Annotated in this window: 50 protein-coding genes and 1 tRNA gene (1 of these 51 running past the window's edge); 24 read left to right on the top strand and 27 right to left on the bottom strand. The window is 40.9% G+C overall.

Annotated features, from left to right (window positions below; genetic code table 11):
- The 3 genes in view from BM375_RS13775 to BM375_RS13765 are tightly spaced (at most 2 nt apart) and all read left to right on the top strand, a layout consistent with a single transcriptional unit that may run on beyond the window.
- On the top strand, nt 1-397 hold the final stretch of the coding sequence (locus tag BM375_RS13775; RefSeq protein WP_093366897.1) for a cryptochrome/photolyase family protein. 908 nt of this gene lie to the left of the window's left edge; 397 of the gene's 1,305 nt are visible here — the last part of the coding sequence; its start codon lies off the left edge, out of view; its stop codon occupies nt 395-397.
- A 2-nt stretch (nt 398-399) separates the two neighbouring features.
- Nucleotides 400-918: an isopentenyl-diphosphate Delta-isomerase gene (idi, locus tag BM375_RS13770; protein WP_093366895.1), complete on the top strand. Its 519-nt coding sequence runs from the start codon at nt 400-402 to the stop codon at nt 916-918.
- Nucleotides 915-1,823, top strand: coding sequence for a TIGR01777 family oxidoreductase (locus tag BM375_RS13765; protein ID WP_093366894.1), 909 nt, complete (start codon nt 915-917; stop codon nt 1,821-1,823). Before idi ends, BM375_RS13765 begins: the two co-directional genes overlap by 4 nt.
- A 46-nt stretch (nt 1,824-1,869) precedes the next feature.
- On the opposite strand, the gene BM375_RS17695 is transcribed toward BM375_RS13765, so the two are convergent.
- The 5 genes from BM375_RS17695 to BM375_RS13750 form a co-directional block, all read right to left on the bottom strand.
- On the bottom strand, nt 1,870-2,079 hold the full coding sequence (locus BM375_RS17695; protein WP_449618945.1) for a hypothetical protein: 210 nt from the start codon (nt 2,077-2,079) through the stop codon (nt 1,870-1,872).
- The gene (locus tag BM375_RS17690; RefSeq protein WP_449618944.1) at nt 2,076-2,597 is read right to left on the bottom strand and encodes a hypothetical protein; all 522 of its coding nucleotides are present in this window, start codon (nt 2,595-2,597) and stop codon (nt 2,076-2,078) included. Before BM375_RS17690 ends, BM375_RS17695 begins: the two co-directional genes overlap by 4 nt.
- Nucleotides 2,598-2,642: 45 nt before the next feature.
- Nucleotides 2,643-3,134 carry a relaxase/mobilization nuclease domain-containing protein gene (locus BM375_RS17685; RefSeq protein ID WP_449618943.1) on the bottom strand — a complete coding sequence of 164 codons (492 nt, stop codon included), beginning with the start codon at nt 3,132-3,134 and terminating at the stop codon, nt 2,643-2,645.
- Between the two features lie 346 nt (nt 3,135-3,480).
- A tRNA-Asn gene (locus BM375_RS13755) sits at nt 3,481-3,554 on the bottom strand.
- 224 nt (nt 3,555-3,778) lie between these two features.
- Nucleotides 3,779-4,240, bottom strand: coding sequence for an Lrp/AsnC family transcriptional regulator (locus BM375_RS13750; protein WP_093366892.1), 462 nt, complete (start codon nt 4,238-4,240; stop codon nt 3,779-3,781).
- 230 nt (nt 4,241-4,470) lie between these two features.
- On the opposite strand from BM375_RS13750, the gene eat reads away from it, so the two are divergent.
- Genes eat through BM375_RS13725 form a run of 5 tightly spaced genes read left to right on the top strand, consistent with a single transcriptional unit; the run spans nt 4,471 to nt 10,434 of the window.
- A complete protein-coding gene (gene eat / locus BM375_RS13745; protein WP_093366891.1) occupies nt 4,471-5,796 on the top strand; it encodes an ethanolamine permease in 1,326 nt (441 codons plus the stop codon).
- On the top strand, nt 5,793-7,154 hold the full coding sequence (locus tag BM375_RS13740; protein WP_244525909.1) for a glutamine synthetase family protein: 1,362 nt from the start codon (nt 5,793-5,795) through the stop codon (nt 7,152-7,154). The genes eat and BM375_RS13740 overlap by 4 nt, the downstream gene beginning before the upstream one ends.
- Nucleotides 7,155-7,167: 13 nt before the next feature.
- The gene (locus BM375_RS13735; RefSeq protein WP_093366889.1) at nt 7,168-8,316 is read left to right on the top strand and encodes an iron-containing alcohol dehydrogenase; all 1,149 of its coding nucleotides are present in this window, start codon (nt 7,168-7,170) and stop codon (nt 8,314-8,316) included.
- A 5-nt stretch (nt 8,317-8,321) separates the two neighbouring features.
- The gene (locus BM375_RS13730) at nt 8,322-9,059 is read left to right on the top strand and encodes a gamma-glutamyl-gamma-aminobutyrate hydrolase family protein (protein ID WP_093366888.1); all 738 of its coding nucleotides are present in this window, start codon (nt 8,322-8,324) and stop codon (nt 9,057-9,059) included.
- Nucleotides 9,049-10,434 carry an aldehyde dehydrogenase family protein gene (locus BM375_RS13725; RefSeq protein WP_093366886.1) on the top strand — a complete coding sequence of 462 codons (1,386 nt, stop codon included), beginning with the start codon at nt 9,049-9,051 and terminating at the stop codon, nt 10,432-10,434. Before BM375_RS13730 ends, BM375_RS13725 begins: the two co-directional genes overlap by 11 nt.
- A 93-nt stretch (nt 10,435-10,527) precedes the next feature.
- Here BM375_RS13725 and mgtE read toward each other — a convergent pair whose 3' ends face one another.
- Nucleotides 10,528-11,907 carry a magnesium transporter gene (gene mgtE, locus BM375_RS13720; RefSeq protein WP_093366885.1) on the bottom strand — a complete coding sequence of 460 codons (1,380 nt, stop codon included), beginning with the start codon at nt 11,905-11,907 and terminating at the stop codon, nt 10,528-10,530.
- 617 nt (nt 11,908-12,524) lie between these two features.
- Between mgtE and BM375_RS13715 the strand changes: the two genes are divergently transcribed.
- Nucleotides 12,525-15,338, top strand: a complete 2,814-nt coding sequence (locus BM375_RS13715) for a hypothetical protein (RefSeq protein WP_244525908.1) — start codon at nt 12,525-12,527, stop codon at nt 15,336-15,338.
- A 104-nt stretch (nt 15,339-15,442) separates the two neighbouring features.
- On the opposite strand, the gene BM375_RS13710 is transcribed toward BM375_RS13715, so the two are convergent.
- From BM375_RS13710 to BM375_RS13700, 3 genes are all read right to left on the bottom strand, one after another.
- The gene (locus BM375_RS13710) at nt 15,443-16,633 is read right to left on the bottom strand and encodes a phosphoglycerate kinase (RefSeq protein WP_093366883.1); all 1,191 of its coding nucleotides are present in this window, start codon (nt 16,631-16,633) and stop codon (nt 15,443-15,445) included.
- 90 nt (nt 16,634-16,723) lie between these two features.
- The gene (gene sppA, locus BM375_RS13705) at nt 16,724-18,487 is read right to left on the bottom strand and encodes a signal peptide peptidase SppA (protein ID WP_093366882.1); all 1,764 of its coding nucleotides are present in this window, start codon (nt 18,485-18,487) and stop codon (nt 16,724-16,726) included.
- 200 nt (nt 18,488-18,687) lie between these two features.
- The gene (locus BM375_RS13700; RefSeq protein ID WP_093366880.1) at nt 18,688-18,924 is read right to left on the bottom strand and encodes a hypothetical protein; all 237 of its coding nucleotides are present in this window, start codon (nt 18,922-18,924) and stop codon (nt 18,688-18,690) included.
- Nucleotides 18,925-19,218: 294 nt separating this feature from the next.
- On the opposite strand from BM375_RS13700, the gene folK reads away from it, so the two are divergent.
- Nucleotides 19,219-19,716 (top strand): 2-amino-4-hydroxy-6-hydroxymethyldihydropteridine diphosphokinase, encoded by a 498-nt coding sequence (folK, locus tag BM375_RS13695; protein ID WP_093366879.1) that lies wholly within the window; start codon nt 19,219-19,221, stop codon nt 19,714-19,716.
- Complete coding sequence (locus BM375_RS13690) at nt 19,709-20,062, top strand: Hpt domain-containing protein (protein ID WP_170852673.1); 354 nt, start codon at nt 19,709-19,711, stop codon at nt 20,060-20,062. The genes folK and BM375_RS13690 overlap by 8 nt, the downstream gene beginning before the upstream one ends.
- Here the strand turns inward: BM375_RS13690 and pssA are convergent.
- Nucleotides 20,052-20,738 carry a CDP-diacylglycerol--serine O-phosphatidyltransferase gene (pssA, locus tag BM375_RS13685; protein ID WP_093366876.1) on the bottom strand — a complete coding sequence of 229 codons (687 nt, stop codon included), beginning with the start codon at nt 20,736-20,738 and terminating at the stop codon, nt 20,052-20,054. The two genes, BM375_RS13690 and pssA, sit on opposite strands and share 11 nt — an antisense overlap.
- A gap of 219 nt (nt 20,739-20,957) precedes the next feature.
- On the bottom strand, nt 20,958-22,406 hold the full coding sequence (gene rho / locus BM375_RS13680) for a transcription termination factor Rho (RefSeq protein WP_093366875.1): 1,449 nt from the start codon (nt 22,404-22,406) through the stop codon (nt 20,958-20,960).
- A gap of 346 nt (nt 22,407-22,752) precedes the next feature.
- Between rho and BM375_RS13675 the strand changes: the two genes are divergently transcribed.
- A complete protein-coding gene (locus tag BM375_RS13675) occupies nt 22,753-24,477 on the top strand; it encodes an MFS transporter (RefSeq protein ID WP_093366873.1) in 1,725 nt (574 codons plus the stop codon).
- A 248-nt stretch (nt 24,478-24,725) separates the two neighbouring features.
- Nucleotides 24,726-25,586, top strand: a complete 861-nt coding sequence (locus BM375_RS13670) for an N-acetylglucosamine kinase (RefSeq protein WP_093366872.1) — start codon at nt 24,726-24,728, stop codon at nt 25,584-25,586.
- Nucleotides 25,587-25,621: 35 nt separating this feature from the next.
- Here the strand turns inward: BM375_RS13670 and BM375_RS13665 are convergent, their stop codons facing one another.
- Both BM375_RS13665 and BM375_RS13660 read right to left on the bottom strand, forming a co-directional pair.
- On the bottom strand, nt 25,622-26,317 hold the full coding sequence (locus BM375_RS13665; protein WP_093366870.1) for a metal-dependent hydrolase: 696 nt from the start codon (nt 26,315-26,317) through the stop codon (nt 25,622-25,624).
- 9 nt (nt 26,318-26,326) lie between these two features.
- Complete coding sequence (locus BM375_RS13660; protein WP_093366869.1) at nt 26,327-26,641, bottom strand: YbaB/EbfC family nucleoid-associated protein; 315 nt, start codon at nt 26,639-26,641, stop codon at nt 26,327-26,329.
- 130 nt (nt 26,642-26,771) lie between these two features.
- Between BM375_RS13660 and BM375_RS13655 the strand changes: the two genes are divergently transcribed.
- A complete protein-coding gene (locus tag BM375_RS13655; protein WP_093366867.1) occupies nt 26,772-27,266 on the top strand; it encodes a hypothetical protein in 495 nt (164 codons plus the stop codon).
- Between the two features lie 37 nt (nt 27,267-27,303).
- Here BM375_RS13655 and BM375_RS13650 read toward each other — a convergent pair whose 3' ends face one another.
- Entirely contained in the window at nt 27,304-28,299 is a 996-nt protein-coding gene (locus BM375_RS13650; RefSeq protein WP_093366866.1) for a hypothetical protein, read from the bottom strand.
- 200 nt (nt 28,300-28,499) lie between these two features.
- On the opposite strand from BM375_RS13650, the gene BM375_RS13645 reads away from it, so the two are divergent.
- Nucleotides 28,500-29,072 carry a thymidine kinase gene (locus BM375_RS13645; RefSeq protein WP_093366865.1) on the top strand — a complete coding sequence of 191 codons (573 nt, stop codon included), beginning with the start codon at nt 28,500-28,502 and terminating at the stop codon, nt 29,070-29,072.
- Nucleotides 29,073-29,131: 59 nt separating this feature from the next.
- On the opposite strand, the gene BM375_RS13640 is transcribed toward BM375_RS13645, so the two are convergent.
- Both BM375_RS13640 and BM375_RS13635 read right to left on the bottom strand, forming a co-directional pair.
- Nucleotides 29,132-29,647: a glutathione peroxidase gene (locus BM375_RS13640; protein ID WP_093366863.1), complete on the bottom strand. Its 516-nt coding sequence runs from the start codon at nt 29,645-29,647 to the stop codon at nt 29,132-29,134.
- 18 nt (nt 29,648-29,665) lie between these two features.
- On the bottom strand, nt 29,666-30,523 hold the full coding sequence (locus tag BM375_RS13635) for an N-acetylglucosamine kinase (RefSeq protein WP_093366861.1): 858 nt from the start codon (nt 30,521-30,523) through the stop codon (nt 29,666-29,668).
- A gap of 131 nt (nt 30,524-30,654) precedes the next feature.
- On the opposite strand from BM375_RS13635, the gene BM375_RS13630 reads away from it, so the two are divergent.
- Nucleotides 30,655-32,391, top strand: coding sequence for a M61 family metallopeptidase (locus tag BM375_RS13630; RefSeq protein WP_093366989.1), 1,737 nt, complete (start codon nt 30,655-30,657; stop codon nt 32,389-32,391).
- A gap of 37 nt (nt 32,392-32,428) precedes the next feature.
- Here the strand turns inward: BM375_RS13630 and BM375_RS13625 are convergent, their stop codons facing one another.
- Nucleotides 32,429-32,968: a hypothetical protein gene (locus BM375_RS13625; RefSeq protein WP_093366860.1), complete on the bottom strand. Its 540-nt coding sequence runs from the start codon at nt 32,966-32,968 to the stop codon at nt 32,429-32,431.
- 212 nt (nt 32,969-33,180) lie between these two features.
- On the opposite strand from BM375_RS13625, the gene BM375_RS13620 reads away from it, so the two are divergent.
- The 3 genes from BM375_RS13620 to BM375_RS13610 are packed head-to-tail and all read left to right on the top strand — an operon-like array spanning nt 33,181 to nt 36,723.
- Nucleotides 33,181-34,938 carry an AMP-dependent synthetase/ligase gene (locus tag BM375_RS13620; RefSeq protein WP_093366858.1) on the top strand — a complete coding sequence of 586 codons (1,758 nt, stop codon included), beginning with the start codon at nt 33,181-33,183 and terminating at the stop codon, nt 34,936-34,938.
- A gap of 3 nt (nt 34,939-34,941) precedes the next feature.
- Complete coding sequence (locus BM375_RS13615) at nt 34,942-35,886, top strand: YihY/virulence factor BrkB family protein (protein ID WP_093366857.1); 945 nt, start codon at nt 34,942-34,944, stop codon at nt 35,884-35,886.
- The gene (locus BM375_RS13610; protein WP_212611684.1) at nt 35,887-36,723 is read left to right on the top strand and encodes a DMT family transporter; all 837 of its coding nucleotides are present in this window, start codon (nt 35,887-35,889) and stop codon (nt 36,721-36,723) included. It begins immediately after the preceding gene.
- A gap of 457 nt (nt 36,724-37,180) precedes the next feature.
- Here BM375_RS13610 and BM375_RS13605 read toward each other — a convergent pair whose 3' ends face one another.
- On the bottom strand, nt 37,181-39,901 hold the full coding sequence (locus BM375_RS13605; protein ID WP_139227597.1) for a carboxypeptidase-like regulatory domain-containing protein: 2,721 nt from the start codon (nt 39,899-39,901) through the stop codon (nt 37,181-37,183).
- A 142-nt stretch (nt 39,902-40,043) separates the two neighbouring features.
- The gene (gene cls / locus BM375_RS13600) at nt 40,044-41,519 is read right to left on the bottom strand and encodes a cardiolipin synthase (RefSeq protein ID WP_093366854.1); all 1,476 of its coding nucleotides are present in this window, start codon (nt 41,517-41,519) and stop codon (nt 40,044-40,046) included.
- A gap of 257 nt (nt 41,520-41,776) precedes the next feature.
- Here cls and BM375_RS13595 point away from each other — a divergent pair, with 257 nt between their 5' ends.
- The 3 genes from BM375_RS13595 to BM375_RS13585 all read left to right on the top strand — a co-directional run bounded on the left by BM375_RS13595 (nt 41,777) and on the right by BM375_RS13585 (nt 47,625).
- On the top strand, nt 41,777-42,940 hold the full coding sequence (locus BM375_RS13595) for an efflux RND transporter periplasmic adaptor subunit (protein ID WP_093366852.1): 1,164 nt from the start codon (nt 41,777-41,779) through the stop codon (nt 42,938-42,940).
- 71 nt (nt 42,941-43,011) lie between these two features.
- Entirely contained in the window at nt 43,012-46,167 is a 3,156-nt protein-coding gene (locus BM375_RS13590; RefSeq protein ID WP_093366850.1) for an efflux RND transporter permease subunit, read from the top strand.
- Nucleotides 46,168-46,170: 3 nt separating this feature from the next.
- The gene (locus BM375_RS13585) at nt 46,171-47,625 is read left to right on the top strand and encodes an efflux transporter outer membrane subunit (RefSeq protein WP_093366849.1); all 1,455 of its coding nucleotides are present in this window, start codon (nt 46,171-46,173) and stop codon (nt 47,623-47,625) included.
- Between the two features lie 116 nt (nt 47,626-47,741).
- On the opposite strand, the gene BM375_RS13580 is transcribed toward BM375_RS13585, so the two are convergent.
- From BM375_RS13580 to BM375_RS13550, 7 genes are all read right to left on the bottom strand, one after another.
- A complete protein-coding gene (locus tag BM375_RS13580; RefSeq protein ID WP_093366847.1) occupies nt 47,742-48,434 on the bottom strand; it encodes a sulfite exporter TauE/SafE family protein in 693 nt (230 codons plus the stop codon).
- Nucleotides 48,435-48,437: 3 nt separating this feature from the next.
- Complete coding sequence (locus BM375_RS13575; protein WP_093366846.1) at nt 48,438-48,860, bottom strand: FixH family protein; 423 nt, start codon at nt 48,858-48,860, stop codon at nt 48,438-48,440.
- Nucleotides 48,861-48,867: 7 nt separating this feature from the next.
- Complete coding sequence (gene ccoG, locus BM375_RS13570) at nt 48,868-50,259, bottom strand: cytochrome c oxidase accessory protein CcoG (RefSeq protein WP_093366844.1); 1,392 nt, start codon at nt 50,257-50,259, stop codon at nt 48,868-48,870.
- A gap of 13 nt (nt 50,260-50,272) precedes the next feature.
- Complete coding sequence (locus tag BM375_RS13565) at nt 50,273-51,172, bottom strand: cbb3-type cytochrome c oxidase N-terminal domain-containing protein (protein WP_093366842.1); 900 nt, start codon at nt 51,170-51,172, stop codon at nt 50,273-50,275.
- Nucleotides 51,173-51,183: 11 nt separating this feature from the next.
- Nucleotides 51,184-51,369, bottom strand: a complete 186-nt coding sequence (locus BM375_RS13560) for a hypothetical protein (RefSeq protein ID WP_093366841.1) — start codon at nt 51,367-51,369, stop codon at nt 51,184-51,186.
- Between the two features lie 15 nt (nt 51,370-51,384).
- Complete coding sequence (ccoN, locus tag BM375_RS13555) at nt 51,385-53,502, bottom strand: cytochrome-c oxidase, cbb3-type subunit I (protein ID WP_093366839.1); 2,118 nt, start codon at nt 53,500-53,502, stop codon at nt 51,385-51,387.
- Nucleotides 53,503-53,690: 188 nt separating this feature from the next.
- Complete coding sequence (locus tag BM375_RS13550; protein ID WP_244525907.1) at nt 53,691-54,467, bottom strand: lytic transglycosylase domain-containing protein; 777 nt, start codon at nt 54,465-54,467, stop codon at nt 53,691-53,693.
- Nucleotides 54,468-54,779: 312 nt separating this feature from the next.
- Here BM375_RS13550 and BM375_RS13545 point away from each other — a divergent pair, with 312 nt between their 5' ends.
- Nucleotides 54,780-55,931, top strand: a complete 1,152-nt coding sequence (locus BM375_RS13545; RefSeq protein WP_093366836.1) for a pseudouridine synthase — start codon at nt 54,780-54,782, stop codon at nt 55,929-55,931.
- 84 nt (nt 55,932-56,015) lie between these two features.
- Complete coding sequence (locus tag BM375_RS13540; protein ID WP_093366835.1) at nt 56,016-56,480, top strand: pyrophosphohydrolase domain-containing protein; 465 nt, start codon at nt 56,016-56,018, stop codon at nt 56,478-56,480.
- A gap of 30 nt (nt 56,481-56,510) precedes the next feature.
- Here BM375_RS13540 and BM375_RS13535 read toward each other — a convergent pair whose 3' ends face one another.
- Nucleotides 56,511-57,458: a tRNA modification radical SAM protein MnmL/YtqA gene (locus tag BM375_RS13535; RefSeq protein WP_093366833.1), complete on the bottom strand. Its 948-nt coding sequence runs from the start codon at nt 57,456-57,458 to the stop codon at nt 56,511-56,513.
- Between the last annotated feature and the right edge of the window lie 213 nt (nt 57,459-57,671).

Here is a 57,671-nt window from a genome sequence, read left to right as displayed (position 1 = left end):
CTATCCGATTGTAGATGCCGGAATGCGACAACTCAACGAAACGGGTTATATGCACAATCGGGTGCGGATGATTGTTGCGAGTTTTTTGTGTAAGCATTTGTTGATTGATTGGCGTTGGGGCGAAGCGTATTTTGCCCAAAAACTCAACGATTACGATTTGTCTGCCAACAACGGCAACTGGCAATGGGCGGCAGGTTCGGGTTGTGATGCCGCACCGTACTTCAGGGTTTTTAATCCAACCACACAAACTGAAAAATTCGATAAAGATTTGGTCTATATCAAAAAGTGGCTTCCTGAATTTGGAACAGAAAACTATCCCCAACCTATTGTAGAACACAGTGCCGCACGAGAAAGAGCTTTGAAAGTGTATGCCGGTGCGGTTAAAGAAAATACGTAAATATGGAAAGAAACAAAGTAGTACTTGTAGATAGAGAAGACAATGCCATCGGAGAGATGGAGAAGCTGTTGGCTCATCAGCAAGGCGAGCTGCACAGGGCATTTTCGGTGTTTATTTTTAATGCTAAAGGCGAATTGCTGTTACAGCAACGGGCGAAACATAAATATCATGGTGGTGGTTTGTGGACCAATACCTGTTGTTCACATCCGCAATGGGGTGAAGATGTAGGTTCAAGTGCTTTAGAACGATTAAACTATGAAATGGGGTTGAAATCCAATTTAGAGCTGGTGTATTCGTTTATCTACTACACTACTGTCGAAAATAACCTAACCGAACACGAGTTAGACCATGTTTTTGTTGGTTATTCTGACCAGAATCCGTTGCCCAACGACGATGAAGTGCAGGATTATAAGTGGATGAATCCTACTGAAATATTATCAGATATAAATGAGAATCCCTCACTTTATACAGTATGGTTTAAACAGGCTCTCCCGGAATTGCTTTCAAAAATAGAACGATGAAAAAAATACTGATTGCTGGAGGGACAGGTTTTGTGGGGAAGGCATTGATAAAACATCTCGTAAACTGTGGTTATATAGTTCATGTTTTAACCCGAGGAAACAATATTTCGGAGACTGAAAATATACATTATTTTCGATGGAACATAGAGAAGGCTGTTATTGATGGCAAGGCGTTTGACGGTGTTACAATAATCATCAATCTGACAGGGGTTAACATCGGTGAAAAGCGATGGACAAAAAAAAGGAAAGTTAAAATCATCGAAAGCCGCATAAAGGCAATCGACCTACTGTACCAGTATGTCAATAGACTAAATATTGGTTTAGACACTTTCATTTCTTCATCTGCTGTGGGGTACTATGGAGCAGTTACTTCCACTAAAATATTCACAGAAATTTCTGATAGCGGCGACGACTTTTTAGCTTCTGTTTGTGAGCAATGGGAAAAAGCTGCACTACAATTTGAAAATAGTGATATTGCCACCACTATTTTAAGGAAAGGTGTCGTGTTGGGAAAAGAGGGTGGTATGTACCAAAAATTAGCTCCGTTGGCTAAATGGGGTATTAATATTGCTTTGGGAAACGGAAGGCAATTTTTACCATGGATAGATATACGTGACTTGGTTCGTTTGTACGAATTTATTTTACAAACCGATGAAATAAGAGGTGTCTTCAATGTGGTTTCTTCCGAGCATATCACGATGAATGATTTTTCTAAAATTTTACTTCAATCCTTCAGGAAGACAAGTATTTTACCTAATGCACCGGCATTCTTGATACAACTATTGCTCGGCGAAATGTCTGTAATGTTGTTGGAGGGTTCAAAAGTGAGTAATGAAAAGCTAAAAAAAGCAGGCTTTCAGTTTGAATACAACACCATTGAAAAATCATTATTCGGTTTAAAGTAAGTGCGGTTTACGGAATTAGCATTATTTGAAATAAACATTTACGTATTCACAATTTCCTGTCTTTCTTCTTTTTCTTCTTCATTCGATTGGCGAGCTGTTCTTCCTCGTAGTCCTCGCCCTGTGCTTGGGGCAACAGGCTGAACAACCCCAAATCAGAACTGTGCGAACGCTCCTGTGTGATGAACTCAAAAAGGTCTTTTGTCGGTTGGTTGTCTATCGGGTCCGTATTGGAAACAGGGCTGTCCTGAGCTTTCAATTCGGGTTTGTTTCCGTTGTTCCACCAATCGTTAAACAGATTTGCAGACAAGTTTCTGTCCAACTGCGAGCCATTCCAAACAGTACGGCTACCATTGTCAATAAACGTAATGCCGTAAATCCGTCCGCTGTTGTTCCTGCGGACAACCGTCTGAATATTCTGTTCGGCAAGTTGCTTTTTAAATTCCTTTCGCTGTCTGTGGTATGAATGGCAAGCTCCACCGCATTTTTGAGGACAGACCTCGCAGGGTTGGTTTTCATTTTCTCTTTCGACTGTCCAAAGTGCCGTTGTAATCCGTTTACTCCTGCGTGCTTGCCAAACAAAGACGCTTTAAACGGATTGCTTACTTTTTCTCCCTTATCGTTCAAAGCGAAATATACCAATCCGTGTATCGGCTCTCCGTTGCGTTCGCCTTTTATTTCCTCTGCCGTAATATTCAAAAACGAAAGCAAAGCGTTGTATGTTCCAATGCTTGTGTATTGGTAATACTTCGGCAGATGCCGAACTACCGAAGCCATTTGACTTTTAATATCGCCTTTCTGCTGTTCTACCTTTTTGAAAATCTAATCGGTTTGTTTCTGTTCCTGCTCGGTAGCTTTGTGCAGGTTGTATTTGGTTTCCAAATCCCGACAGACAGCCATTGAGCGTGGGTGGTCGTAATCATCGGGAATTTTCTTGCCATCAATGCCCACGCAGGTCGAAACAATGTGTATATGTGTGCGGTCAATGTCCGTATGTTTGAATACGATATACGGCTGATTGCCGTAACCCATACGCTCCATATACTCCTGTGCCATTTCGGTAAACTGTTCATCGCTTACCTCGTCTTTTGGATCGGGGTTCAATGAAATGTGCCGTACCGTCTTTTCCGTTTTGATATTGGCAGACAGATACGGCTCAAAACATTTATTAAAATACGCAACGGAATACCTGCCGTCCACCGTGTCGGGTATCTTGTTGAGCAACAGAACCGCTCCGTTTTCCTTTTCCACTTTCTGCTGATTGTACAAAATCGCTCCGTACATATTGCTTCCCTTTCCGATTTTTGCAATCATTTTTCTTGCTCTTTATTCAGATATTTCTTTTCAAACTCCTGTGTCAAACGAATGATTTCCTTTGTTTCTTTTACCCTTGTGATAGACACAGATTTTCACATTGTAAGTGCCATCAGCTTTCTTGTGATGTTCATAAATTTTTGCGCTTACGGTTGCCATAATTTTTTCCTTAAGCACGCCGGAATTTCTGTTACATATTTGTAACAAAACGACGTGAAGTTCAACAAAAAACTATGTAAATCACACCGAACCGGAGAATCCGATCGGCCAAGCGAAGATGTCTCTAATCCTCGTTTAAAAAGCAAAAAAGCTGTTTTTCTTATCGAAAAACAGCTTTTTTTGTTTGCTCCTGAAGCTGGGCTCGAACCAGCGACCCTCTGATTAACAGTCAGATGCTCTAACCAACTGAGCTATTCAGGAATTTACACTTTAAATGCAGATTGAACCCGCTTTTCTAAAGTGACACAAAAATATAACATTATCTTAAAAGCGTCAAGCACTAGGACGAAAAATCATACAACATAATACCAAAGCACTCATACACAATGAAAAAAAATCACGTCTCCATCGATAGCAATTATCTTATTGGCATCTTCTCCCCTAATATCATTACACAGAAGCAATCTTGTTGTCCCCTTCATTTGTCACCCCAGTGGCAGGCTCGTCGTATTAACAACCTCTTTCATCACAAAATAGCTCTCCATATGTCGGATACTTTTGATGGAGGCCAATTTATTAAAATTGAATTCATGATAGTGGTCTATATCACGTGCATAGACTTTCAAATGGAAATCAAAAGCTCCTGTCACATGAAAACATTCTACAACTTCGGGAATCTTTTTGATTTCATCCATAAAAGACTGCGCTGCTTCTCCTGAATGCTTTTCTATTTTGACAGAAACCAAGACCATAAGGTTCAGATCCAGCATTTTCCTATCAAGCAGGTACACCTTCTTTTTAAGAAAAGCCATTGATGTCAGTTTCTTTATCCGTTCATACAACGGGGTCAACGAAAGGTTTACCTTTGCCGATATTTCTTTGTTACTGACCTGTGCATCTCTCTGCAAGAGGTCCAATATTTTTAAGTCTTTACTATCCAGTTTCATTTTCCAGCAATTTTAGCCTACAAAAAAAGAAATCAAAGCTTCCTTATGGATTGAAAATACTAAAAATACATAAAAAACAAACTTTATTTACCAAACTTTAAAATTAACAAGATGAAATATGCTGATTTATAAAAATTAACGGTAATTTCACTTAACCATTTTAATGAATTGCCTTTATGAAAGGTATTTAACCAAATACCCTACTTATAGGGTATTTTAAACTAAAAAATATGAGTGATACACAACTAAAGAAAGTTCTTAGCCCCCTCATGTTATGGGGACTGGGTGTAGGCTATGTCATCTCCGGCATGTATTTCGGGTGGAATCTGGGATTAGCCGAAGGTGGTACATACGGATTGGCCATCGCCACCGTTTTTATTATCATTATGTACCTAACCTTTACATTCAGCTATACCGAGATGGCCTGCGCTATCCCAAAGGCAGGAGGAGCCTTCGAATATGCCGACAGAGGATTAGGCAAGAAAATGGGCTTTATAGCCGGTATTGCTCAAAATATAGAATTCGTATTTGCCCCTCCGGCTATTGCAGCAGCCATCGGGGCTTATCTCAACCTACTCTATCCCTCCGTCAATTTTATGGTATTTGCAATCGGAGCCTATCTAATCTTCACGGCAATCAATATTCTGGGAGTAAAATTAGCCGCTTCATTTGAACTGGTCATTACTATTTTGGCCGTTATCGAGTTGCTGATTTTTGCGGGTGTAACGCTTCCGGAATTTGAGTTCAGCAACCTACAAAAGAATGCCCTCCCAAATGGTTTTTCAGGAATTTTCGCGGCCATTCCCTTCGCTATTTGGTTTTTTTTGGCGATTGAGGGGATTGCTAATGTAGCTGAGGAGACCATCAATCCGCAAAGAAATGTACTTATTGGCTTTGGTTCGGCTATCTTGACCCTAATCGCCCTATGTATCCTCACCTTTGTATCCGCGGTAGGCGTGGCCGGATGGGAAGCTGTCGTCTATCCCGAAGGGAGTTCGGAACCCTCAGATTCTCCACTGCCTTTAGCCATTTCCTATGTCATCGACAGTAGCCATATCCTGTACAAACTCTTGATAGGCGTTGGACTATTAGGCTTGATCGCTTCTTTTCACGGGATTATTCTTGCAGGAGGTCGTGCTACATTTGAGTTTGGGCGCGTGGGCTACGCCCCAAGGGTTTTAGGCAAAGTACATCGTCGCTTCAAAACTCCTGCATACGCCTTAGTCATCAATATGCTTGTCGGTATTGTTGCCTTATTTACAGGTAAGACAGCTGAGATCATCACAATAGCCTGTTTTGGTGCACTTGTGCTCTATATCATCTCCATGCTTTCCTTCTTCGCCTTGCGAAAGAAAGAACCTGAACTGGAACGTCCATTTAAAGCTCCGATGTATCCTCTTTTTCCAACAGTAGCACTTATCATTGCTTGCATAGCTTTTTGCGCCATGACCTATTACAATCCTATTACAGCCTTGGTGTTCTGCGGGCTAGTAGGGATTTCCTATCTATATTTCATTCTTTTTCTTCAAAAAAACCAACAAAACTCAAAATCATGATGGACAAAAACGAAATCATATCGAAACTCAAAGCTAGTGAACACAGCCATATTAAGGTGGCGATTGTCGATATAGACGGCGTTCTGCGAGGTAAATTCATGCACCGTGAAAAATTCATCTCTGCACTGAATAGCGATTTTGGATTCTGTTCCGTTGTCTTCGGCTGGGATATGAATGATCTTGCGTATGATAATGTGGACATCACGGGTTGGCATACTGGATACGGTGACATGCCTGCCTATATCGATCCGACAACTTACCGCATGATTCCCTGGCAAGATGACATGCCTTTCTTTTTGGGCGATTTTAACGATGGTTCATCGAAGGATCAGAATGTATGTCCCAGAACCTTGCTCAAAAAAATCTTGGAGGAAGCTATTTCCATGGGATATCAACCTGCATTTTCCCAGGAATTTGAATGGTTCAATTTCAATGAGACTCCACAATCACAATCGCCAAAAACCTTTAAACATCTCGAACCGCTTACTCCCGGGATGTTTGGTTATTCGATATTAAGAATATCCGACAATTGTCCATTTTTCATGGATATGTTGACCATGCTGGAATCGCTTCGCGTTCCATTGGAAGGATTGCACACCGAAACCGGGCCAGGTGTATTAGAAGCCGCTATACAGTACAGCGATATTTTGGAGGCGGCTGACCGGGCAGTCCTGTTCAAATCTGCTGTCAAGGAAATTGGCAAAAAACACGGCATCATGGCCAGTTTCATGGCCAAGCAAACCAAAGAGCTACCAGGGTGCAGTGGACATGTCCACCAAAGCTTATGGAATGCAGACAACACCCAAAACCTGTTCTACGACGAATCCCGAGAACACGGCATCAGCGAGCTGATGGAGCAATTTATTGCCGGACAACTGCATTGCCTCCCCGAAATTCTTCCTATGTTTGCCCCCACCGTCAACAGCTACAAGCGCCTTACCGAAGGTGCTTGGGCACCGACTACCCTTACCTGGGGAATCGACAACCGCACCACTGCTCTGCGAATTATCCCCGGCAACAAGAAATCTACACGTATCGAACACCGTGTGGTCGGTTCGGATGTCAACCCTTATCTGGCTATGGCCGCCTGCCTTGCGAGCGGTCTCTACGGGATAAAAAACAAACTTTCCTTAGACACACCGCTCACCAAAGGCAATGGGTACCGGGATATGGGCGCAGGAAAGCTTCCGACCAACCTTTATGAAGCAGCACACTCCATGAAACATTCTGTCCTTGCCAAAGAAATGTTCGGAACAACATTTGTCGAGCATTTCACCCAAACACGGCTTTGGGAGTGGCGACAGTTTGCTGAGCAGGTAACCGACTGGGAAACAAAACGCTATTTTGAAATTATTTGATTTTAACACCTATATGGACACTCAAAAAATCTATGGATTTAACTTTCCGACACCGATTCGTTTTGGTGCCGGAGCAGTAAAAGAATTACCTGCATATCTCCAAGCTCATGGTCTTCAGCGACCATTGCTTGTCACGGATCCTGTTGTCGCTGAATTGCCTTTTTTTAAAGAGATCCTCCAAGATCTGACACAGCATGGAATTCATGTGGAGGTATATAAGGACATGCACAAAAACCCTATCAAATCCGATGTGATACGCGGCGGAGAGACCTACCATGCCACCGACAGGGATTCCATCATCGGTCTAGGCGGGGGCGTAGCCTTGGATGTTGCCCGTGCGATTGCTTTGCGGGTAAACCACACACGCGACCTTTTCGATTATGATGACCTGATTGGCGGTGATATTTACGTAACGAACGAGGTTCCGCATTTCATCACGATACCTACCACCGCAGGGACAGGCAGTGAAGTTGGACGCAGTGCTATCATTTCTGAAGATGAGTCTAAAAAGAAGCGGATTCTTTTCAGCCCTAAGCTAATGGCGAAAATTGTATTCGCAGACCCTTTCCTCACCATGGAGCTTCCTTCCTTTGTAACGGCTGCTACGGGCATGGACGCTTTGACCCACAACATGGAGGCCTATCTCGCAAAGGGTTTTCATCCGATGTGTGACGGTATTGCTTTAGAAGGCATAGCCTTGATTGCAGACTCTCTGGAAACAGCCGCCCTCCGACCCGATGTCGCTTCGCGATCTAAGATGCTACTTGCTTCCCTGATGGGCGCCGTAGCTTTTCAGAAAGGACTTGGCATCGTCCACAGTCTTGCCCACCCACTGTCCAGCCTCTTAGACACACACCATGGTCTCGCTAATGCGGTTAATCTACCCTATGGTATGCAGTTTAACTACACAGGTTTTGAAGAGCGGTTTGACCGCATCGGACAGGCTTTAGGCCTTGGATACACCAACGGAGACAAAGTTGTTGATCATCTTTTCGAACTCAACAACCGCTTAAATCTGCCTGTTAAGTTGTCAGCTATCGGTGTCGAAGCGGAACATATCGAGTCTTTGGCAACATTGGCTGAAGCCGATTTTTGCCATCCATCCAACCCGAAACCTGTATCACGGGAAGATTTTAAAGAAATATACTTGAAAGCCTTATAAGCGCTATGATTAAAATCGGTATTACCTCTTGTTTTATGTACCCCGATCCATCACGAACGGTATTTGGACATAAAACGTTACACTATGCAGAAAGCGATATGCTGCGCTATGTCACACGGGAAGGTATCCTTCCGGTACTGATTCCTGATGTAGACAGCAGTCTATTGACCAATATTCTTGCCGAAATGGATGGTTTTATCCTACAGGGAGGAAGCGATCTTGCGCCACAGACATACGGCGAAGAACCCATCGGACAATGGAAAGGCGACGCCTATCGTGACCAATACGAATTGAAGATTTTGGATTATGCCATCAAAAATTCCAAACCTGTCTTGGCTGTATGTCGGGGGTTTCAGTTGATGAATGCTTATTTCGGGGGGACGCTTTATCAAGATATACCAACTCAGGTATCCCATGCGGGCATTCACCGCTCAGCAGAACTATATGACACCATTCGTCATCCTATCACCTTCGTACCGGGAAGTTTTCTGGACAAATCCTATGGCCCGATAGAAAATCCATACGTCAATACAGTTCACCATCAAGCAGTAAAAACACTGGGAAAGGACTTAGAGGTTTACGCTACTTCCGATGATGGATTTATTGAGGCTTTTGGTTATACGAAAGAACCCGAAGGAAAAGTGATGGGCGTACAATGGCATCCTGAATTTTCGCACACACAACAAGGACAACTTATTAATGAAGATATAATTTTTAATGCTTTTATACACCATGCAAGATAACAGCACACTAGTCATAAAAAATCCGGCCAATGACGAAATCATTGCCACATTGCCCAAAGAAACCGAAGCGGGACTACAGACGATTCTTCAAAATTTGCGTCAAGGGCAAAAAAACTGGAGCCAACGCACAGTACAGGATCGTTTGGACTGTATCGTCAAATTCGGGGAACTCATCTTAGAAAACAAACAAGAGTTGGCCGCAATCCTGACCCAAGAAACCGGCAAGCCCATTACGCAATCATTGAACGAAATCCAAGGCGCTCAGAATCGCATTGTACACCTCCAAGCAAACGCTATCCAATGGCTATCGGAGGAATCACTTGTAGAAACGGGCCCCACATTGGAAAAAATCGTTTACGAACCTCTTGGGGTCATTGCCAATATATCTGCCTGGAATTTCCCGTATAACGTGGGTTTCAACGTGTTTTTATACGCCTTGGTCGCAGGCAATGCTGTCCTATACAAGCCCTCTGAATATGCAGCATTGACGGGCCTGCAATTTGAAAAATATCTCCATGAGGCTGGTATCCCAACCGACGTGTTTCGCTGTGTGATAGGTGACGGCCGATTAGGGCAGCAGATTTTAGAAGCCCCAATGGATGGGTATTTTTTCACAGGTTCTTACGCAACGGGGCTTCATATTGCCAAAGCGGTAGCACACAAATTGGTTCCACTTCAATTGGAATTGGGTGGAAAGGATGCACTATACGTATCCGATGATGTCGTCGATGTCAAACAAGCCGCCATATCGGCCGCAGAAGGTGCTTTTTACAACAATGGACAAAGCTGTTGCGCCGTAGAACGTATTTATGTCTCCGACAAGATATACGAGCAATTTGTTGCCGATTTTGTCACGGAAGTCAAATCCTATGTGGTTGGCGATCCCACCGACATCAAAACATTTATCGGGCCATTGACCCGGCAACCACAGACAGCACTGCTGAACGAACAAGTCGCGGATGCGCTTGACAAAGGAGCGCAACTCAAGTTAGGTGGAAAAGAAATAGCAGGGCAAGGAAACTTTTATTACCCCACGGTGCTGATCGAATGCGACAATAGGATGAAGGTTATGCAGGAAGAATCCTTTGGGCCTATCATCGGTATTCAAAAAGTATCTTCAGATGAAGAAGCTATTGCCTGTATGCAGGACACCGAATACGGGCTTACAGCAGCTGTTTTTTCAGCCAATGAGCAACGTGCTATGCGCATACTCAAGGAAATGAATACCGGAACGGTATATTGGAATTGCTGTGACAGGGTTAGCCCTAATGTACCATGGTCAGGAAGAAAGAAATCAGGCTTGGGTGCTACACTTTCCATACAGGGAATACGCGCTTTCGTACAGCCCAAGGCCTATCATTTAAGAAAGTTATAGTATTGTGGAGCGTTAATAAAAAGGTCGTTTTTTTTTAGAAAAACGACCTTTTTAATGCTGTACATCCAGTATATAACTGTATTAGTAGACACATTACAGCAATAGACCAGATAATATCAATGTTGCAAAAGTAAAGTATATAATCAATCCCGTCACATCCACTAAGGTAGATACAAACGGTGCCGATGAACTTGCTGGATCCGCTCCCAGACGTCTCAATATAAACGGAAGCATCGAACCAACAACAGATCCCCAAAGCACAACACCAACTAAGGAAAGACTCACTACTATCCCAATCGGGGTCCAATATTCACCATACTGATTCGTGAACAATTCCCATGTAGCAATCCGGCAGAATCCTAAAGTACCCAGTATAAGCCCCAGAAGAAGACCGGAAATCACTTCTCTTCGCATAACTCTCCACCAATCTGCCAACGTAACCTCACCCAGCGCCATGGCTTGAATTATCAATGTGGAAGCCTGCGACCCACTGTTACCTCCACTCGACATAATCAAGGGCATTAACGCAAAAAGCACAATAGCACTTGCCAATTGGGCTTCAAAGTGTTCAATAACCGTCGCAGTGAGTAACTGCCCGAAGAAAAGTACTACCAGCCAGCCAGCCCGCTTTTTTACCAAATGCGTAATTGACACATCCAAATAAGGTTCATCTAAGGCTTCGGTACCCCCGAAACGCTGCATATCCTCAGTATACTCTTCATTTGCCACCCAGAGAATATCATCGATTGTCACAATACCGAGCATGATGTCCTGCTCATCCACAACAGGCAAAGCGACGCGATTATTCATCCGGAACACATTGACCGCTTCTTCTTGCGGATCATTCGCATTGAGAGAGATAAGGCGATTGTCAATAAGGTCTTCTACTATAGTATCTGCATCGGCAATTAAAACATCACGGATACGGATGTCATCGATCAGCTTCCCATTCGAATCAATAACATAGAGTACATCAATCGTCTCCGAGGCATTACCATATCGACGAATATGCTCCAAAACCCGAGAGATGTTCCAATGCTTCTTGACAGTAATGTAATCAGGAGTCATTAGACGTCCTACACTATCTTCCGGATAGCCCAATAAGGAGAGCGCTTCTTTTCGTTCCTCCGGTGAAAGCATGATGATCAAATGCTTCACAACATCCCCTTTCAGTTCACTGAAAAAAGACGTACGGTCATCGGGTGGCATCTCGTTGATGAGCTCCCGAATTTTGGCCGCAGAAAGTTTTTTGAAGATACGCTCTTGCGTAGGGAAGTCCAAGATACCGAATACATGGACTGCTCGATTTATGTTTAAGGTTTCTATAAAAAGGGCGGCATACTCAGGTAGCTCATCAATGAGTTCTTCAACGTCCGAAATGTTTTGCTCATTCAGAAATTCTTGAAGTTCGGAAAGATGACCTTCCTCCACCCATTTCTCTACAAGCTCCACCTGCATTTCTAATTCTTCCATACCTTTCCCTATTTATATCAATCCTACATTGGTAAAAAAATATTTGCAGCAAAAGTCGTTTTTTTCACTGTAAATAACGAATATTTTTTTCGGTTAACAACCAACTGTTATAACACTTCAACCCGCTATCCGGTTTTACTTTCATGGAACAACCTTCATAAAACAGCCAAAATGTCACCACCAATTTTGTACCATTACGAAAGATTGAAATCCATATACTCAACGATCTTGCATAGCTAGTCCATTTCCTTCACTTGAACATCCATGTGCAACCTCGTCCTACCATCAACTAATATATACAACACAACTAAAAACCTTCTAAAAATTCGAGAAGCAGAATGAAACAACGACACGAGTTTCTCTTCGTTGATCAATTAATTATCTCGCCGTTTATTTCATTTTTTTATTTATCTTGTTCTCAGATTTCCGACAGGAAAGAAATGATGTTATAAAGACCGCAAGAGGAATATTAAACACCAAAAACATATCAAAACAAGTAATATTTGTTTACATATAAATATATTAAAATCAATTAATTATATATATTAATATAAACAATAAACACATGTAAAACACTCGTTTTAAACTAAAATAATTAGCATAAACAAAAATAAACAATGTTAATAAAACATAAATATATAATAATCAGCACATTATCAATAATAATATCAACTTTATATTTAAGCATATCAGATGCACAAATTATAGAGAATGACCAACCCCATTTTCGTATAAAATGGAAGCAAATAAACGAACAAAATTTTCAGCTCATCTTCCCAGATGTATATGAAAATACTGCCCTAAAACTTGCGGACATCTTAGAGGTTTACATTCAACAGAACAGCAAACACTTTCATAAAAAACCACGTAAAATCACCTTGATTTTACAAGGGAATCATCTTAGCCAAAACGGATATGTACAACTTGCTCCACGCAAATCGGAGCTTTACCCTGTCCCCTCCTCTACCGCCGACAATCAAGAATGGTTACCAAATCTAGCCTTACACGAACTAAGGCATGTTGCTCAATTTGACAAATTGACAGGCAAAATAAAAGGTCCTTTTTTCGAACAATTGGCATTGGCACTTTATGGACTTAACCTTCCGGCATGGTATTTTGAAGGTGATGCTGTGCAATCTGAAACTATGTTCAGCGAGGGTGGAAGAGGTCGTTTACCTTCCTGGGAAATGCCCATCAGAGCTAACATCCTATCAGGAAGAAACTATGGTTTTAACAAATATGTATTGGGTTCGTTCAAGGATAATGTCCCCTCATATTACACGATAGGTTATCTTATGAACACCTACCTGACGAATCATTTAGGATATCAAAGTCATGAAAAAATCATGGAAGATATGCGCGGAAAATTGTTGAGGCCATACAATTTTCAACGGGCATTGAAGCAAGTTTCAGGTCTACGATCCAAAGATCTATTCCATGTAACAATGAAAGAGGTAACCGAAAAGTGGGAACTTGAAAAACCAATTCCCAACAAATCCAACACCATAATTCCAACAAAACAGAGCAGATATCCTAACGATTATCTTCTGCCTCAGTCCGACAATAACGGACAGCTTTTTGCGCTTAAACAATCGCCTGCACAGGTCAGCACCATCGTAACGGTTGACCCTAATGGAAAAGAGAAAAATATCGTAAAAACAGGCCTACAGATCACACCTTATTTCCATCTACGGGATACCGAAATCGTGTGGGACGAGTTTCGGAAAGATGCCCGCTTCGGCAAACAGACTTATAATGTCATCAATATATACAATACTGCTACAGGAGCGCTCAAAACATTGACACGGAACACACGGTACTATTCCCCTACTCTTCACCCGCATGAACCTAAAATCGCCTTAATAGAGGTCGGACAAGACAATAAAAGCCGACTATTGACCATCAACGCACATAATGGCCAACTAATCGACAGCATACTACCTCCAACAGAAACGCATATACAGCAACCGCGTTACAACGAGAATGGAGACCGGGTAATCGCTATAGCCGTAAACCGAGAGGGAACGAATCTCATTGAATTTGATCTTATCAAGCGTACACACCGATTGCTCTTACCTTGGAGCAACCAACAGCTTGAACGTCCTCAGTATAGACAAAACAACATCTTTTTTAAGGCACATTACAACGGAATCGATAACATTTACCAGTTGGATACTAAAGGAAAAATACAGCAACTTACTGACGCGATTTTTGGGGCATTCAATCCTTTTGTTAGCCAGGAGGAGAAACTTATTTACAATGACTACCACCATAATGGCTATAAAATAGCAGAAACGGATTTGTCTCCAATCACACCCGGTAGCAGTGCTGCAAGAGAATTTTATATAACAAATACGCTAAAGCAACTCCAACAAACCGAAACTTATACGGATACGACCACACTCCATAAGATTGAATCATATAATCCAAGTGCACATCTGTTTAATTTTCACAGTCTTTCGATCAGCAGTACGAATTTTGAGAGCTTTGACAACTACAAACCCGGACTTTTCTGGCTTTCCAATGACCTCCTGAACACAACTCAGGTAAAACTGGGTTATGAGTACGACACCGACATTGATAAAAGCTCCTACTCCGCAGAAATATCCTACAGAAGGTATTTTCCGGTATTAACTACTAAATACATCAATCGAGGTCTGGTCGGCAATGCTGTAGGAAGCGATGACAAAATCGTGATGTATGATTTTCGGGAGCATTTAGCGACTTTTGATATCGCGCTTCCTTTTTCGGTTTATCGACAGAACACGGTCTACAGCTATGGCTTCAACATGGGAACTTCTTATACCAGACGGTATGATGTCAGTTTAAATCTCAAAAATTTCAAGGAAACAATTGCTTTTCCTTTAAACTACCAGCTATACTTCAATCGCAACGCTATGCGTAGCCGGATGGATATACTTCCACGGTGGGGACAAAATTTCAGTGTGACGTACAGGCATCTTCCTTTTGAAAAGGATCTGACGGGCTATATCCTTTCCGCACGAACAAATTTTTATTTTCCGGGACTGGCATCAAACCACAGCTTACAAGCACGATTTGCCATACAAAAGAACGAAGGTAGATATCAGAACAGCTATGACATTCCGCTAGTTTCGGGATGGGGACATTTCCTTTCACCAATCGTACGTAATACAGCGATGCTGAATTACCGACTGCCATTGTTTTACCCCGACTGGAGCATCGGCTCATTGGCTTATATAAAACGGTTTCAAGGTTTGCTTTTTTCGGACTTTCAGAATGTGCACCACGAACTGGAACCGAAGAGTTTCGGGATAGGGATTTCTGCTGATTTTAATATCCTGCGTTATACGCTTCCCGACATCAATGCCGGCACAAAACTCATTTATATCAACGATCGCACGGCTTCTCAGAAAATTGTCCCAACGTTTAGTTTAAGTTATACGTATTAAGAAAAACGGGGCTAAAAAGCTGCCCTTTGCTGTAAAACAAAAGACTTCCGAAGTTTTCGAAACTTCGGAAGTCTTCTGCAGATCGCTTTACTTCACAAAATGTCTTAATCTTCCAAAGCTTTTACGCCCGGTAACACTTTACCTTCCATATATTCCAATAAGGCTCCACCACCGGTACTTACGTAGCTTACATGTTCAGTCATGCCGAATTTAGAAACTGCAGCAGCAGAGTCTCCCCCGCCGATCAGTGAAAACGCACCACGCTCAGTTGCTGCAACTACCGCATCGGCTACCGCTTTCGTTCCTTTAGCAAAAGTATCAAATTCAAAAACGCCCATAGGACCGTTCCATAATAATGTATTAGAAGCACGGATTACCTCTGCGAAATGCTCACCAGATTCTTTTCCGATATCCAGACCTTCTCTATCCGCAGGAATCTGATCATTTGGACCATCGTAAGTATCCGCATCGTTCGAAAACTTATCTGCAATCTGCGCATCAGTAGGCAACACTAAGTTCACGCCTTTCTCTTCCGCTTTCTTTACAAGCTCATTCGCCAAATCCAATTTATCAAGTTCAACCAACGACTTTCCAATCTCTCCCCCACGTGCTTTCACGAATGTATAGGCCATACCGCCACCGATAATAAGGTTGTCGACTTTATCCAACAAAGCTTCAATTAGCTGAATCTTGTCAGATACCTTCGCACCACCCATAATTGCTGTGAATGGACGTTCCGGATTGTTCATCACTTTTTCGGCATTATTGATTTCCGCCGCCATTAGGTAACCAGAATATTTATTATTAGGGAAGAAGTCTGCAACAATTGCCGTAGAAGCATGCGCACGGTGGGCTGTACCAAATGCATCATTCACATACACATCACCCAATTTTGACAACTTCTCAGCAAAGTCCTTATCTCCTTTTTCCTCTTCTTTGTAAAAACGTAAATTCTCCAACAACAAAACTTCGCCTGCTTTCAGATTTTGAGCCTTCTCCACAGCCTCAGCACCGATACAATCGTTGGCAAACTGTACATCTACGCCCAATACTTTGGACAAATGCGATACGATATGCTTTAATGAGTATTTATCGGTAGGTCCATCTTTAGGACGACCTAAATGAGACATCAAGATCACAGAGCCACCATCTTTCAGAATTTTTTTGATTGTTGGTGCGGCACCTTGAATGCGGTTATCATCTGTTATGTTAAAATTCTCATCCAAAGGCACATTAAAATCCACACGGATTAAAGCTTTTTTTCCTGAGAAATTCAAATCATCAATTGTTTTCATACTATATATTAAAATTTAAGTTGTTCTTTTTATTTCTGCCATAAATATAAAAAAAAGCACGGACTACAAGAATCTCCGTGCTTTTATTTATTAGCGAATTTCCACATTATAAGGCATACGCACCTGTATGCCCGAAGATCTGGTAATCGTTTTCAGCTGTTCAATATACGAACGATATTCGCCTAACTCATCTTCCAGCATCCATGCCTTGATTTTCTCTTTCGAAGAGCCCAACAATGATGCAAAAGGATCTTTCACCGCCGGATAATAAACTATATTGTAATCGTCCAATTTGGCTTTATTTGCCGCCGCTTGTATCGCAACATCTATATTTCCGATCCTATCGACAAGGCCAATTCCCAGTGCCTGCTCTCCTGTCCACACCCGACCTTGACCAATGCTATCCACACGCGCCACATCTAACTTGCGACCTTTGGCGACAAGGCCTGTAAACGTAGCATAAATATCGTTCACTTGACTTTGTATAATACTATATTCCTCGGCTGTAAGTGGGCGGTCGGGAGAAGTCAGCAAATCCGCAAATTTGCCAGTTTTCACCTCATCCACATGGATGCCCAGCTTATTATTCATCAGACCTTTCATATTAGGAATCAGCCCAAAGACTCCAATTGACCCTGTTAAGGTCTCTTTCTCTGCAAAAATAGAATCTGCCAAAGCAGCGATGTAATATCCTCCTGAAGCAGCATAATCCCCCATAGAAACCATAATAGGCTTCACTTCTTTGGTCAAAGCTACTTCACGTGCGATGATATCCGAAGCCAATGCAGAACCCCCTGGAGAATTCACCCGCAGCACTACTGCTTTCACACGATCATCTCGACGAAGCTTGCGCAATTCGCGAGAGATACGGTCGCCCCCTATATTTCCCGAGCTTCCTTCACCATCTACAATTTCGCCATGTGCATATAGAACCGCTATACGATCACGTGAAGTATTTTTCTTCTCTTTTTCTGTATAATCCAATAAGGATATGGAAGAAATATCTTTCTTATCATCAATTCCTAAACGTTGTTTTAACCCCGCAAGGAATTCATCCTTATACACAGTGCCATCAATAAATCTATACCGAACCGCATCTTCTGCATTCCTGACAAGATAATTATCGGCAATATAATGAAGTGAATCCGTGGATATGTTTCTATCCGCAGAAATGGGTTGCAAGAAAGAATGATAGATACTATTTAGGTATGCCGTCACTTGTTCACGGTTCGCCGCACTCATTTCATTCAAAACAAAAGGCTCTACCGCCGACTTATATGTACCAACCTTAACAACCTGCATCTCTACACCCAATTTATCTAAGGCCTCCTTCATAAAAGTGATTGAAGAGGACAATCCTTTGAATTCCATAGATCCTTGTGGATTCAGGTAGACACTATCCGCTACAGACGCCACGTAATACGCTTTCTGGGTGTACACATCACTATATGCCAACACGAATTTTCCAGAGGTTTTGAAGTCTTCCAAAGCTTCACGGATGCGCTTCAAGCTCGCCATGCCCACATTGACATACGTAGGATTGAGATAAATCCCTCTAATGCGGTCATCAGATTTTGCCGCTGCAATACGTGAGATTATATCATTCAACCCCAATGTTTTCTGCTCGCCCAAACCCGGTACATCCAGGCCTTCAAAAGGACTCGGCGAGGTCCGTTCGGGAATCTCATGTCCCAATGAAACATACAGCACCGCATTGGTTGGCACATCTACCGTAGTCGATCCAACCTGCTTAATCGCTGAAGCCACCATTCCTATGATAATAAAAAAGAAGATAAGAAAAACGATACCAATACCGGTAACCGTGGCCAATACATATTTAAAAAATGATTTCATATCGTATATAAATGCTTATTCAAGCCTAAAGATATATATTATCCCAAGGAAAGCGAAAAACTCCGCAACATTCTTAAGACAGACGTATCTTATTTAGATATTTAAAATAAATGGAGGTTTTCTTTCGACAATTGTCTCATCGCACAATCTTTCCGTCCCTCGCGAGGACAAGGCATTCCTTTTTGTAGGGCAAAAAGGAATCAAAAACCCTTGGTTCCATCCGAGGTGGCTCTTCCCTCATCCCATCCCGCACAATGGAAATACCTCCCAAGGCTGAAATCACTGTCCGAAGCTCTTTGGATAGCTTCGAACAATAATTTCCATGCCTTCCCTTTCTCACATTCCATCGGTCTTTCCTTTGTCTTTCCGCCACTTGGATGAGACGGAAAAGCGCTTTCGCGCCGCTCGGTAGAAGAGGCGATGGGAATCGTCTTCATCTACTTGCACTATATTGTCCTTAACAGCAAATGTCGCCTCAAAAGTTTTGACCTTGCAGAAAAATGTTTTTTGCACTATCCATCTGGTCAAAGCTTTTCAGCGACGAGTTTTTGTTTCTTTTTGCGGTCAAAAAGAAAAGCCCGCCACGGCTCGAGTGGCAAAGATAATTGACCAAAAAAAGCCTCCATTTCACCTCAACACAAACCCCATTAAAAATAACTTTTCGTGCGTTTACCATGCAACATTCTCGTCTTATATATTATATATTCAGCAGATGTTGTATCTTTAACACAATGAATACGGTGTTTTTTCTCTTGGGAGCAAATTTAGGAGATCCGTTAAAACAACTACAGGAAGCGGTTCGGGAAATGGAAGCACGCGTTGGTTCTATCAAACAGCTTTCGCGGATATACGAATCTGAAGCATGGGGCGTAACTGACCAACCTACGTTCCTGAATCTTGTGACCGAAGTGGAAACGCATTTCGATGCCATAAGAACCCTGCAAATCATTCAATCCATCGAACAGGATTTAGGCCGCATACGCCTCAGTCGGTGGGGCGCCAGGCTGATTGATATTGATATTCTCTATTTCAACGATGAAATTATAGACTTGGAGAACTTGAACGTTCCACATCCCTATATCCAAGACCGTCGTTTTACATTGGTTCCTCTCTGCGATCTGGCACCGGACTACATTCACCCATTTTTACAAAAGAACAATCAAACATTATTGGAGCAGTGTATTGACCCATTAGATGTTAAACTACACAGTAAACAACCTTATGTATAATTTCCAAACCATCAACCCCACTGTGATTGCAGAAAACATGATGCAGAACAGCGAGCTTATAAAACAATTTCTCTCATTATACCTACAACAGATCCCTGAGGATGTACAAAATCTCAAGAATGCGGTTACAAACAGGAATCATACAGAATCTGCCAGCAAAGCCCACCATATCAAACCCACTATGGAATACGTAGGAGCAACTGCATTACGACAAAAGTTTCAAGACATTGAAACCGCTGCAAAAAACCAAATAGCATTTGAACAGATCGACCTGCTAATTGACGAAGCAGACCAAGCCTGTTCTATACTTCTGGAGGAGATCAAGCAGTATTTAGCTACGCTATAGTATTTCGTTCTCGAGCGAAATGCACCTGTGACAGCACAATATATAACAACAGCACACAAGGAAGGGCTAAAAATCCCAACACAAAAAGCAGTACTACGCTAATAATGACAAAAATATATTTAAGCTGATTTTCCTTCCAACCCAGTGAAGATAGTTTCATAGAAAAAAGTTTAATCTCTGACACCAGCAGAAAGCTACTCAACAGCACTATAGCAGATAATCCCCAAGGGTTGATAATCAACTGTGGGTAATCCTTGGCTATGAAAGGTAGCGAGATGATAAAAAAGGTATTCATCGGTGTATTCAGTCCGATAAAATCCGTTGCCTGTCGTTCATCCACATTGAATTTTGCTAAGCGTAACGCTGAAAAAACGGTAATCACAAATCCCAGGTAAGCCCAGTATTCAGACACATCAGTCTCTTTCAACAGCATATACATCACCGTGCCAGGTAGAAACCCAAAACTAACCACATCGGCCAACGAATCCAGTTCCTTACCTATATTGGATTTCACGTGGAGCGCACGAGCAACCATGCCATCAAAAAAATCGAAAACACCTGAAGCAAGTACACAATAGAAAGTTACCGAAAACTCTCCACGCAAGGCAAATAGAATCCCAATGCAACCGCTAAACAGGTTGAGACAGGTCAATGTATTTGGAATATGCTTTTTCATAAAAATCTATAAAATTAAACACAGTTTAAAGCAAAACGCGTAATTACGAGGAGCGATAGTGACAACCGCGAAGCAGCTCCGAAGGAAACCAATCTGCGTTTTGATGTCATCAGATTACTTCGTAAACTCGCAATGACGATGACATACTTTGTTATAGTAAAAAAATTAAAGCCACCTTTTTTGCAAAAGATGGCTTAAAAATATCAAATAAAGATGGGATTACCCATTCATACTGATCAAAAACTCTTCGTTGGATTTTGTTCCACGCATTTGTGTCAACAAGAACTCCATAGCTTCGTTAGCGTTCATATCCGACAAGTGCTTACGCAACACCCACATACGCTGCAAAGTCTCTTTGTCCACCAACAAGTCATCACGACGAGTGCTGGATGCGGTAAGATCAATAGCAGGGAAGATACGTTTGTTCGATAGTTTTCTATCCAACTGAAGTTCCATGTTACCTGTACCTTTAAATTCTTCAAAGATAACCTCATCCATTTTCGAACCTGTATCCGTCAATGCTGTCGCCAGGATAGTCAATGAGCCGCCGTTTTCGATATTACGTGCAGCACCGAAGAAACGCTTAGGCTTATGCAGTGCATTCGCATCCACACCACCCGACAAAATCTTACCAGACGCAGGCGCTACGGTATTATAGGCACGTGCCAAACGTGTAATCGAATCCAACAGGACAACCACATCGTGACCACATTCTACCATACGTTTTGCTTTTTCCAACACGATATTGGCAATTTTCACATGGCGATCTGCTGGCTCATCGAATGTAGACGAAATAACCTCCGCACGCACACTTCTCGCCATATCGGTAACCTCTTCTGGACGCTCATCGATCAATAAAATAATCAAATAAACTTCAGGATGGTTTTTAGCTATAGCATTCGCAACTTCCTTCAACAAGTTGGTTTTACCTGTTTTTGGTTGTGCTACGATCAATCCACGCTGACCTTTACCGATTGGTGTGAACAAATCCATGATACGCGTGGAATAATTACCCATACCCAAATCCAGATTCAACTTCTGGTCAGGGAACAACGGCGTCAAATAATCAAACGGAACACGGTCACGAATTTCCGCAGGATTCTGTCCATTAATAGACTCTACACGTACTAAAGGAAAATATTTTTCACCTTCTTTCGGCGGACGAATACATCCCCTTACATTATCTCCGGTTTTCAGACCGAATAATTTTATCTGTGACTGTGATACATAAATATCATCCGGAGAAGTCAAATAATTATAATCAGAAGAACGTAAAAAGCCATAACCATCTGGCATGATTTCCAATACACCTTCATTAACAATAACATTATCAAAATCAGTAGGAAGAACAGAGGCAGAAGGTTCAGGTTTTGTAGCGGGCGGCGTATCGAACAAGGTATTGCTTGTTGTAGGTTCCGAATCCGAAATTTCCGGTCTTTTTGTTATAGCAACGGGTTCTGTCGTTTTAACCGTTCGCACTCTTTTACGAGGGCGTTCTGAAGTATCCGCTGTGCTTTCACCTTCTTCTTCAGAAGATTGTTTAGCAATGGCGGTAATCTGGTCAATTAATTCCTGTTTCCTGAGTTTTTCAGCATCAGCGATGCCTAATACTTTGGCAATCTCGCGTAACTCCGACACGAGCTTGGTACTTAATTCATTAATATCCATTAACTTTTTATTATGAGATATAGGATTTTACTATTTTTTGATTTTATCCATTAAAATCTTAGGAAATGCTCAACGCTATAAGATTTACTAAAATACGACTTGAGGTTAATTTTACCTTGCTGTCTTAGGACAAACTTGAGAATCGGCACAAAAATAACACAACATTCCTAAAATACAAGAAAAATTATTAAAATAAATTTCTCATTATTATTCCTGTTCTATCTAGCATTAACGTGCAAAGGTTAAAAATGTTTTATAAGATAGATAACTTTATATTTTTTTTAGATTTGCATTACGCATAACTAAAACTTATTAAAATAATATACTTTAAACACACAGATTTCGTATGAAAGAAAACCAACCGACTAATTACCCCGCCTTGTATACCTTGGTGGTGGTATTCTTCTTTTGGGGGTTTATTGCAGCGGGGAATAGCGTATTCATTCCTTTTTGTAAGAATTACTTCCAATTGGATCAGTTCCAATCCCAGCTTATAGACTTTGCTTTTTACAGTGCTTATTACATGGGTGCTTTATTGCTGTTCATCTTCAGTACCATCTCGGGGAAAGATCTTGTGGGCAAATGGGGCTATAAACGAAGTATTATATATGGTCTCCTATTTTCCGCATTGGGTGCCGGAGCGATGATTGTCGCTGTCGAGGTCAACTTATACGCAGGAATGCTAATCGGCTTATTTATCGTCGCGCTTGGCTTTTCTTTACAGCAGACAGCTGCCAATCCTTTCGCTGTTATATTGGGCGATCCAAAAACCGGAGCCTCTCGCGTTAATCTGGGTGGTGCTATCAATTCATTCGGAACGACTATTGGCCCATTGGTCATCGGATTTGCACTATTTGGCACTTTCGAACCGATCTCCGATAGTGAAATCGCGAATCTGCCACTTAACAAGGTAGTCTATCTTTATATTATCGTGGGGTTACTTTTCGTATTGGCTGCAGGGCTATTCCATTTTTCTAAAAAAGTACCAGCTGGTATCAACAATGAACCTATGGAATCCGCGAATAAAGCGAAAAATACGCTTATCGTAATGACTATATTACTCTTGGCTATGTTCATCCCGGTATTCTTAAGCTATAAAAGCGACGATGCTCTACAGATTGAAGCATGGCAGAACCAACTGAAAGAAACAACGGACAGCGGTGTAATTGCCTCACTTAGTGCACAAATCAAAGACACCTTACATTCTCTGGAAATTACACGCATGGCTTGGTTGATAGGTGCTTTGTTATCTGTCGTGGGCGGGCTTTTATTTGCATATAACCGCGCCACAAAAAATCCAGAAGGTTGGGGCGCTATGAAATATCCTCAATTGGTGTTGGGCATGCTTTGTCTTTTCATATACGTCGGCATTGAGGTTGCTATCGGAAGTAATTTAGGTGAATTATTGACCTTGGAAGAATTCGGGAATTTGCAGTCTTCCGAAATCACGCCTTACGTCTCCATGTACTGGGGTGGGATGATGATTGGTCGGTGGGCTGGCGCAATCAGTGCTTTCCAGTTCTCCCAAAGCACCAAAAAGATTTTACTGGTTCTAGTTCCACTGATCGCTTTCGGTATTATTATAGGTGTCAATAGCCTCGCCGGATTCAATATGTCTCATTTATATTTCTTCGTAGCTTGTGTGGGTATACAAATTATATCTTTCTTCCTAAGTAAGGACAAGCCCGCAAGAACCTTGATTATCTTTGGGGGTCTGGGCCTTTTAGCAATGGCTGTAGGTCTGCTTACCACAGGAAATATAGCAATCTATGCTTTCTTAACCGGCGGATTGGCTTGTTCAATCATGTGGGGTTCTATTTTCAGTTTAGCTATCGTAGGATTGGGCAAATACACCGAGCAAGGTGCTGCTTTCTTGGTCATGATGATTTTAGGTGGTGCTATTATCCCTCCATTGCAGGGTAAACTATCCGATATTATAGGCATACACAATTCCTATATATTACCGTTATTGGGCTTCTGTTATGTTATATTTTTCGCTTTTGTTGTAAGAGGTTTCTTGAACAAACAAGGCATCAATATTGACCAAGTTGAAGCTGAAGGCGGACATTAAGCCTTAGTTATTGTATATAATACACTAAGTAATAAAAAAGATATACTTGTTGAAAAAGTGCCTTAAAATCATATTTAAGGCACTTTTTACAATTATAGCGGAAAATCGGTGTAAAATATTCCTGATTTTTTACTCTAGAAAATTCTTATTTTTAAACAGAATAATGTATTTTCGGAGAAACAACAGTAATATAATAGAAGTAACAAACTAAAGTAACAAACTAAAGTAACACAATAAACCAAATAATAATGATTATCATTGCTGACGGTGGATCTACCAAAACAAACTGGTGTTTGTTAGATGATTCAAACAAAAAAATATACTTCAATACGGAAGGATACAACCCTTACTTTGTGGATAGTGACTATATTGTCAATTCATTAAAGAAAGGTTTGCCTCATGACCTGCCTTTTGATAAGATCACAGAGGTGAATTACTACGGTGCAGGAGTACACAATGAGGAGAAAGCCAACATTGTGGAAGTGGCTATGCAAAAGGTATTCCCAAATGCAAAAGTAGAAATCGGACATGATCTGTTAGCTGCTGCTCGTGCTTTATTGGGTGACCAAACTGGTTTTGCAGCGATATTGGGCACTGGTACAAACTCTTGTATCTATGACGGAAATGAGATTACATTCAACATTGACTCAGCAGCGTATATCTTAGGCGATGAGGGTAGTGGCAGCTACATTGGCAAGAAATTGTTGACGGACTTTATCCGTGGATTGATGCCAGAGGCTGTATCGAAAGCTTTCTATGAAACCTACAAACTTACGCCGGATGAAATCATGGACAACGTCTATACCAAGCCTTTGGCAAACAGATTCTGCGCAAGTTTCAGTAAATTCGTATACGATAACAATGTCAATATCGAATATACCCGCCAGATTGTAGAAGATGCTTTCGAGGCTTTCTTTAAAAATCTGGTCAGTAAATACCCTAACTATCAAGACTATACATTCAACTGTATCGGATCTGTAGGTTATAACTTCAGAAATGTGTTGGAATCCAAAGCACAACAATACGGTATGAAAGTTGGTAAGATATTACGCTCCCCTATTGATGACTTGGTACTATTCCATATCAATAGAGCTGCTAAAAACGCATAAAACAAAAAACCTCCAAAAATTGGAGGTTTTTTGTTTTATAGAGCTATCGACTCTCCTAATGCCAAAAGATTAAGATTCAGCCCAGCATCTTGAAATATACGACGAGCCTCAGCTGTATCAATCGTTACCGGAGAAAAAGTATCATAATGCATACCGATAATATTATCACATTGAATAAAATTAGCTGCTTTCACAGCATCGTACATATCCATGGTATAATGACCTCCTATCGGTAAGAAAGCCCAGTCCAACTGCAGATCTTCGAGCAATTTCATTTCTAAAGTCAAGGCCGTATCACCTGCAAAATATATCTTCTTGTCTCCAACGAAGAACACAAAACCACAAGGAACTCCACCATATGCACCATCTGGAGTAGAGTTCGTATGCAAAGCATAAACCATTTTTACTTTACCAAAAGGCAGATTCAAAGTGCCTCCAAAATTAAATTCGATGACCTTGTCCTCTGGCACACCTTGTCTTCTGACCCAATTCGCGGTCTCCACAATTGCCGCAACAGTCGCTCCTGACTGCTGTTGGATATTTGCTAAATCAGCAACATGGTCTTCATGGGCGTGACTCAACATAATATAATCAGGCGACAACTCACTCACATTGATATCCTTTGCTAAAGGATTGTACGTAATAAAAGGATCTGTGAGCACCTTTGTGCCATTAAAATTAAACTCAAAGCGCGCATGTCCTAAGTAGCGAACTGAAATTTGATTTGCCATATTCTTATACTATTTTCCGAATAAATTACCTAAACCACCCAAACCGCTCAACATATCCTGCGAAACAGCCTGCATCTCCGTTTGGCTCACACTTTCGGCTTGTACCAACGCTTTGTTCAATGCCACAACTAACAGTTCCTCCACTTCTTCCCTATCCGCATTGGCAAAAAACTCAGGGTCAATCATCACTTCCTTAATTTCCTTGTTGGCAGAAGATACAACTTTAATCTTGCCACCTTCGGCCTCACCAGAGACAGAAATATTATCCAAACGCTTTTTTACTTCCTCAGCCTTTTGCTGAGCCTGAAACAATTTATCGAACATAATTTTTCCCTTAAATTTTCTATGGCAATTTACAAAATCTATTGCAATTCAACTGTCCATAATCATATATAGTTAGGTTCTTAACACTACCTTCCGTAAATTTGCGGACGACAAACAACAATAGGTAAGCATGCAAGAACTCCATTACTATAATACATTACTGAACAATCTACAGAAAAACGCTCCAGAAAAAGCCGAATACTTGGACGAGGAAATCAATATCCTTATCCATAAGCTCAAATTTATATCCAGTGAACAACGTCCTACTGTACTTGTGTTGGATCAAAAGCATGACTTTGAGCCACTTTATAATGAACAGCTAGCCGATACAATTGCTATTGCAGGAGGTGTTCTCCTACAGGAAAAATTTGACAATCCGTCGCTTATCCTTATCATTCAGCACAGCGAGTCGCTGTATAGCCAAATTTCTGCCCTCCTGTCCGACCATATCATCAGTCAAACGGAGGCGCTACAACACAACAATCTTTACATTATTCAGAAGGAAGGATTTGGAACGACAGATAATTTCTTAGAAGATGTTGAAATCAGTGCAGAAATCATACAACCTAAATATTTTATCTACGGCCGTCAGGGAACGGACTGGTTGAAATTTGATATAGCTTAAAAACAAGAGCCCTGGACTGTGTCCAGGGCTCTTGTTTTTAGATATACCGCTTTCTTAATATAGCGTATAGCTTTTCTACAGTTTGCGGTTTTGCCGCCCAATTATTTTTTAGTGCATAATTCGTTTGTAGGAAAGCATCGGCCTCTGCAAAAGTTTGGTAACGGTTAAGCAATTCTACCGCCTCACTGTATGCCAAAGAATAACCATTAAACAGATCTTTGATAAACAATAGTTTGTCATTAAGATTAATCGCTGTTTTCAAATCTCCAATTCTATCGGAAGGAGCTGTTGAAGCTGTCTGGATTGATGAAATAGGTTGTTGCCCAGCTAAATTTGCTTTCCGCTGTTGCATCAGTATTTCGTTCAACGTCAAGGGACGATTAGGTTTTTCTTCCTCTGCAGGAGCTTCCTGTTCTATCACAATTTCTTTAGGTTCTTCCACAACCTGTTGAATAACTGGTTCTGGTATCGCCTCTTCTTCATTTTCTTTTACTTCTTCTATAGTGGCCTCTTCTACTGTTCCATAAGAAACGGGAGTACTTTGTTCTTCAAGCTCTTTCTCCGCTTCTTCATCCACGCTCTCTTCCTCTTCGACCTCTTCCTCAGCAACTTGCTCCATATTTTCCACTTCTTCTTCTTCAGGCTGGCTAACCTCCTCAGTTACCTCTTCTTGGGCATCCTCTTGTTGGACTTCATTTTCCACTTCAAGGGTAGTCTCTTCAATCTCCTCTTCCGTAGGCTGCTCATCAAGCTCCTCATCCAGCACAATTGGAGGTGTAAAGAAATCGACCTTTTGAGGTTCTGTCTCCGCAGTTGTTTCCTCTACTGTTGCTTTCCCCAAACCAGCGCTACGCCCTCTTAATTTCTGCAAAACTTCCAAATGCGCCGACAGATAACGGACTTTCACCTCCAATAACAACAGAGCTTCTTCTTTATCTTCTAATCCTGTTGCCGACAATTCAGCATATCCGTCATTGATTTCTACCAATAAATCACCAATTGTTGAAAATATAGTTCCTTCAATATTTGCCATGTATTTCTATTTATTTTTTCTATTATCATATAGCTTGTTCGCAACGCAGTGTGGAAAACAAAATCCACTGACTGTTACCATCTTTGGTTTTGCTATTCCTTGCTTCCATCAAATTTAAGAATATAATTTCGATATTAGTAGGCAATACGCACAACATTTAACGAATCTTAGATATTGTTTTATGTATAACAAGAGTTTGCATGTTATTTTCTGAACATAATTTTAGTGGAAGGCGGAGCATTGGCAGTATCGAGGTGATTTGTGGCTCCATGTTTTCGGGAAAGACCGAAGAACTTATCCGTCGTTTGAAACGTGCACAGTTTGCGAAACTTCCTGTCGAGATATTCAAACCTGCCATAGACATTCGTTATGATGAACAGGCGGTCGTGTCACATGATAGTAACAGTATTCCTTCAACACCTATTTCCCACTCTTCTGCTATTTTACTGTTGAGTGCTGATACGAAAGTCGTCGGAATAGATGAAGCACAGTTCTTTGATGACGAATTGCCTAATGTATGTGTACAGCTTGCTAATCGGGGCGTAAGGGTTATTGTAGCCGGATTGGATATGGATTACAAGGGTTTACCTTTTGGACCAGTGCCTGCGCTGATGGCGGTAGCGGAGCATGTCACCAAGGTGCATGCCGTATGTGTACAATGTGGCGCTCCGGCAAATTATTCCTACCGCATTACTGCCAATGATAATCGGGTTCTTTTAGGTGAAAAAGACAGTTATGAGCCACGCTGCAGGGCTTGTTATTTTCATATTTAGCGCGAAAAAGGATGTCTCCTACATTTGCTTACAACAAACATAGGAGACATCCTCTTTTCTTACTTTAGATTTTTTACAATTGCTTCGTCGAGCGGATTTACTTTTGAACGGTAACGGTGTACCAACTTTCCTTCTTTATCAATCAAAAACTTTTCAAAGTTCCAATTAATATCTCCAGTAAAATCCAGATTTTCCTGTTCTGTTAGAAACTTAAAGATCGGGTGTATCCCTTCTCCCTTCACCTCTACTTTCTCCGAAAGTAAGAAAGTCACGCCATAATTTCTTTCGCAAAACTCTTGGATGTCTTCATTTGACCCCGGTTCCTGAGCTCCAAAGTTATTTGCTGGAAAACCAATCACCACCAGATTATCGCCATATTGCTCATGCAGCGCCTGCAGATCTTTGTACTGCTTAGTAAACCCACACTTGGAGGCTGTATTGACAATCAGGATATTTTTTCCTTTAAAATCTTTCATATTCACCTGCTCGCCATCAATCGAGGTGAAACTAAAATCATAAATCGATGTGGGATTCAGTATAGATGCCCATAACATCAATGTTGTTATCAAAACCATATTCTTTTTATTTTATTATCAAACCTCTTTCGTCTCCCTTTTCACTACGAAATGGAACAGCTCTTCGATAGGGTTCTTCAATATTGTACCAATTTTTATGCCATGCACTTCACAAACCTCTCGCAAATGTAAATCAAAGTGATACGCTATTCCTCCCACAAAGTTCACTTTATAATCCCAATAGTCGGGATAAGTCATAATATTTGTGCGCACAAATTCATCAAAACCATTGCGCAGAAGATTATCGATAAACGGATGTTGCCTATTTTCTGCCATAAACTCTGCAAAAGAACCTAAATATGCATTCGGCCTATCCTTTTGGTAAACATTCTTGATGACAATATCTTTTGTCAATCGATATTTTTCTTCAAATTTCTTTGCAAGATCTTTAGGCATTTTATCGTACAGAAAAGAAGTAATCAACTGTTTTCCAAACCAAGCGCCCGAACCCTCATCTCCCAGAACATAACCAATACCATGTACACTTGGACGCAGATTTTCACCATCGAAAAAACCAATATCAGACCCTGTTCCTAGGGTAGAAATATAACCTCTTTTTTCTCCACAGGTAGCATAGGCACAGCCCAACAAATCACTTTCTACAGAAATAAAAGCTGTGGGAAAAATCTCACTCAGCGCGTTGGACACAATTTCTCGTCTATCAGGCGTAATACACCCCGCACCAAAAAAATGCACCTCTTGAATTTCATTGGCATACGGCAGTATCTCTGGGACGTCTTTCATGACCATAGCAATCTCTTTCTCATTGACAAAGAAAGGGTTTAATCCTTTTGTCCGAAACGACAAAGGCTTGCTGTCAGGCAAATTAAGCATCCAATCCGAATTCGAAGAACCGCTATCTGCAACTAAAATCATGTTCTAAAGTTTATATATTCTATCTTCAAAGATAATGATTTGCACGTTAAAATTCCGAAGTATTTTAACGCAAGAATTTGATGTATCCTATTTTAGCTTTAGCTTTGTTATTTACTGCAAAAATCAAACAAATGTCGAAATCTAACATACATTTTACCCTCTCTTTTGCCGAACCACACGCCCATTATGTCGATGTACAGATGGAAATCCATGGCTTCGATTCCGATTACATAGAAGTGAAAATGCCTGTATGGACGCCAGGATCATACCTCATTCGGGAGTACTCCCGTCATGTAGAGAGTTTTCAAGCCGTTAGTGAGAACAGATCCATAGCCTGGCAAAAAACCGCCAAGAACACGTGGCGTGTTGCCAATTCATCAAGTCCTTTGCAAATTAACTACCGCATCTATGGCTTTGAGGCTTCTGTTCGCACAAATTTCATCGATAGCGACCATGCTTTTATCAGTCCTGCAGCTACTTTTCTATATATCGATGGCCACTTGAACCATCCTACCACCCTATCTGTAAAACTACCCGAGCAATGGTCCAGGATATCCACTGGATTAGATAAAGTAGAAGACAAGGAAAACTGTTTTTATGCACCGGATTTTGATATTCTATTTGATTCACCACTGGAATTAGGCAATCAGGACATTTGGTCCTTCGATGCAGCAGGCATTCCCCATGAATTTGCTATGGTCGGCGGAGGTAAGTACGATAAGCATAAGCTCACTTCCGACATCCAAAAAATTGTGGAAGAAGAAACTCGCATCTGGGGCGAAAACCCCAACAAACGTTATGTCTTTGTTACCCATAACTATCAATCGGCATTTGGAGGCCTAGAACACCTCAACTCAACAATATTGGCAAGCAGCCGAAATGCCTATAGCAATGAAAACACGTATAAAAACTACCTGAGCCTGGTCGCTCATGAATATTTCCACCTTTGGAACGTTAAACGATTAAGACCAAAAGCTTTAGGACCTTTTGATTACGAACAGGAAAACTATACGACAGGCTTGTGGATCATGGAGGGATTTACGTCGTATTACGATAACCTGATTATCCGTAGATGTGGTTTTTTCAGCCCAAAAGAATACCTGAATGTTCTATCCAACGATTTTAATTTGGTATACAACCGTCCCGGATATAAACTACAATCTGCCGCTTTATCTAGCTTTGACACATGGATAAAACATTATCGTCCAGATGAAAACTCAGCCAATACCGGCATTTCATATTATAACAAAGGAGCTATACTCACGGTGGCGTTGGATATTAAGATCATTGCGGAGACAGCCGGGCAATATTGCTTAGACTATGTGCTCCGCGCGGCTTATGAACTTTTCTACAAACAAGAAAATCGAGGGTTTGAAGAGGACGAATTCCAAACACTTGCCGAACGCGTAACTGGCGTAGATTTATCCGAAATATTTACCGCAGCACACAGTACCAAAGAATTAGACTACAACACCTATTTCCATGCAGTAGGTCATGAATTGATTGACCTCAACGAAGATAGTCAGGAGCTTAGCTTGGGTATCAAGACAGGCGTTCAGGATGGCAAGATAATTATCAAGCAGATAGAGCGTGGTTCAGGAGCGTGGGATGCCGGACTGCAAGTCAACGACGAGCTTATTGGCATCAACGGCATACGCTTAGACATTGCCGGAAAAGAGTTGGACAACATATTAACCCATGCAGAGGTAGATGAGGTCGTTGATGTCCTTGTCTCGCGGGATGGCTTACTTCGAACCATACACAGTCCGCTACGTCGCTCTGCCAAACAGCAATGGTGTATCCGTGAAAGAAGTGAAGCGACAGATCACGAAATAACTTTAGGGAAAATATGGCTATCTATAGAATAAAAAAATGGAAACTTTTAAAGTTTCCATTTTTTTATTCTTAAAACGTATAACGAATACTTAAACCAAATGGATCAAAGACTTTAATCGTACTTTCCTGTAAGAAATCAAAGTAAGGCTTAACATCAAGCGATACCGCCAAAGGTGTCGTTGGGATACGGTATTCCACACCGACCACACCTTCAATACTCAATGCCAATTCCGATTTAGGTTCTGTCTTAACAGTCACAACCTCTCTATCTCCATTCTCATTTATTCTTTCTGTCGTTGACACAAGGGCTTTATACTTAATACTCCCCAAGCTTCCACCAAAACCGTAGTACCAGCTAAAGTTTTCTGCTAACGGTTTATGAAACTCATATAAACCTATCAATCTGAAACGACGGTATTTTGAATTACTTTGCACACTTAAAATTCCTTCTGCGGCTCTCTCTTCCGACAAAGCATATCGATAAGTAATCCCAGTAGCACTACCAAAACGTCCACCTACGGCATGTTGTTCCGTTAATTGCGCAGATGCTTTATCCACCGAAAAAAAAACTACACCCAGTGTTAATAATAGCCAATTTACTTTCTTCATGTATCCGATTTTTTTGCTCCCCAAAAGTAATACTTTTTTCGGCTTTCAAAAGTTAAATTCTGTTATAACCTGAGTTCCATGGTTACAAGACGAATTTCTCTTTTATCCTAAAAAACTATCTTTCTATTAAGCGTTATCTTATAAAATAAAAAACAAAAATGTTATATTAGTACCATATAGGGAAGAGAATTATAAACTTAAATTTCACGGACATGGACAAATTCAATAGAATATTTGATATCCTCGATTACTATCAGCAACATCCCAAAACTTGTATGGTAGCTGGTAAGCAGAATGGCGAATGGGTGAAATACAGTACAGCTGACTTCATAAACAGGGTCAACAATATCAGTAAAGCACTTATAGCCAACAACCTGCAAAAGGGTGATAAAGTCGCAATCATGTCCGGCAATCGCCCCGAGTGGAACATGATTGATTTTGCCTGTAATCAGCTGGGAATTGCACTTGTACCACTTTATCCTACTCTTTCTGCCAACGACTTATCTTACATTCTGAACGATTCGGAATCCAAAATGATAGTTGTAAGCAATGCCGAATTAGCGTATAAAGTGGATGATGCCCTATCGGTAAACCAGCTGAATATCGATTTGTATACGTTGGACGAGATCAGCGGGCGCAAAAACTACATGGATTTGGTAACTTTGGGGCAACAACAACCTATCGACCTACAACCTTATAAAGATGCTGTCCAGCCGCACGATCTACTCACCTTAATCTATACTTCAGGCACTACGGGCAAACCAAAAGGTGTATTCCTTTCCCACCATAATATATTGAGCAATGTGGCCGCTTCGGAGTATCTATTGGAAAGCCATCTAACGAAAGCCTTAAGCTTTCTACCGCTTTGCCATATTTTTGAGCGGATGGTAGTCTACATCTATCTTTCTCGGCAGGTAGAGATCTATTATTCTGAAAACTTAGACAACGTAGTAGCCGACATCAGTGATGTAAAACCACAGGTATTTACTACAGTACCTCGTGTCCTAGAAAAAGTATATGACAAAATTGTTGAAAAAGGCAAAGCCCTCACCGGCATCAAAAAATCGCTGTTCTTTTGGGCATTGGAATTGGGACATCAATTTCAAGAACCTCCTAAAAATGGGGCATTTTACAATTTCAAGCTATCCATAGCCCGAAAGTTGATTTTCTCAAAATGGAAAGAAGCTTTGGGCGGAAATATTGAGCTCATCATCTCTGGAGGTGCAGCTCTTCAGGAGCGATTAGGCCGCGTTTTTTGGGCTGCAGACATCAAGGTACTGGAGGGATACGGACTCACAGAAACTTCTCCAGTTATTGCTGTCAACTCCCATGTTGGCACTGATGTCAAATTTGGAACAGTGGGACGTGTATTGAAAAATTTGGCAGTAAAAATTGCTGACGATGGCGAAATATTAGTCAAAGGGCCTAGCATAACTTCTGGATACTTCAAAAATGAGGAAGCCACTCGTGAAGCATTCGACGAACAAGGTTTTTTCAAAACGGGTGACATCGGTGAAATAACACCTGATGGCTTCTTAAAAATAACCGATCGTAAGAAAGAAATCTTCAAAACAGCAGGTGGTAAATACATCGCCCCACAAGCTATCGAAAACAAATTCATGGAATCAACGTTTATAGCACAGGTGATGATTGTTGGTGAAAACCAACGTTTTCCTGCCGCATTGATTGTTCCAGCCTTCGAACAGTTGGAAAAATGGTGTGAACATAAAGGAATTGCTTACACCACAAAGCAGGATATTATCAAAAACCCAGAGGTTATTGCAAAATATGAACGTGAAATTGAACAACTGAGTCGTACCTTTGGCCAATGGGAGAAGGTTAAAAAGTTTGAGTTGCTCCCACAGGAATGGACGATTGACGGAGGTGAGCTGACTCCGAAATTGAGCTTGAAGCGGAAAGTCATCACGAACAATTCCGCAGCAATCATACAGAGAATCTACACAGAATAGCAGATGGAGAAAAAAGAAACACTTTGGCAAAAAATAAAAGGATTTGGCTTGTTGTTGTACGCAACGTTCAATGATTTCATGGAAGATAAATGCCTTAAAAAAAGTGCTTCTTTGGCATATTACACCGTATTCTCTATTGGGCCTCTGATTTTGATACTCATTTGGGCATTAGGTTTTTTTTATGGCAATCAGCTTGATGACACTGGCGGTGCGCGAAACGAGATCATGGCTGATCTGTATGAACTGCTCGGGCCAGATATCACAGGTCTGCTTGATGCCGCTATCCAGAAAATATCACTTGAAAGTAAAAACAGCATAGGTCTCTATATTGGTATTGGTACACTTATCTTTTCGTCGACCACTATCTTTGTGGACATACAGAATTCGATTAATGAAATCTGGCAAATTAAGGTTAAGCCGAAAAAAGGTTGGCTCAAAATCGTTATTGATCGTTTACTGTCTTTCTCTATGATTATAGGACTCGGATTCCTACTCATGGTTTCGTTAGTCTTGAGCAGTATCATCAGCCTTTTAATGGGCAAAGTTGGAGATTTCTTAGGTGAATATATTCCCAACATCAACCTGCAGATGATTGACCTCATCAACACCGGTGTATCCTTTTTAATCATAACAACTTTGTTCGCCTGTATCTTTGCCTTCTTACCGGATGCTAAAGTTCGCTTCCGGGATGTCGTATGGGGAGCAGTTTTCACATCATTGCTTTTTTCTTTGGGTAAATACCTTATTTCTTGGTACCTCTCTTCCAATGCTACAGCAAGTTCTTTCGGCGCAGCGGGGTCAATCATCATTTTATTGAGTTTTGTCTACTATTCAGCCGCTATTCTCTATTTTGGGGCCGAGTTTACGAAACAGTATGCCATTAAATATGGCAATGGAATCCAACCTCGGTCTTATGCAGTAATGATAGAGATAAAAGAAGTAGAATAAGTGCAGCAGAAGAGTGTTCTTTATATGCTGTTGGCAGGGCTGTTCTTTGCCTTGATGAATGTATGTGTAAAATATGTTGCGCATCTCCCAACTTTGGAAGTTGTATTCTTCCGTTCGATTTTCAGCCTCATAGCTTCCTATGCCATACTTCGACAACAGCGCATCCCGATATTGGGTAATAACAAGAAGTTATTAACGCTAAGAGGCATTGCCGGTTGTCTGGGACTGATAGGTTCTTTCTACACCTTGCAGAATATCCCCTTAGCATCAGCAGTTACCATCAATTATCTTTCTCCGTTTTTTACCGCTATATTGGGTATTTTTATCGTCGGACAAAAACTTCGACCACAACAATACATTTATTTTCTTCTGGCTATAGCAGGGGTATGGCTATTGAAAGGCTTTGATACACGCATATCGACTTTACACCTTATTGTAGGTCTTTCTGCTGCACTCTTCGCAGGAGTAGCTTATAATATAATTGCTAAGCTCAAAACCTCGGAACATCCGCTGGTCATTATTTTCTATTTTCCATTGGTCACGATTCCAGTCGTAGGCATCTACTGTCTTTTCCACTGGCAACAACCGATTGGTGTAGATTGGCTCTATCTGTTGCTTATAGGATTATTCACACAATGTGCTCAATATTACATGACCTTATCCTATCAACAAGCCAATTTATCCAAAGTCGCAAGCTTAAACTATTTAGGAGTTATATACGCTATTCTTTTTGGCTATTTTCTATTTGATGAGATGCTGAACGTCTATTCTTTTATAGGTATTGGCATTATTATCCTCAGTGTTATACTCAACCTACGGGTACGAACCAAAGATTAAAAATAACACCTCTCAGCAGTCCGAAAAAACGGACTGCTAAAAAGGCATCACTAAACAACATGAAACAATCTTTAACCCCAACGGTATCCATGCGCCACTAACTTATATCAAGGACGAACATTCTTCCTACACGGAAAAATACTTTTCCAGATATAATTATAATATTTTTTTAGATTTTGTTTTCTTTTAAGACTTCTTCCCTCTCTCAGTCACCATTATTAAGAAACCGCTATCTACAACTGGCATTGCATACAAATTTATCATTAAAAACAATAAGTTGTTAACAAAATAACATTTTTTTTGATTTTAATTATTTCATTACAACCATATTTATTGTCCCCTATCCCAACAAGTCATTGTTAAAACTTTAGAAGCCCACATTACACAACCAATCATTATTTAACAAAAAAACCCAAGACAAGGAGTCTTGGGTTTTTTCAACGAGTTTTCATCCGCATTATTTCACATTATAGTAATAGATCTGTCTACCTATATTACCAGATTCATCCTGTCCCTCCACCACGATTTTGTATTTTCCATTTCCGTCAGCATTATAGAAATTCAAAGTGGCATTACCTGTTTCATCCAATGTGACGTCCGGGTTCCAATAAACAGTTGTACGATAATCGTTCGTATTTTTACTTTCTGGCGTATCGTACTTCGGCATATAGAATTTTCGTTCTTTCACATAACCTAAAGGCATCATGTCAATAACATTTGTTTTCGGCAGCAAGCTTTCAATCTCTGCCAAAGACATACGTGGTTGTGATTTTTGTTCGTTCTTTTTCGTCATGATAGACACCACACCATCGTTTTGGTACATACGGCTTACCGTCCCTAAGTCATCCCGCAGAAAAATTTCAATAGCCTCAATTTCAGATGGTATAATGGAATTCAACGATGGTTCGTCAATAGGCATACCATTCAAGAAAAACTGCACAGGAACACGGCTTCCTTGGTTATAGTTTCGGCTCACATAGTATTTCAGTGTTTGCGTATCATAGGTAATACCGGTGAGCAATGTGTTCAGGCACATGGTCAGTACGTTACAACCTGATATTCTGTTAGCTTCGATACGATGTTCGGGCATAGACAAACCAGACAGAGCAGAAAACTCCTTACTGGTTACCTGTTTCCGTTGTACTCCAGTCACTTCAATCTCATCAATCAAGACTGAAGAACGGTATTCACTCTTACTGTTCGTAAGGTAATTTTTCATATCCGCATCTATATTCTGCACATTATTACGCGCATAAGGATTTCCTTGATCTATAGCTGGAAAATAGGTCTGATCCATATAGATAACCAATTCTCTGAAATTCGCATTGCCACGTGCACTTACTGTTGCTTTAGAGGAGTCCGGAAACACCAAATTCTCAAACACAAACCTTCCCTGTGGATCCGTATAAGCGTCCTTTCGAATATTGCGCGAAGGAATGGAAAGTAACAGACCGCCATTAGGCACCGTACGCCCAGTATTCAACCGCAATGTTCCTGAAAGGGTAATCCCCTGCTCCGGCAGAAACTGCACTTGTGGAAATTTCTCTGCCAACAAATCCGTATAAGAGAAACGTCTAAATCCTTGCGTCATCAATAACGCGTCCAAGGCTTCTCGACGGTTTTCATGTTTTGGGTTAAAATAATAATTGGGAGACTCTATATACCCTGTCAGATCCGATGTTAGGAGGTAATTGCCCAAGATACCTAAATCTTGATCGTCATCATGCGGCACTTTTACTTCATCAATGACTGCTACAGAATAATTAGATTTTAGTGAATCTGCAGAAGGTACGTTAATGGATAATTTTACTACCTCTTTACGGCTATAATCTGTTTTGTCTGTTTTAACAGCAATTGGCAACAGTGCTTGTGCATCATTGAACACGAGTCTTTCGCTCAAAGGTGTGCCATCAGACTGCATAACGGTAATCTGTACAATTCCGTTCGGCAGTTTATCTTTTGGTATATTGACCACAACGGAAGCATTCTTTAAAGTAGCTTGCGCAGCGTAGACCAAATAACCATTGGATTGTCCGAGCACATAAAACGGTTGATTGGACATTTTCTGATAGAATGCTTCGCTAGCTACCAATCCTAATTGGAATTGCGGACCATCCTCTTTTGCCAACACCACATTTATCCCTTCTTCTTTAACTTCCGGAAGGTCATAACTGCGTTGTTCGCCATTTTCGAATGTAACTGTTGCTTTATATTTTTCGCCAGCAACCGGAATAAAAGTAATTGCCCCCATACCTAAGCCCAAATCGGCAAACTCGGCAACTTCTTTCTTTTTGCTATCAAGAATCTTTCCTTTTATACGCAATCCTCTCCCCTGCGTACTAAGTGCCTTAAAGGCCAATTTTTTCGGCACACCTGCCAATAAATCACCTCCTTCTGGAAAGAACTGCACATCTGCATCCCACAAAGCATGCTGTAGGGAATAACTACCTTCCACGGCAGGTTCTAACTTATCGCCATCAATTTTCACATTAAGGCGACCTTTTTTTATATATTCCGGATTTTTGATATTCAGATTAATCTGTATGCGTCCCATATCGTCCGTCTCAGCCTTACCTTTATCAAACGGATCCCAACCGTCAATAGCCTCCCAACTCAATTTTCTCCGGCTCAATAGGTTTCCTTGACGATCGCGAAACTGTACTGTTGCTTTGGTTTTTGTACCTCCTTCTGGGGTGAAGACAATTTCGGCACCCAATTTTTTATTGATCGCATCGCCCACTGGCACAATTTTGTTAAAGAAATAACTGTTATCAAAATTTGCCATCCATTTCGTGTATGCACGGAATCTGTAGTTATCCTGTGATACAAACTGTGGATCAAGAACAAGATGTCCATTTCCTGCATTATCTTTTAAAGGGATACGCAAAGTCTGAATCAAAGAATCTTTACTGTTCAGCACTTCCACATACACAATCTTGCTCGGGTCATAATCAAACAGATTATGGTGCATATACGTTTTAAACCAAAGTGTATCACCTACCGCATAATAGGGTTTATCAAAATGTAGGTGTACTTTTTCAACAGGATACCCTCCAAAATACTGCTGTACTTTTTCTACGACATTGTTAATAGGAATAGCTGGCTTCTGTTGTGCATGCAAACCATTGGCAACCAACAACAAGGAAAGGACAAATAAATAGAAAAATTGTTTCTTCATCAATATAATAGATTTTCAAGAAGCTAAATATATTGATTTTTATCACAATTGGAAAGAAGTTTAACGTTCATTAATAACTAAAGACAACGAAACCAATACCTACACATGAATGACGAACCGACTGTTTCTTAACAATTGGCTTCTAAAGTAGCGGTGCCAATAATCGACAAAGTGAGTCAAGACTTCTTTTCCAGCTTGGCCGTTTCTTCCACTCTTCGAGTGTCATCAATTCACTATCAGCCTTATCCAATTCAAATCGCTCTACCATTTGGCCACATAAAATTTCGTCTGAGATGACTGCTGCGACTTCATAGTTGATATAAAAACTGCGTATATCCAGATTAACTGTACCAATGAAAGACAGCTTTCCATCAATGGTAATAGTTTTCGCATGTACAAACCCTTTTTTATAGAAATAAACTTTCACTCCACGCTCCAATAAAGGCCTAACAAAGGAAAGACTAGCATGCTGAACGATATACGAATCCGATGCCTCAGGCAACATCAATTCAACTTCAATGCCTGTAGCAGCCGCAACTTTAAGTGCTGTTGACAATTCATCACTGGGCACATAATACGGTGTAACCAACTGTATTTTCTTTTCGGCTTCTCCTATTGCCACCAAGATAGCTTCCATATTATACGGCCCGGTCGATCCTGGATCACTGGACACCAATGAAACAGCAGCATCTCCTACACGATAATCTCGAACAGTATTCCGCAGATAGCCCTCCTCCAACATGTAGGGAGTTCCATCAGCGATATCCCAGGAATTCCAAAAACTTATCTGTAACATATTCACCGCTGCACCTTCTATCCTTACCGATGTATCACGCCAAAAGACCAGATTATTTCTTTTAGGTTCATTGATATACCTGTCCGATATATTAATCCCACCAATATAAGCGACTTCACTATCAATCACTGCAATTTTCCTATGATTACGGTAATTACTATTCGCTAGAGAAGTAAACGTTACCGGTAGAAATGGACGAAAATCTATTTTCGAATCTTTCTTCCTAGTCAAATATTTCACCACCTTAGATGAACCCAGACTATCCAATAGCAAACGAACATGAACACCATTTGTTGCCTTTTCTTCCAAAATCTCCAATATTTCCTTACCGATCTGATCCAATTCGAAGATATAATATTCCATATGTATGGAATGCGTAGCGCTACGCAAATCGACAAGCATATCTTTGAATTTTTCTTCACCGTTGTTTAGCAGTTTTACCCGATTACCTACAGTAGGCGAGGAAAGACGTTCATTCTTTAGAAAGCCATGCACCCTATAGAGCCCTCCGATCTTCTCAGAAATCAACTCCAGATCTTTCTCCATATAAGGTTCTAAGCGTTTCCATTCAGCTTGCAGTCGGGTTGTCTGTGCATCGGTTGTCCGTTTTATTCGCCTTATCTTGTTGTACTTCTGTCCGAAAAAATAATACAGTAACATCCCAATAACAGGAAGAAAGACAATCACCATAATCCAGGATATGGTTTTCGCTGGATTACGGTTCTCAATCAAGATCGCACCAATTACACCGATATATAGCAGCAAAATAGGTATCCAGTACCATGTTTTGATAAATTCTAAGATGACATGTAAGTATTCCATTTTCTCAAGTAGTGGGGACACAAGATTTTGCGTCTCTACTAAGATACCAATAATTTTAAAGCAGCGATATAAAATCTGTCAATTCGACGATTAACCAAATAAACGGTTACACAATTAAACATCTAGGTAACTAATCAAATTAATGCGTTAAACTTTGTTAAACGACAAACGATTTTTAATAAGATTACGTTATACTTGCAACAATTCGTAACCAATCCGTTACAATTGAAAGATAATAATGAGATTATATGTTGATAATGAAATTTAAAAGAACTTATTCAAAACCATTATTCTATGCATTAGCCTTGCTATTGGGAACCACCTCACTATCAAGCTGTTTTAATGGAAAATCCGAAGAAAAAGAATTAAACAGCAAACCGATAGCGCTACCTGTCTATCAGGTTGACACCAGCAGTGCTACCACAGTAAAGACTTATTTAGGAACTATCGAAGGTAAAGTCAATGTGGAAATTCGTCCACAGGTGGAAGGTATATTACAGGAAATTTATGTCGACGAGGGAACTTTTGTCGAAAAGGGGCAGAAACTATTCAAAGTTGACGCTTCTGCTTACCAGGAGGTTTTAAACAATGCCGTAGCCAACCAGAACGTGGCAAAAGCTAAATTGGAAAATGCCAGTCTAGAGGTTGAGCGTTTAAAGCCATTGGTCGAGAATGATGTCATTTCAGATGTGAGACTTCAGTCTGTTAAATCCGACTATGATGTAGCTAAAGCTTCCCTCGACCAAGCAACCGCAGCGGTGCGCAGTGCACAGATCAACCGGGGTTTCACAGTTATAACAGCTCCAGTGAGCGGTTATATCGGCCGTATCCCTAAACGTATAGGTAACCTAGTGACCAAAGGCGACAAAGAACCTTTAACAGTCTTATCAGATGTACAGGAGGTGTATGTGTATTTTGCCATGAATGAATCCGATTTCCTGTATTTCTCTAAAGTGCAAGCGAAAGAAGATAGCCTTCGCGGTATCAGCAATCCGAAAAACCATCTAACCTTCCCAGAAGCCACATTGATTTTGGCCGATGGCGAGGAGTACAATAAAAGAGGTATGGTAGATGCTATCAATGGACAAGTAGATCGTACGACAGGCTCTATCTCACTCCGCGCATCATTCCCTAATGATGACAACATCTTACGGAACGGTAGTACAGGAACATTGAAAATTTCTGAAGTCAGAAGAGGGGTAATCCAGATTCCTCAAGTAGCAACCAGTGAGCTCCAAGACCGTACTTTTGTCTATGTACTGAACGAGAATAATAAGGTAGAACGTCGTTCTATCACCATCAAAGGCAAGAGCAAGGACAATTATATCGTGTCATCCGGTTTGAACATCGGCGACCGTGTATTACTGTCTGGTCTTGATAAAATAACGGATGGCTCATCGGTAACCCCCATCCCACAATAAGTTCATTATTATAGCCCACTGAAAAACTGTGGGTTATATATTGGCTTTCTATTCATATTAAAACGCATTTCATGTTAAAAACATTCATAAACAGGCCTGTTTTAGCCACTGTAGTGTCCTTAATCCTCGTCATCTTAGGACTTGTTGGATTAAAGACCTTGCCTATTACCCGATTTCCAGAAATCGCACCACCAAGTGTGGTGGTCTCGCTGAGTTATCCTGGCGCGAATGCAGAAACTGTAGCGGAAAGTGTGCTCCTCCCCATTGAGGAGGCCATCAACGGTGTAGAAGACATGATGTATATCAAATCCTCTTCAACCAACTCAGGTTCAGGAACTGTACAGGTATTCTTCAAAACAGGTACAAACCCTGATATTGCTTCTGTAAATGTACAAACCCGGATTTCCAAAGCGGTAAGTAACATCCCTTCGGAAGTAAACGATAACGGTATCACGGTTCAGCCGCGCCAGACAGGTACAATCATGACCATTAACCTGTACTCCAGCCATAAAGATTCCATATATGACGAAACTTTCCTGCAGGCGTACGCACAAATCAACATGATACGTCCTCTTCTGCGTATTGATGGTGTTGCTCAGGTTTCACGTGTCGGAGCCCGCGATTATTCTATGCGCGTATGGCTGAACCCAGAAAAATTGGCAGTCTACAACCTCATCCCTCAAGATGTCGTTAAATCGCTAAACGACCAAAATTTTGAAATCGCTCCAGGTAAATTTGGGGAGACTTCTGACGAGGCATTTGAAACCGTTATCAAGCATAAAGGTCGCTTTTCTAAACCCGAGGAGTTTGAAAACATGGTTATCAAGACCAATAGGGATGGGTCGGTACTTTACCTCAAAGATATTGCACGAATCGAATTTGGTGCTACCAATTTGGGCAGTGATAACAAAGTGAATGGTTTTCCTGGGCTCACACTTAATCTTACACAAACCAGCGGCTCCAATGCCCATCAAATAGACGTAGAAGTCCGGGATGTGCTACAGGAACTGTCTAAAGCCTTTCCCGAGGGTGTACACTATGACATTTCCTATAGTGTTCGTGACCAAATCGATGAGTCAATTAATCAGGTAAAACACACGCTTTTCGAAGCTTTCATATTGGTTTTCATTATCGTATTTATCTTCTTACAGGATTTTCGGTCAACACTAATCCCCGCTATCGCTATTCCTGTATCTCTGATCGGTACATTCTTCTTCCTCAGCTTGTTTGGTTTTTCACTTAACGTACTGACCATGTTCGCTTTGGTATTGGCTATCGGAATTGTAGTTGATGATGCCATCGTCGTCGTGGAAGCAATTCACCAAAAGATGCACGATACGGGTATGCGTGCCAAGGAAGCAACTTTGCAAACGATGTCAGAAATCACAGGAGCCATCCTATCTATAACCATGGTTATGGCTGCCGTATTTTTGCCTGTAGGTTTTATGGAAGGTCCTGCTGGTATTTTCTATCAACAATTTGCTTATACATTGGCTACCGCTATCTTAATCTCGGCTTTGAATGCCTTGACCCTTTCCCCTGCCCTATGTGCTTTATTGCTGAAACCTGTCAAACCTCATGATCAAGAAGAAGAACGAAAGATGAACACCTTCAATCGGTACAAGACCCGATTCTTCAAAGCTTTCAATACATCTTTTGACCGTATGACAGGCAAGTATATTTCCAGTGTAAAATATCTTATCGGGAACAAAACAGTCGCATTTTCAGGATTGGCGATTATTACAGCCATCGGAGTTTTCCTAATGATAAAAACACCTAAAAGTTTTATCCCTACAGAAGATGATAGTTTTATCACTTACTCTTTGGCAATGCCTCCAGGGGCTTCCTTATCACGTACGACAGAGGTATTACGAAAAGCAGACAGCATTCTCAAGAAAAGAGAAGATATCGCAGGGATGACAACCGTTTCCGGATTCAATGTCATTGACGGAGGTTCCAGTCCAGCATTTGCCGCTGGCTATATCAATATGAAACCTCACAACGAACGGACCCATATCAAGTCCATCGAAGCTTTCATGGACACTATCCGTAGAGACCTCTCAACAATCAATGAAGCTACTTTTAAGGTATTCCCGAGGCCTACAGTTCAAGGATTTGGGGATATCGCAGGGGTAGAATTGGTACTCCAAGATAGATTAGGGGGGGATATTCGTGATTTCGACATAGTAGCAGACACGTTCATTAATCAAATCAATGAACTTCCTGAAATCAGTAATGCTTATACCTCTTTCAAATCCAATTTCCCGCAATACGAGGCAGAAATCGACGTGGTAAAAGCCAAAAGCCTTGGTGTAGACATTAAGGATATGATGAACACGATACGGATGTATTTTGCACGGGTTCGTGCTGGTGACTTCAATCGGTTTGGTCGGACTTACCGTGTATTCATGCAGTCAGATTTTGACCATCGTACCGATCCAGAATCGCTCAACTCTATCTTTGTCCGCAACAAAGCCGGTGAAATGGTTCCTGTAGGAACTCTTATGACTTTGAAAAAGGTCGTCGGGCCAGAAACTATTTCACGGTATAACCTCTATAATGCAATATCGGTAAATGCCACTCCTGCCAACGGTTACAGTACAGGAGATGCCATGGAAGCCATTGCCCAGCTTGCTGAGAGAGAATTACCTGCAAACTATGGGTATGAATGGACGGGAATGTCATTTGAAGAAAGCAAAACAGGGACACAAACTATACTGATATTTGGATTGAGTATATTGTTCGTCTATTTTTTACTCTCCGCACAATACGAAAGCTATATCTTACCATGGGCCGTATTACTATCTGTACCTGTAGGTTTGATCGGTGTATTTGCTACGGTGAATCTTGTCGGATTAGAAAACAATATTTACGTGCAGGTAGGATTGATCATGTTGATTGGATTGCTGGCCAAAAATGCTATTCTGATTGTAGAATTTGGTGTGCAGCAACGAGAGAAAGGCTTGAGCATTTTCAATGCAGCCATTGCCGGCGCAAAACTCCGCCTTCGACCTATCCTGATGACATCACTAGCCTTTGTAGCAGGATTGATTCCGTTGATGTGGACAGTAGGCCCTTCTGCCATAGGTAACCATTCTATCAGTTTCAGTGCTGCTGGGGGGATGCTGTCTGGCGTTATTTTTGGTGTGTTCATTATTCCTGTGCTTTTCATTGTTTTCAAAACACTGGATGAAAAGGTGAAACATAAATTTAAATCAGAAGATTAACAGATGAAGTATATCAATATAAAACAATTTTTAATCATTGTAACCCTCTTAATCTCTATCAGTGCCTGTAAGGTTGGACAAAAATATGTGCAACCAGACCTGCATCTGCCAGAAGATTTTAGAGGCGATACCATGACTTTCGATAGGGACACCACGCAGTTAGGCCAAATATCTTGGCGTGAATTTTTCAAGGATCCTGTTCTACTGGCTCTGATTGACAGCGGCTTACAATACAATTACGATATGCGGACTGCCCTTAAAAATATCGAGATAGCAAATAAAAGCCTACGCATCAACAAATTAGAATATCTACCATCTGTTGATGCAAATATAGCGACAATCAACAAGCAATATCGTTCACGGGATTTCTATTCCAATCCTTCTTCAAAATGGTATAATGGTAAAGATGCACCAGAAAACATGTATAACTACCAATCCCAACATTCCTCGGGATTGTCTTTCAGCTGGGAGTTGGATATTTGGGGACGAATAGCACAACAGCAGGACATTTTACAAGCCGATCTGCTTGATACTTACGAAGCACGAACTGCCATACAGACCAAACTAATTGCGGACATTGCTTCTGGTTATTTTAACCTCTTGATGCTAGATGCACAAATCGAAGTAGCCAAAAGAAATTTAAGGCTGAATGACAGCACATTAAACATCATCCGCCTACAATTTGATGCTGGCGAGATTACAGCACTCGCTATTCAACAGACCGAGTCGCAGCGTTTATTGGCCGCTTCCCTGATACCTGGATTAGAAAAAGAAATAGCCCTACAAGAGAATGCTTTGCGCACGCTTATCGGTGAAATGCCTTCTTCAGTGGAAAGAGGACACCACACAGACAATCTGATGATGGATAACTCGAATATTTCCATGGGTACACCTATGGATATTGTCCGCAACAGACCAGATATCAAAAGGTCAGAATACAACCTCATTGCTGCCAATGCAGAAATGAATATCAAGCAGATTATGCGCTATCCGCAAGTTTCCTTGGATGGAGTTTTTGGCGTGAACGCTATGCTGCCCAAGAACTGGTTTAATATTCCCGGAGCATTATTAGGTGGTTTTGCCGGACAGATTTCCGCACCGGTATTCAAGAATAAGAAACTAAAAACACAGTATGAAATTGCTAAGTTAGAGCGAGAAAAAGCTGAACTACAGCTTCAGCAGACGGTTATGGAAGCTGTTGGCGAAGTATCGGACGCTATTATTGTGGTAGAAAAGCAAAAAGAACAGTTGGATTTAGCGAAAAAGCGGGTATCCAACTCCGAGCTCGCCGTAAAAAATGCCTCTCTGCTTTTCCGTAGCGGATACGCTACCTACTTAGAGGTCATCACCGCACAAAGTAATGCCCTACAAAGTGAACTGGCTCTGGTCGATATTCAACAGAGGCAATTGGATGCCTATGTTGATTTGTATCGCGCCTTGGGCGGTGGTTGGAATTAAAAAGTAAGTTGTCACCGTCATTGCACGGAGGAAGAATGACGACAAAGCAATCTGGTGACAACAAAAACGCAGATTGCTTTGTCGCTATGCTCCGCGCAATGACGCGTTTTTATCTTTTACATACAGTTTATTGCCCCCTCAACATGAAGTAAAGGACTCAGATAAGGAATGTCCAAATTTGCTCCACGCAAAATAAACCAGATACCCATAATCAAATACAAAAACGGCATCACTTTGGCAAAACCCCGTTTAAATATCGATTTGGGAAAAGAGCCCACAAAAGAAAAAACTAAGAGCAAAGGCAATGTACCTAAGCCAAACAAAACCATAAAGAGAAAGCTGTTGGTTAAGGAATCCGCATTCATCGCCGAAGCAATCGCCATATAAACCATACCACAAGGCAAAATACCGTTCAGAATACCTGCTACAAAAGCTCCTCCGGGCCTATAAAGCCAGCGCCCCATATATTTGGCAAAAGGCTGAATAGCCTTGGTCTGAAAGCTGGCTAAAGCCTGCGATTGTTTCCCGAACAGATAGAACACACCTATTAAGAACAGGATCACACCTATAAAAAGGCTAAAGTTCTGTTGCCAGCCTTGCACAGTAGCCACATTACCAAAAATACCCAAAAGCAACCCCAACAAACCATAAGTAAGAATACGTCCGCTTTGATAAATAATCTTCTGTAAAAACTGTTGCCATGAAAAAGGTTGATTACCGGATAGGGCTACCAATAACGGGCCGCACATTACCGCGCAATGAAGACTTCCGAAAAGCCCAATAAAAAATGCCAGGTAATGATACGTCATACACTAAAAAAATAAACTGTGCTGGGATAGATAAGCTTTTCCATCACCTTCCCAATTAATATCCAATTTCCAGTTGCCACGTTTAAAGGTCGACACAGGTAGCTGAAATTGCCTAGAAGTCGTTGCAAATGGTAAGGTGATATCTAAACTTGCATCTGAAGGGCGCTTAAATTGTAATTCGCCTTTATTTACATTACTCTTAAACAAGATATACAACGTATCTTGTTGTATTTTAATAGCAGGTTTAGCAGCATCGTCCAATAAATTCTGCTTACGGTTATAGACATCATCGTAGGTCAGACTTTTTTCATAGTAGTCATCCTCCTCCAATGTATCCGTATTTTTCGTAACCATATAAATTCCGGAACCAACAATAAAAATAATAAAAGCCGCAAGCCCCACAATGATTTTAACTCCCCAATTCATCTCTTTTTTATTTTTTTGCCACAGGTGCTATAAATGTCGTTTCTAATGTCCGCTTTACTTTGTCCCCCGACATAATCTTCACTTCTACATCCGTTTTATACGATTTGACATAATCTTTCGGCGCCACTAGGAAGAAACTAATGGTCGCCGTGCCGTCCTTTTTCAAATCATGGATATGATTCACAAACTCCAATTTCAGATTCTCATCTACACTCTTCAAGTCAAAAGGCATATCCTTACCCGATTTATTAATCAGCTCCATTGTATAGAGGTTGCTTACGGTGCCGTCTTCACGCACCTGATACGTACTGCCTTTTGCACGCAACACACTGCCCCCAATCTCCGATCGATTAAAAATCATAAACCCAAATATCGTCATTAAAATAACCAATACCCCAGAGTATGCAATAGCGCGAACATTGTTTTTCTTATAGTTAGCTTTATCCGTGATCTCACCCATTGCATAAAATCCAATTAGACGTTTTGGTTTGTGGATTTTCTCCATCACAGCATCACAAGCATCAATACATGCCGTACAGCTGACACATTCCATCTGTAATCCCTCACGAATATCAATGCCCGTTGGACAAACCTGCACACACAAATTACAATCGACACAGTCTCCTTTCTCCTGTTCCTCTCCTTTCCTTTGTTTCCCTCGAGGCTCACCTCTGTTCACATCGTATGCAACTGTGATAGATTGATCATCCAAAAGTACACTCTGTAAGCGTCCGTATGGGCAAATGGTCGTACATACAATCTCACGCACATACGCGAATACACCATAAAAGACTAATGTAAAGATGATAATGGAAATAAAGCCTATCAAATGTTGATCTACTGGGTCAGTCATAATCTTAAATAACGCATCAGCACCAATGATATAAGCTAAAAAGATATTGGATATAAAGAAAGATATAGCCAAGAAAATCATATGCTTCAACAGTTTTTTCCATGCCCGAGTATCCGAATCCGGTCCCTCGTTGAGTTTTTTCTGTTGTAGCCAATCGCCCTCAATTAAATATTCAATCCGACGAAATATCAACTCCATGAAGATGGTCTGCGGGCAAGTCCATCCACACCAGACGCGACCATATACGACCGTAAAAAGAAAGATACAGACCATGATAATCAGCATCCCGAACAAAAAGATATGGAGATCTTGAGGATAAAAGATGTTCCCAAAAATGGAGAACTTCCGTTCGATAAGATTGAACATCAAGAACGGATTCCCATTTATTTTAATAAACGGAGCTATAAAAAAGAACAGTAACAGCGAATAACCGACCCACTGTCGAGCGCGAAAGAACTTTCCGCCAGGTTTTTTGGCATAAATCCATTTTCTTTTCGATTTGGTGTTAGGTTGGTTAGTTTCATGTTTTGCTGTTACTGTCCCCATGATAATTTATGAATTAAATCGCTGCTTCGCTCTCTTCTGCCACTGCTTCGGAGTCCGTTTCATCCGCTGCTGCCTCTCCTCCGCCATACACTACTTTCTCTCCTTCAGGAGCTTTCGGGTTTGCCGGATTTGTACCGCGCAAAGTAATGATGTAGTTACTTACCTCAGCAATCTGGCCTGGTGAGAGTGTTTGCTCCCACGGTACCATACCCTTATCCGGCACACCGTATTTTACGACTTTAAAGATGTCTTTAATATCACCACCATGCAACCAGTAGTCATCTGTCAAGTTCGGCCCAATCGTACCTTCACCGGAATTTCCATGACAAGCAGCACAATTGGCAATAAAAATAGATTTACCAGAATTTGCTAAAATACCTGTCTCATCAATTTCGATAGTCGATTCATCAATCAGGTTAGCCGCCTGTGACAAATACTCTTGTTTAGCCTTCTCAGCCTGTGCCATTTCACGCACATATTCCTGATCCTGATTTAATCCCCAACCCGAAATATGATATATAAAAAGGTAGATAATACCAAAGCCGATAGTACCATAGAAAAGTGCATTAAACCACCCTGGAACAGGATTATCTAATTCTTTGATACCATCATACTCATGATCGATTTCAATATTTTTCTCCTCCTCGATAGGGCGAAGGCTCAAAATCTTACTCCAAAGCGCGTTCCAGTCGAATTTCTTAGATTTTTTAGCAGCTTCCTCAGCTGCAAGCTCTGGCATTGTCAATTTAACAATTGATTTAATTGCTTTCTGTACAACCAAGGCGGTAGACAAAAGAACAATCATTACAACAATAAGCGCTACAATAAGCAAATCGCTATATAAATTTCCTGAACCGGACAGCCAATTTGTCGCTTGCGCTGTTGTATCTGCTGTTAATAATAGTATATTCATAATCTCAATTTCTATTCAGATTGTTTCTCAGTTTCCTTCTCCGCATCTTCAAATGGAAGATCTTTCATATAGTCAATATGGTCTTTTTTCATCCAGATAAGCATACAAGCTACTAGGACAAAGAATACAAGGAATATCCATAAGGAGGTGATGAGATATATCTCATCACCATTTAAATTAGTTATCTGCTTAAACATAATCTCTTCGTTTTATTATTCACTCTTAGCTTCTGCTTTGATATCTTTACCCAAACGCTGCAAATAAGCAATCATGGCAATGATTTCACTATCCGAAGCAACTTCTACCTGGTTCGCCTGCAAATCTTTTGTGATTTCTTCAGCCTGCTTGGTTGCGTCTGCCAACGAATTTGCAATAGCCTCTTCAGAATAAGGAACACCCAATACTTTCATCGCTTTCATCTTAGCTTCCAAAGTACTGTTATCCAATGTCTGTTCAATCAACCAAGGATAAGCCGGCATGATACTTCCCGGAGAAGTAATCGTCGGATCGAGCATGTGATCAAAATGCCATTTGTTGGGATATTTGCCACCTATACGGTGCAAATCCGGCCCTGTACGCTTCGAGCCCCACAAATGTGGCATATCATAAACATACTCACCTGCTTTGCTATATTCGCCATAACGCGCAGTTTCTGAACGGAAAGGACGGATAGCCTGCGAGTGACAATTCACACACCCTTCTCGGATATATAAATCACGTCCTTGCAGTTCCAGCGCAGTATACGGCTGAACCGATGCAATCTTAGGGATATTGCTGCTGATAGTAAAGGTTGGAATCATCTCCACGATACCACCGATCAAGATAGCAATCAACGCCAAGACCATAAACAATACCGGTTTACGCTCTAAACGACGGTGCGGAGCAGATTCGCGTGCCACGACAGGTTCCAGAGCAGGTGCCTCAGCAGCTTCATTAGCAACTAATTTACCCGTGCGAACGGTTTTGATTAAGTTATAGGTCATGATGATAACCCCTGCCAAATACAAAGCACCACCAGCAGCACGCATCATGTGCATCGGAAGAATTTCCAAAGTAGTTGCCAGGAAGTTCGGGTATTTCAAAATTCCTTCTGGAGTAAACTCTTTCCACATCAAACCTTGAACTACAGCTGCCCAATACATAGGAATAGCATAAAACAAGATCCCCAACGTACCGATCCAGAAGTGTGTATTCGCTAATTTCTGCGAATAAAGCTTTGTTTTATAGATTTTAGGAATCAAATAATATAGGATAGCAAAAGTCATAAAACCGTTCCATCCTAATGCACCCACGTGTACGTGCGCTACGATCCAGTCCGTATAATGGGCAATCGCATTCACTTGTTTCAAAGACAACATCGGACCTTCAAAAGTAGCCATACCGTAACAGGTCAGCGCTACCACCATGAATTTCAACATTGGTTCTGTACGTACTTTATCCCAGGCACCACGCAATGTCAACAAACCGTTGATCATACCTCCCCAACTTGGAGCAATCAACATCACCGAGAACACAACGCCTAAAGACTGTGCCCACGATGGCAACGAAGTATAAAGAAGGTGGTGAGGCCCTGCCCAGATATAGATAAAAATCAAGGACCAGAAATGCAGGATACTCAATTTATAAGAATAAACAGGGCGATTGGCCATTTTAGGCAAGAAATAGTACATCATACCTAGATAAGGTGTCGTCAGGAAGAATGCCACCGCATTATGCCCGTACCACCATTGTACTAAGGCATCCTGTACCCCTGCATATACATAATAGCTTTTCCAGAAGCCAATAGGCAACTGAATCGAGTTAACAATATGCAAGACAGCAACTGTTACAAATGTGGCAATGTAAAACCATACCGCTACATACATATGGCGTTCCCGACGTTTGATAATAGTTCCAAACATATTGATACCGAATACGACCCAGATTACCGCGATAGCGATATCAATTGGCCATTCCATCTCAGCATATTCATGGGAAGTAGTCAACCCCAAAGGCAAGGTGATAGCAGATGCCACAATAACCAATTGCCAGCCCCAAAAATGTATTTTACTCAACACATCGCTGAACATTCTGGCTTTCAATACCCGTTGTAACGAGTAATACACCCCCATAAAGATGGCGTTCCCCACAAAAGCGAAAATAACAGCATTAGTGTGTACTGGACGAACTCTACCGAAAGTAGTGTATTGGGTTAAGAAGTTCATTTCAGGCCACACCAACTGGGTCGCTATCAGCAAACCGATGGACATACCGACTAAACCCCAAATAACTGTGGCAATACCAAAATCGCGCACAATCTTGTTGTCGTAATTAAATTGCTCTAATTGCATACTCTTATTAATTGATTTCTTGAGTAAAAGTAGGAATAATTTATGACATTATAATGATACATACTTTAAGAAACTGTGACAATAGTCACTATTTAGAAAAACCTGTGTTTTAGAAGCATTGACTCATTATAAAACGAAAAAAGGAGCTAAAATTAGCTCCTTTTTTCTCTTAAAAAAATCCTTTTCCCTTATAGCAGATTGCGTTCACTGATATTCTGATAGCTATCTTCTTGTTGCGCATAGCGCTTGTAGCCATGTTTATAAGGGTTTTCAATCACTTGCTTTACCGATACCAGCTTGTATACATAAGAACCGGTTTCTTGATTAAGGCGTAATTTGTAATAGTCTTTGACACCCTGACGACGAATTGTCCCTTTCAAACTTCCGCCTCCAACATTGTAAGCCGCAGCTACCAATGTCCAATCTCCAAATTCCTGATAAAGGCTTTTCAGATATCGAGCTGCCGCATGTGTAGACTTGGTCAAATCTTTACGCTCATCCACAGCCCCATTAACCTTCAACCCATAAAGACGGGCTGTCGCCGGCATAAACTGCCAATAGCCCCCAGCCCCCTTATGTGAAGTGATTTGAGGATTCATATCGCTTTCAATAATCGGGATGTACTTAAAATCTTCAGGAATACCATGAGATTTCAAAATCGCAGCAATCTTTGGAAGATGCTTTTCAGCTTTTTTATGCAAATCATAAGATTGCTGATTGCGGTAGGAAAATCTTGCCAAATACTTCTCAAATTTAGCTTCTACAGCAGGACTGTGAAGCGGAACATCTTCGTTGGCAAATGTAATGGAGCTGTAATAAGCTTCCTTTTGTTTCTCGGGCGACAACGCTAAGGTTGCCTTTCTTTTTTCCACTTGTTCTAAAAGTGCCTTACGCAACGGATCTTCTTCCGCCTTTGGCTTGGTGCTGGAATAAAGCTTTGACAGAATCAATACTGACAAAAGCATACTACAACATAGTACTCTTTTTTTTATCATTCACTCCCTTACTGCTATCTATCCACACAATCTCAATCCTTGAAAAAAGATTGAAATCTGATCAAAAATAGCTTGGTTCAAATTTCAGCCTGCAAATATAAGGTGTATTTATTTACCATCCAAACATTTAGTTAAAAACAAACTTCAGATCTTAAACTCAGAGATGGTGATTTGCCAGATTCAACACCTTTATAAAAGGTTTAATACTAATACATTCTGTCAAAAAAACATTTTAGAAAACCAAATAAAACCCCTATCTTTGTAACTTAATTTTGGAAAAATATGCCATTCAATAATAAAAGGAACAGTCGCGATGACAACTCCAGAAAGAGAAGTAACTCCGAAAACTTCACATCTAAGAGTGGTCGCAATAGTCAACGCCCGTCGTCGGCTAACGATAGAAAATCATCCGATAGAAAATCATTTGGAAGCAATAAGTTTGACAAGGACTCTGATAAACGTCCAGATCATGCTTTTGCAAAATTTGACAAAAGAAACGATAAAAAATTCAATCGTTCAGAGAAGCCCGGTTCTGACAGACCGTATAAAGACAACTATCGCTCTGAAGGAAAACCTTTCGGAAAAAGGGATGAAAAACGCTATTACGACAGAAAGGATTCATCAGAAAGACCCCGTTTTACTGACAGATCAGACCGTCGCCCATTTAACAAAGATAACAATAGAAAAAAAATCGCTGAAGCAGAGCCAAAAGATGATGGATTAATCCGTTTGAATCGTTATATCTCCAACTCAGGTATCTGTTCCCGTCGTAAGGCGGATGAACTTATCCAATCTGGAGTAGTTTCAGTAAATGGAGAAGCCGTAACTGAGCTAGGCACCAAAGTGGACCCTGCAAAAGATGAAATCCGTTACAATGGAGAGCGTTTGAAACGTGAAAAAATGGTCTATGTCCTATTAAATAAGCCTAAAGACTATATCACAACAACAGACGATCCACAAGAACGTCGTACGGTGATGCATCTTGTAGCCAAAGCGACAAAAGAACGTATCTATCCTGTAGGTCGTCTAGATCGAAATACAACAGGACTTTTGTTGTTAACCAACGATGGAAATTTAGCCGATAAATTATCGCATCCTCGCAATAACATTAGCAAAATATATAACGTAGAACTCAGCAAAAATCTGACGCAAGGAGACTTTAACAAGATACAATTTGGTATCGAATTGGAAGACGGATTCATCAAGCCAGATGATATCAGCTATGTACAAGGAGCCAGCAAACGCGAAGTAGGTATTCAGATCCATTCCGGGAAAAACCGTATTGTAAGACGTATTTTTGAATCTTTGGGATATGAGGTTATCAAACTTGACCGTGTTGTGTATGCCAACCTTACCAAAAAAGATTTACCTCGTGGAAGATGGAGATATTTAGAAGAACGTGAATTAATTCAACTAAAGCATTTTATTAAGTAATAAGTGGAAAGTAGTAAGTTGTCAGTGATAAATAACACCTGACAACTTATTACAGAATACTTACTACTGACAACTATTATCAATATGACAGATCCAAAAACCTTAACTTCAGTAGCTGAATTCCACAAAGCATTCCAGCACCCTATATTAGACGAACCAACTATCCCTTCAGAAACACGTTGCAACCTTCGTGTATCACTCATTGCTGAAGAACTGAAAGAATTACAAGAAGCCATAGACAATAAAGATATTGTTGAAATAGCCGATGCATTATGTGATATACAGTATGTTCTTTCCGGTGCCGTACTAGAATTTGGTTTAAAGGATAAGTTCAACGAACTATTCGAAGAAGTACAACGCTCCAACATGAGCAAAGCTTGTAAAACGGAAGAAGAAGCAAAAGCTACACAAGAACACTACCGGACAAAAGGCGTAGAGTCTTACTATAAAGAAATTGACGGATTATTTTTGGTCTATAGAGAAGGAGATGATAAAACCCTCAAATCCATTAATTATTCTCCTGCTGACTTAAAAGGGATTCTTAAATAATATAAAAATGGCGGATAAGACCTGCCATTTTTATATACCGTATAAACTACCCTGCTTGACACCTCTTTCCTCTAATCCTTTATCAATTTGTGTTTGAATCTTAGATTTTGGGAAGCCCCAGTTTGGCGCAATGAGCAGCTCCTTATCCGCAATCCCAAAAATACGCTGAATAATAATATCTGGGCGTAATAAAGGGATAAACTTAGCTAAAAAGTCAGTATACTCTTCTATACTAAACAGCTTAAAAGGTTCACGCTTATATTTTACTCCCATAATTGAACCCTCAACAATATGTAAGTGATGGAGCTTTACAAATTTAATATGTGGATGTTTATTGATTTCCTCAGCATAACGTAACATCATCTCTTCTGTTTCCCAAGGAAAACCAAAAATTGTATGTACACAGAGCTCCAATTTGGTACTCTCCAACATCCTCATGGTGGATAAAAACTCATCATGCGAACAACCGCGATTGATTCGATCTAAAGTCTCATTATATATCGATTCCATCCCCATTTCTAAATCCACATCAAAACGATCTGTATAAGACTCCAATAGTGCTATTTTCTCAAAATCCAAACAATCTGGCCGTGTCCCCACAGATAAACCCAAAGTGTTCTCCGGGTCTATACTTAATGCCTCATCATACATCATTTTTAGTAAATGTGTAGGTGCATACGTATTCGTATTGGGCTGGAAATAGATAATAAACTTTTCTGCGCCGTAAGAATTACGAGCTCTGGCTATTCCATTCTCCACCTGCTCTCGCATAGACGGGATTTTACGGGCTGTGTCCGGTGTAAAAGAATCCACATTGCAGTACGTACAACCGCCATATCCTTTGCTACCATCTCTATTAGGACAGGTAAAGTTTCCATCAACAATTACTTTGAAAACCTTCTGTCCATCATATTTTTCTTTCAAATAAGCACCATAATGATTATATGGTTTTATGCCGCTGTCTAATGCTGTTGCCATTGTGGTACAAAGATAAGAATTAGTATTGAGTAGAGCGTATTGCGTATTGAGATTATTCCTGTAAGACTACCATCATTGTAGCACCCCATATTTGTTTGACTATAAACAAAAAAGCACCTTTCAGTTTCCTGTAAGGGGCTTTCGTATAAAATTAGGCACCGACCTACTCTCCCATCCGCCGCGGCGGACAGTACCATCGGCCCGGCAGGGGGG

The organism is Sphingobacterium wenxiniae, assembly GCF_900116225.1.
Lineage (GTDB): Bacteria > Bacteroidota > Bacteroidia > Sphingobacteriales > Sphingobacteriaceae > Sphingobacterium > Sphingobacterium wenxiniae.
Note: the sequence above shows the minus strand (reverse complement) of the source record. Positions and strands in the feature narration are given on the sequence as shown.

Excerpts from the sequence above, each read along its gene's own strand:
- BM375_RS13605 (WP_139227597.1), bottom strand. The coding sequence starts at position 39,901 with ATGAAGAAACAATTTTTCTATTTATTTGTCCTTTCCTTGTTGTTGGTT.
- mgtE (WP_093366885.1), bottom strand. The coding sequence starts at position 11,907 with ATGGAAGAATTAGAAATGCAGGTGGAGCTTGTAGAGAAATGGGTGGAG.
- BM375_RS13615 (WP_093366857.1), top strand. The coding sequence starts at position 34,942 with ATGGAGAAAAAAGAAACACTTTGGCAAAAAATAAAAGGATTTGGCTTG.
- BM375_RS13640 (WP_093366863.1), bottom strand. The coding sequence starts at position 29,647 with ATGGTTTTGATAACAACATTGATGTTATGGGCATCTATACTGAATCCC.
- BM375_RS13690 (WP_170852673.1), top strand. The coding sequence starts at position 19,709 with ATGTATAATTTCCAAACCATCAACCCCACTGTGATTGCAGAAAACATG.
- BM375_RS13730 (WP_093366888.1), top strand. The coding sequence starts at position 8,322 with ATGATTAAAATCGGTATTACCTCTTGTTTTATGTACCCCGATCCATCA.
- rho (WP_093366875.1), bottom strand. The coding sequence starts at position 22,406 with ATGGATATTAATGAATTAAGTACCAAGCTCGTGTCGGAGTTACGCGAG.
- ccoG (WP_093366844.1), bottom strand. The coding sequence starts at position 50,259 with ATGGGGACAGTAACAGCAAAACATGAAACTAACCAACCTAACACCAAA.
- BM375_RS13635 (WP_093366861.1), bottom strand. The coding sequence starts at position 30,523 with ATGATTTTAGTTGCAGATAGCGGTTCTTCGAATTCGGATTGGATGCTT.
- BM375_RS17690 (WP_449618944.1), bottom strand. The coding sequence starts at position 2,597 with ATGGCTTCGGTAGTTCGGCATCTGCCGAAGTATTACCAATACACAAGC.
- BM375_RS13740 (WP_244525909.1), top strand. The coding sequence starts at position 5,793 with ATGATGGACAAAAACGAAATCATATCGAAACTCAAAGCTAGTGAACAC.
- ccoN (WP_093366839.1), bottom strand. The coding sequence starts at position 53,502 with ATGCAATTAGAGCAATTTAATTACGACAACAAGATTGTGCGCGATTTT.
- BM375_RS13650 (WP_093366866.1), bottom strand. The coding sequence starts at position 28,299 with ATGGCAAATATTGAAGGAACTATATTTTCAACAATTGGTGATTTATTG.
- sppA (WP_093366882.1), bottom strand. The coding sequence starts at position 18,487 with ATGAAATCATTTTTTAAATATGTATTGGCCACGGTTACCGGTATTGGT.
- BM375_RS13660 (WP_093366869.1), bottom strand. The coding sequence starts at position 26,641 with ATGTTCGATAAATTGTTTCAGGCTCAGCAAAAGGCTGAGGAAGTAAAA.
- BM375_RS13590 (WP_093366850.1), top strand. The coding sequence starts at position 43,012 with ATGTTAAAAACATTCATAAACAGGCCTGTTTTAGCCACTGTAGTGTCC.
- BM375_RS13625 (WP_093366860.1), bottom strand. The coding sequence starts at position 32,968 with ATGAAGAAAGTAAATTGGCTATTATTAACACTGGGTGTAGTTTTTTTT.
- folK (WP_093366879.1), top strand. The coding sequence starts at position 19,219 with ATGAATACGGTGTTTTTTCTCTTGGGAGCAAATTTAGGAGATCCGTTA.
- pssA (WP_093366876.1), bottom strand. The coding sequence starts at position 20,738 with ATGAAAAAGCATATTCCAAATACATTGACCTGTCTCAACCTGTTTAGC.
- BM375_RS13545 (WP_093366836.1), top strand. The coding sequence starts at position 54,780 with ATGCCATTCAATAATAAAAGGAACAGTCGCGATGACAACTCCAGAAAG.
- BM375_RS13735 (WP_093366889.1), top strand. The coding sequence starts at position 7,168 with ATGGACACTCAAAAAATCTATGGATTTAACTTTCCGACACCGATTCGT.
- eat (WP_093366891.1), top strand. The coding sequence starts at position 4,471 with ATGAGTGATACACAACTAAAGAAAGTTCTTAGCCCCCTCATGTTATGG.
- cls (WP_093366854.1), bottom strand. The coding sequence starts at position 41,519 with ATGGAATACTTACATGTCATCTTAGAATTTATCAAAACATGGTACTGG.
- BM375_RS13620 (WP_093366858.1), top strand. The coding sequence starts at position 33,181 with ATGGACAAATTCAATAGAATATTTGATATCCTCGATTACTATCAGCAA.
- BM375_RS13765 (WP_093366894.1), top strand. The coding sequence starts at position 915 with ATGAAAAAAATACTGATTGCTGGAGGGACAGGTTTTGTGGGGAAGGCA.
- BM375_RS13645 (WP_093366865.1), top strand. The coding sequence starts at position 28,500 with ATGTTATTTTCTGAACATAATTTTAGTGGAAGGCGGAGCATTGGCAGT.
- BM375_RS13655 (WP_093366867.1), top strand. The coding sequence starts at position 26,772 with ATGCAAGAACTCCATTACTATAATACATTACTGAACAATCTACAGAAA.
- BM375_RS13630 (WP_093366989.1), top strand. The coding sequence starts at position 30,655 with ATGTCGAAATCTAACATACATTTTACCCTCTCTTTTGCCGAACCACAC.
- BM375_RS13595 (WP_093366852.1), top strand. The coding sequence starts at position 41,777 with ATGAAATTTAAAAGAACTTATTCAAAACCATTATTCTATGCATTAGCC.
- BM375_RS13535 (WP_093366833.1), bottom strand. The coding sequence starts at position 57,458 with ATGGCAACAGCATTAGACAGCGGCATAAAACCATATAATCATTATGGT.
- BM375_RS13585 (WP_093366849.1), top strand. The coding sequence starts at position 46,171 with ATGAAGTATATCAATATAAAACAATTTTTAATCATTGTAACCCTCTTA.
- BM375_RS13560 (WP_093366841.1), bottom strand. The coding sequence starts at position 51,369 with ATGTTTAAGCAGATAACTAATTTAAATGGTGATGAGATATATCTCATC.
- BM375_RS13750 (WP_093366892.1), bottom strand. The coding sequence starts at position 4,240 with ATGAAACTGGATAGTAAAGACTTAAAAATATTGGACCTCTTGCAGAGA.
- BM375_RS13580 (WP_093366847.1), bottom strand. The coding sequence starts at position 48,434 with ATGACGTATCATTACCTGGCATTTTTTATTGGGCTTTTCGGAAGTCTT.
- BM375_RS13725 (WP_093366886.1), top strand. The coding sequence starts at position 9,049 with ATGCAAGATAACAGCACACTAGTCATAAAAAATCCGGCCAATGACGAA.
- BM375_RS13700 (WP_093366880.1), bottom strand. The coding sequence starts at position 18,924 with ATGAAGACGATTCCCATCGCCTCTTCTACCGAGCGGCGCGAAAGCGCT.
- BM375_RS13675 (WP_093366873.1), top strand. The coding sequence starts at position 22,753 with ATGAAAGAAAACCAACCGACTAATTACCCCGCCTTGTATACCTTGGTG.
- BM375_RS13715 (WP_244525908.1), top strand. The coding sequence starts at position 12,525 with ATGTTAATAAAACATAAATATATAATAATCAGCACATTATCAATAATA.
- BM375_RS13565 (WP_093366842.1), bottom strand. The coding sequence starts at position 51,172 with ATGAATATACTATTATTAACAGCAGATACAACAGCGCAAGCGACAAAT.
- idi (WP_093366895.1), top strand. The coding sequence starts at position 400 with ATGGAAAGAAACAAAGTAGTACTTGTAGATAGAGAAGACAATGCCATC.
- BM375_RS13575 (WP_093366846.1), bottom strand. The coding sequence starts at position 48,860 with ATGAATTGGGGAGTTAAAATCATTGTGGGGCTTGCGGCTTTTATTATT.
- BM375_RS13550 (WP_244525907.1), bottom strand. The coding sequence starts at position 54,467 with ATGCTTTTGTCAGTATTGATTCTGTCAAAGCTTTATTCCAGCACCAAG.
- BM375_RS13670 (WP_093366872.1), top strand. The coding sequence starts at position 24,726 with ATGATTATCATTGCTGACGGTGGATCTACCAAAACAAACTGGTGTTTG.
- BM375_RS13540 (WP_093366835.1), top strand. The coding sequence starts at position 56,016 with ATGACAGATCCAAAAACCTTAACTTCAGTAGCTGAATTCCACAAAGCA.
- BM375_RS17685 (WP_449618943.1), bottom strand. The coding sequence starts at position 3,134 with ATGATTGCAAAAATCGGAAAGGGAAGCAATATGTACGGAGCGATTTTG.
- BM375_RS13710 (WP_093366883.1), bottom strand. The coding sequence starts at position 16,633 with ATGAAAACAATTGATGATTTGAATTTCTCAGGAAAAAAAGCTTTAATC.
- BM375_RS13665 (WP_093366870.1), bottom strand. The coding sequence starts at position 26,317 with ATGGCAAATCAAATTTCAGTTCGCTACTTAGGACATGCGCGCTTTGAG.